Consider the following 44214-nt stretch of genomic DNA (forward strand, 5'->3'; position numbering starts at 1 on the left):
GACTTTCGTTTTTCTTCATAAAAACGCAGAATTTTATTTTTGGTTTCGCGCTGAGGAATGCTGAATTGCTGAAGCAGCTTCTCGAAGGCTTGTCTGCCCTCATGCCAATCCGCCGCCTCAAATTCAATTTCATAGTCCTCTTTATTTAAATATCGGCTGTGGTCTAAAACTATTAAGCCTTTTTCTGTTTCTTTTTCCGCTCGGTTTGTTGCTAAAGATCCAAAGTATCGAATGGCATCCGTATCGATCTGAAGCTTGTGCAGCTGGTCCTTCACAGGGCCCTCGGGAACTGAAAATGCAGCTAGATCTGATACCTCTGAAAGCTGCTGGTGCGTTTCCAGAAGCCCCACATCAGCCGGCTCTTTTAATGTAAGGACATACTTTCCGTTTTTTCTGCGGATACGAAGCGCTGCATGTTTTTGTTTCAGCGCAAAGCTGTCTGTATCAAAATAATGATTCTTTTGATCTGTAAAATCTTGTTCTGTCAGCTGGAGTGCCGCTGTTATGTTTTTGAATTCTTGTTTGGTCAGCATATTTTTAAATTCGATTTCAATTTCTTGGGTCATGATGATCTTCCTTTCCGCCCTGCAAATCTTATTTTTACTATTATCTCTTTAGATGTTTGGTTTATCAATATCGAGCTTGATATGATAAAATGAATCTGAACTTTGTTTAAAAAGGAGAGCATTATGCAAAACAGAATCGAAATTTTGAACGCAACATTATCGGATGATCAGCTTCGCCTTGCCTGTCAGACAGAAGGAAACGAAGCGGAACGCAAGCCGTCAGGTCAAATGCTTGTTGATTCTGACCACTTTGCTTTTGTATACATAATTGAATTAGCTGATTCTTTTGAATATGTCATTATAAAGGAACATATATGGCCGGAATTGAAGCAGGCCCATGCACAAAAAATACCGGTCTTATTAGAGGCAGGAGACCAAACGATTGAACTGGCAGGCCTGCATGAGGAGCTGGAATATCTTTTAGAAAATATAAAAGATAACGCAAACTATGGAGAAGAGATGGAAGAAAAAGTGAAACGCGTGTTTTTATAGAAACTGGTTCGGAATTGGGGGATGTATGATGGATGACAAACAATGGGAGCGTTTTTTAGTGCCGTACCGCCAGGCTGTCGAAGAGTTGAAAGTGAAGCTCAAGGGGATCCGCACACTATATGAATACGAGGACGACCATTCACCGATCGAATTTGTGACCGGACGCGTCAAGCCTGTGGCAAGCATACTTGAAAAAGCGAGAAGGAAAAGCATACCGCTGCATGAAATTGAAACCATGCAGGATATCGCTGGCCTTAGAATCATGTGCCAATTTGTCGATGACATCCAAATCGTAAAAGAGATGCTTTTTGCCAGAAAAGATTTCACCGTTGTGGATCAGAGGGATTATATTGCGGAACATAAAGAGAGCGGATACCGGTCTTATCATCTTGTTGTACTATATCCTTTGCAGACGGTGTCCGGGGAAAAGCATGTTCTCGTGGAAATACAGATCCGTACACTGGCGATGAATTTTTGGGCGACCATTGAGCATTCATTGAATTATAAATACAGCGGAAACATTCCTGAAAAAGTGAAACTAAGGCTTCAGCGCGCTTCTGAAGCGGCTTCCCGGCTTGATGAAGAGATGTCGGAGATCAGGGGTGAAGTACAGGAAGCTCAAGCTGCCTTTTCAAGAAAGAAAAAAGGAAGCGAGCAACAATAGGTAAAGGGGAAGAAGAGCATGAAATTTGCCGTATCATCAAAAGGAGATCAAGTTTCTGATACGCTGAAAAGCAAAATACAGGCGTATTTATTGGATTTTGATATGGAACTGGATGAAAATGAACCGGAAATCGTTATTTCAGTCGGAGGCGACGGAACGCTTTTGTATGCTTTTCACAGATACAGCGACCGCTTGGACAAAACAGCATTTGTCGGTGTTCACACAGGTCATCTGGGGTTTTATGCCGACTGGGTTCCTCATGAAATTGAAAAACTTGTTCTCGCAATTGCGAAAACGCCGTATCATACTGTCGAATATCCGCTTCTCGAAGTCATTGTGACCTATCACGAAAACGAGCGGGAAGAAAGATACTTAGCCTTGAATGAATGTACGATTAAAAGCATAGAAGGAAGCCTTGTTGCTGATGTGGAAATTAAGGGGCAGCTCTTTGAAACCTTCCGGGGCGACGGCCTCTGCCTGTCAACGCCATCAGGCAGCACAGCCTACAATAAGGCGCTGGGCGGAGCGATAATCCATCCGTCTATCAGGGCGATCCAGCTTGCGGAAATGGCATCTATTAATAACCGCGTGTTCCGTACGGTCGGATCACCTCTGCTTCTCCCATCCCATCATGATTGCATGATTAAGCCGAGAAACGAAGTTGACTTTCAAGTGACGATTGACCATTTAACCCTTCTTCATAAGGATGTGAAGTCGATCCGCTGCCAGGTTGCATCCGAAAAAGTGCGGTTTGCGAGATTCCGTCCGTTTCCATTTTGGAAAAGAGTCCAGGATTCGTTTATCGGAAAAGGTGAATAGAAAGAGGACGTATCGTGGAGCATTTTTATATCAGAAAGAACATTACTTCCGCCGAGGACGGGATGACTGTAAAAGAATATGCCGGGGAACTCGGAATTTCAAAACGTCTGCTGACCGATATTAAGTTTGGCGGGGGAGACCTGCTGATCAACGGCGAGCATGTGACGGTTAAAGCCATTTTGAAAGAGGGAGATCTTCTTATCGTGAAGTTTCCTGAGGAACAGGTGAGCGAGACGCTGCTGGCAGAGCCTGTTCCGCTCGATATTCTTTATGAGGATGAACATGTGCTTGTGATAAACAAGCAGCCGTATGTGTCATCAATCCCTTCGAGAGAGCACCCCTCTGGCAGCATTGCCAATGGAATTATTCATCATTATCAAAAAAACGGAGTGAGGGCGACAGTTCATCTTGTCACCCGGCTAGACCGGGATACATCGGGAGTCATGCTTGTTGCCAAGCATCGATTTGCCCACTCCATTTTATCGTCAGCGCAAAAAAACGGACTCGTGAAACGCCGGTATGCAGCAGTGGTTCATGGGCGGATGGCGCAGATGGAGGGAACAGTCGATGCCCCGATCGGCAGACATCCTGACAGTATAATTGAACGGACGGTAACACCAGACGGCCAGAAGGCTGTTACGCATTTTTATGTCACATGTGCACATGACGATATGAGCTCGGTGACGTTGCAGCTTGAGACTGGACGAACCCATCAAATTCGTGTTCATATGAGCTATCTCGGGCACCCGTTGTGCGGCGATACACTGTACGGCGGAACGAGACGGGACATTGGCCGGCAGGCTCTGCACAGCGAGCATCTTTCGTTTATCCATCCGCTGACACAGGAGAACATGACGTTTCATGCTTCATTGCCTCAGGATATGAGAAAACTGATAAAAGGAGAGAATCATTGATTCTCTCCTTTTTATTTGGGGCGAAACCTTGATTCGTCGTAAGGCAGGGAGCTTGGAACAGAGACGGTTTCTATTTCTGGAAAGCGAAAGCCTGTCAGTTTATTTCCGAACACGCAGCCTGTATCAATGTTGATGGTGCGATTAACCTTCCGAGGCTCTTTCACTGGTGTATGGCCGTATACCACCCATGTCTTTCCGTTATAGGCTGCCGCCCAATCACGCCTGACGGGTCTGCCGTCCGGATATGTTTCACCTGTCACATCACCGTAAAGCACAAAGTCCTTCACTCTGCGGGTATATTTGCCAATATCGTCAGCTCTTATGCCAGCATGGGCGACAACCAATTCTCCATTATGTAAGATGTCGTAAAGCGGCGCTGTTTCGTACAGCTTCATAAACTGTTCGCTGACTGATTTTCTCTCATCTTTGGAAAGTTCCTCAAGCTCTGCCGCTGTTGTTTCGAGACCATGCATTACTTTTACTGGATTGCCTTTTAAGTAGCGGTACAGCTTATTGCAATGGTTTCCCGGGACATAACGTACAGCGCCTTTTTCGTAAGCGCTGGCTACAAATCGGATGACCTCTATCGATTTGGGCCCTCTGTCAGTTAAATCTCCGGCAAAAACAAGCACCCTGCCTTCTTCGTGGACAGGTACTCCATTTTTGATTGTATAACCAAGCTTTTGGATTAATGCAGTCATTTCGTCATAGCAGCCATGAATATCGCTGATGATATCGTAAGCCATGCGGTATCCTCCTTACCGATTGTTTTATTTATTATGAAGCAAAGTGTTGTGAGTCATCACAAGCTTTTATGTGCAAATTATAGAAGAAGAATCATTTTCTAAACAGGATTAAGACCTTATCACTTTATTTTTCATCATGACCCTTGTTAAAATCGCGTTATGTTTTTTAAAAATGAGGTTTTGTTCTTTGATTGAGAACTAGCATAACCCTGACTAAAAAAGGAGGTTCTGATTATGGCGCATACATCTGTCGCATCTTTAGTTGTTGTACTTATCGTTGCATTTTTGACACCCATCCTTTTGCATCGGTTTAAACTCAGCATCCCGGTTGTTGTTGCTGAAATCATTATGGGGCTGATTATTGGGAAAAGCGGCCTTAATTTAGTTGTGGAGGGTGACACCTGGCTCCAAACACTCTCTATGCTCGGATTTATCTTTTTAATGTTTTTAAGCGGGCTTGAAATTGATTTTTCATCTTTTGAGAAAGGGAAGAAAAAGCAGCTCCTGCCGAACGGCAAGGAAGCGCCTAATACGTTTGCTGCGGCATCTATTATTTTCGTCGGTATTTTTATTTTATCATTGCTGCTGTCCTATGGCTTCGTCTTGGCGGGTTTTATTCAAAATGCATTTTTGATGACCCTTATTATTTCAACGATTTCGTTAGGCGTTGTCGTTCCAACATTAAAAGAAGAACGGATCATGAATTCGAATATCGGGCAGATTATTTTGCTCGTTGCTGTTATTGCTGATTTGGCTACGATGATTCTTCTTGCTGTTTTTTCTTCTTTATACGGAGAGGACAGCGGAAACATGTGGCTCCTGATGATCCTGTTTGCGGCCGGAGTGGTGCTTTACTTTTTCGGCAGGGTCTTCAAACATCGTTCTTTTGTTCAATCCATGTCAAAAGGGACGATCCAGATTGGGACGCGTGCCATTTTTACGTTAATTATTGTACTCGTTGCCCTGTCTGAATCACTTGGGGCGGAAAATATTCTCGGCGCTTTCTTAGCGGGGGTTCTTGTTTCCCTGCTTTCGCCAAACAAAGAACTTGTTCAGCAGCTGGACTCATTCGGTTATGGGTTCTTAATACCGATTTTCTTCGTGATGGTCGGTGTGAAGCTTGATATTTGGACTCTTTTCCAGGATAAAACAATTTTAATCATGATCCCGCTTTTGCTTCTGGCGCTGTTAGTGAGCAAAATCATTCCTGTCATGTACCTAAAGAAGTGGTATGATAACCGAACCATTTTCGCGTCCGGTTTTCTGCTGACATCAACGCTTTCGCTCGTGATTGCAGCGGCAACAATCGGCCAGCAGCTTCACGTGATCAGCGCAAATATGTCAGGAGCGCTCATTTTAGTAGCTGTCATCGCAAGTATTTTTACGCCGATCTGTTTTAAAAAGTTGTACAAACGGGAAGAGCAGCCGGAGGAGAAAAAGACGATTACGTTCATCGGCGCCAATCAAATGACTTTGCCTGTCACACTTGAATTGCCAGAGGAAGAGTATGACGTGCGTGTTGTGCACGTCTACCAAGAGAATGCAGAGGAAAAGCTGTCGGAATCAGTGTTTGCTGTTGAAACAATTTCTGACTATGAACACGAGACGCTTGAATCACTCGGCATTTTTGAAACGGATATCCTCGTTGTGGCGACCGGGAATGAAGATATGAATGCAGACATTGCATTACTTGCAAAAGAAAAAGGCACAGAAAGAGTCATTGCAAGCGTAGGATCACCGGAGCATGAAGCAGTTCTGAAGAAGCAGGGAATCAGCATCTTTTCTATTCTGCTGTCGACAAAAACGCTGCTTCGCGCTCTGATTGAAGCGCCTGGCGTCATGAAGCTGCTCACGAACCAGGAGTCTTCCCTGTATCAAATTAATATGGAGAACAGTAAATACGACGGTGTGATTTTACGGGAATTCCCTTTAACCGGCGACGTCATCTTTGTCAGGATCTTCAGAGGTGTGGACAGCATTGTTCCTCATGGGGATACAAGGCTGAAACTTGGAGACCGCTTAATTGTCACCGGATCTCGGGGATACGTAACGGATCTTAAGAAAACATTGGAAGGATAAATCTTGACCAAATAAGGATTCGTGTTAATATAGAGGTGCAGAACAATTCAATATGTATTCGTTTAACCACTAGGGGTGTCCTTCATAAGGGCTGAGATAAAAGTGTGACTTTTAGACCCTCATAACTTGAACAGGTTCAGACCTGCGTAGGGAAGTGGAGCGGTATTTGTGTTATTTTACTATGCCAATTCCAAACCACTTTTCCTTGCGGGAAAGTGGTTTTTTTATTTTCAGAGGGGGAATGATTTGTGAAGTTTTCAGAAGAATGCCGCAGCGCAGCCGCAGAATGGTGGGAAGGGAGCTTTGTCCATCCGTTCGTTCAAGGAATCGGTGACGGAACGCTTCCGATTGACCGTTTTAAATACTATGTGCTTCAGGATTCCTATTACTTAACGCATTTTGCAAAGGTGCAGTCATTTGGCGCTGCTTATGCGAAGGACCTTTATACAACGGGGCGGATGGCAAGCCATGCCCAAGGTACATATGAGGCGGAAATGGCGCTTCATCGCGAGTTTGCCGAGCTGTTGGAAATCAGCGAGGAAGAGCGTAAGGCGTTTAAGCCGTCTCCTACGGCGTACTCTTATACATCCCATATGTATCGTTCGGTTTTGAGCGGGAATTTCGCAGAAATCTTAGCGGCCCTGCTGCCATGCTACTGGCTTTATTACGAGGTTGGTGAGAAATTGCTGCATTGCGATCCAGGGCATCCGATTTATCAAAAGTGGATTGGGACGTACGGCGGTGACTGGTTTAGACAACAGGTTGAGGAGCAAATCAACCGCTTTGATGAGCTGGCGGAAAACAGCACGGAGGAAGTGCGTGCCAAGATGAAAGAGAATTTTGTCATCTCCAGCTTCTATGAATATCAATTTTGGGGAATGGCCTATCGAAAAGAAGGCTGGTCTGACAGCGCCATAAAAGAGGTGGAGGAATGTGGAGCTTCACGCCATAACGGATGACAGCAAGCCAGTAGAAGAGCTAGCGAGAATCATCATTACGATTCAGAATGAAGTTGATTTTATTCACATTCGGGAACGCTCAAAATCGGCGGCGGATATTTTGAAACTGCTCGAGCTTATTTTTGAAGGCGGTATAGATAAACGAAAACTGGTGATGAACGGGCGCGTGGATATTGCACTTTTTTCTACCATTCATCGCGTACAGCTGCCAAGCACCAGCTTTTCACCGAAGCAGGTCAGAGCCAGGTTTCCACACCTTCATATCGGGAGGTCGGTGCATTCACTGGAGGAAGTGGTTCAAGCAGAAAAGGAAGACGCCGACTACGTGCTATTCGGCCATGTGTTTGAAACGGATTGCAAAAAGGGCCTTGAAGGCAGAGGAGTGTCTTTGCTGTCAGATATCAAACAGCGGATTTCCATCCCGGTTATAGCCATCGGGGGGATGACACCGGAAAGGTTAAAAGACGTAAAACAAGCAGGGGCAGACGGCATCGCTGTCATGTCAGGAATTTTCTCTTCCGCTGAGCCCTTGGAAGCAGCCAGACGATATTCCCGCAAGCTAAAGGAGATGCGCTATGAAAAGGCATTATGATGCAGTGGTGATTGGAGGCGGAATTATCGGTTCCGCGATTGCTTATCATTTGGCAAAGGAAAACAAAAGCACCGCATTATTTGAAAGCGGAACAGTGGGCGGCAGAACGACAAGTGCCGCTGCCGGAATGCTGGGCGCCCATGCCGAATGCGAGGAACGTGACGCATTTTTTGATTTCGCTATGCACAGCCAGCGTCTGTACAAAGGTCTGGAAGAAGAGCTTTATGCATTATCCGGTGTGGACATCAGGCAGCATAACGGCGGTATGTTTAAGCTTGCATTTTCTGAAGAAGATGTGCTGCGGCTGAGACAGATGGACGATTTGGACTCTGTCAGCTGGTATACAAAAGAAGAGGTTTTAGAAAAAGAGCTGCATGCGTCTGGTGACATCTTGGGTGCATCTTTTATTCAGGATGATGTGCATGTTGAGCCTTATTACGTTTGCAAGGCATATGCGAAAGCAGCGAAAGCGCTTGGGGCGGAGATTTTTGAGCATACGCCCGTCCTGCATGTCGAACGTGACGGTGAAGCTCTGTCCATCAAGACCCCGAGCGGAGATGTATGGGCTAATCATGTTGTCGTTGCCAGCGGGGTGTGGAGCGGGATGTTTTTTAAACAGCTCGGGCTGAACAACACATTTTTTCCTGTAAAAGGGGAGTGCCTGTCCGTTTGGAATGATGATATCCCGCTGACAAAAACGCTTTATCATGACCATTGCTATATCGTACCGAGAAAAAGCGGCAGACTGGTTGTCGGCGCGACAATGAAGCCTGGGGACTGGAGTGAAACACCTGATCTTGGCGGATTGGAGTCGGTTATGAAAAAAGCGAAAACGATGCTGCCGGCTATACAAAATATGAAGGTGGATCGTTTTTGGGCGGGACTCCGGCCGGGAACAAAGGATGGAAAACCGTACATCGGCAGACATCCTGAGGACAGCCGTATTTTATTTGCGGCGGGCCATTTCAGAAATGGGATCCTGCTTGCTCCTGCAACTGGCGCTTTGATCAGTGATCTCATCATGAATAAAGAGGTCAACCAAGACTGGCTGCACGCATTCCGAATTGATCGCAAGGAGGCGGTTCAGATATGATGCTACAGCTGAACGGTAAAGACGTGAAGTGGGAAAAAGACGCAGGTACAATACAAGACCTGCTGGCGTCTTATCAGCTCGAAAATAAAATCGTTATCGTGGAAAGAAATAAAGAAATAATCGGGAAAGAACACTATCCCGAGGTTGAGCTTTGTGATCGCGATGTCATTGAAATTGTCCATTTTGTAGGAGGCGGATGAGCATGTTAACAATTGGCGGAAAAACATTTCAATCAAGATTGCTGCTGGGCACGGGGAAATACCCATCGTTTGAAACTCAAAAGGAAGCAGTAGCTGTTTCCGAGTCTGATATTTTAACCTTTGCTGTGCGGAGAATGAACATCTTTGAAGCATCTCAGCCGAATTTTTTGGAACAGCTTGATTTATCCAAATATACGCTTCTGCCGAATACAGCGGGCGCCAGCACTGCTGAAGAAGCGGTTCGGATTGCAAGGCTGGCGAAAGCGTCAGGCCTTTGTGACATGATTAAAGTTGAAGTCATCGGATGCAGCCGTTCCTTGCTGCCTGACCCTGTTGAGACATTGAAAGCGTCTGAACAGCTTCTTGAAGAGGGCTTTATTGTGCTCCCGTACACGTCGGATGACGTTGTGCTGGCGAGAAAGCTGGAGGAGCTTGGCGTTCATGCCATCATGCCGGGTGCATCTCCGATTGGATCGGGACAAGGAATCTTAAATCCTTTGAATCTGTCATTTATTATTGAACAGGCGAAAGTGCCTGTCATCGTGGATGCGGGGATCGGATCGCCTAAAGATGCGGCATATGCAATGGAGCTTGGAGCGGATGGCGTGCTTCTCAATACGGCTGTATCAGGCGCAAACGATCCTGTGAAAATGGCTCGCGCCATGAAGCTCGCGGTGGAAGCAGGACGCCTTTCTTATGAGGCGGGCCGAATCCCGCTTAAGCAATACGGAACGGCAAGCAGTCCGGGAGAAGGTCTTCCTGTATGACGGACAGGTATTCCAGGCAGGAGCTGTTTGCTCCGATCGGCCCATCCGGCCAGAAAAAATTGAAGAAAGCGCGCGCCGTGATTATCGGCGCCGGCGCACTCGGAACAGCAAGTGCAGAAATGCTGGTGAGGGCGGGAGTCGGCTCTGTGAAAATTGCCGACAGAGATTATGTGGAATGGAGCAACCTCCAGCGCCAGCAGCTTTATACAGAAGATGACGTCAAAAAAGAAATGCCGAAAGCAGCCGCTGCGGAGCATCGTCTCCGTTCGATTAACAGCGATGTCGATGTGACTGGCCTTGTCATGGATGTGACAGCGGAAAATGTCTTCGAGCTGATTAAGGACGCCTCCATTATTGTGGATGCGGCTGATAATTTTGAAACCCGCCTGATCGTAAATGATGCTGCGGTAAAAGAAGGGATTCCTTTTCTTTACGGTGCCTGTGTAGGGAGCTACGGCCTCACCTTTACCGTGGTGCCGGGATCTACCCCTTGCCTGCATTGCTTGCTCGATACACTTCCGATTGGCGGAGCAACGTGTGACACAGCCGGCATCATCAGTCCGGCAGTTTTGCAGGTAGCAGTCTTTCAGGTAACAGATGCGCTGAAGCTGCTGACGGGAGAAGAGTGCGAGCCGGTGCTGCGCTCCTTTGACTTGTGGAAAAACGAGCGGTCAGAAGTGAGTGCGGCGAGTCTCAAACATGACGAATGCCCAAGCTGCGGCACAAGGGATTTTCCGTTTTTGTCATATGAAAACCAAACAAAAGCGGCTGTATTGTGCGGCAGGAACACGGTCCAGATCAGATCATCCATTACAAAAGAAGCGGATCTTGAAGTGCTTGCCGGTCAGCTGAGACAGGCCGGGCTTGAAGTAGCCTCGAACCCGTATTTGATTTCCTGCCGCTCGGATGATATGAAAATGGTGCTGTTCCGGGACGGCAGAGCTTTGATCCATGGAACGAATGATATTGCCCGGGCAAAATCCATTTATCATAAATGGATCGGGTAATAAAAGGAGTGTAGTGTAATGAGTATATATAAAGCATTAACAATAGCCGGATCCGATTCAGGCGGAGGCGCAGGGATACAGGCAGATATTAAAACCTTTCAAGAGCTTGATGTATTCGGAATGTCTGCGATTACGGCGGTCACCGCTCAAAATACGCTTGGTGTCCATGGGGTGCATCCGCTGACTGTAGAGGCGCTGAGACAGCAAATTGATGCTGTTGCTGAGGATTTAAGACCGGACGCAATCAAAACGGGAATGCTCTGGAATGCCGACATGATTGAAGAAGTGGCGAGAAAAATTGACGAGTACGGATTCAATCGTGTAATTGTTGATCCGGTTATGATTGCAAAGGGCGGTGCATCCTTGCTGCATGATGAATCAGTTGCCACCTTAAAGGAATTGCTCATTCCAAGAAGCTACGCGATTACGCCGAATGTCCCGGAAGCAGAAACGCTGACAGGAATGACAATCAGCTCGCTGGATGACCGGAAAAAAGCAGCGGAGCAGCTCGTCAAGATGGGTGCGGAGCATGTCATTATCAAAGGCGGGCATCAGCCTGAGGATCATCACATTACTGACCTTCTTTTTGATGGCAGCATGTTTATGCAAATCACCCATCCTTATATTGATACGAAGCATACGCACGGCACGGGCTGCACCTTTGCTGCGGCTCTAACGGCCCAAACGGCTAAAGGAGACAGCATCCATCAGGCATTTGAGGTTGCGGCCAACTTTGTCCGCGAAGCGGTGGAAAATACGCTCGGCATCGGATCGGGACACGGGCCGACAAACCATTTCGCTTTTAAACGAAACAGCTTAAAAACAAGCCGATGAGATCACCAGCTGATGGTGATCTCTTTTGCTTTGCTGCGGTATGCGCTTTTCATCTGGACAAGGTTATGATATGATAGGAATTAAGATCAGGTACTAATACTATGTCTTTATTAAATATAGGAGGCTTTATACATATGAATTTTTCACTTGAAGGCCGCAACATTGTTGTAATGGGAGTAGCCAACAAACGCAGTATCGCGTGGGGCATTGCGCGCTCCTTGCATGAAGCGGGTGCACGTTTGATTTTCACATATGCAGGCGAACGCTTGGAGAAATCTGTTCATGAGCTTGCCGGAACGTTAGACCGCAACGATTCCATCATCCTTCCTTGCGATGTAACAAACGACGCAGAAATCGAAACTTGCTTCGCAAGCATTAAGGAGCAGGTCGGTGTAATCCACGGTATCGCGCATTGTATCGCGTTTGCCAACAAAGAAGAGCTTGTCGGCGAATACTTAAACACAAATCGTGATGGCTTCCTTTTGGCTCATAACATCAGCTCATATTCTCTGACTGCTGTTGTTAAAGCGGCACGTCCGATGATGACTGAAGGCGGAAGCATTGTCACTTTGACGTACCTGGGCGGAGAGCTTGTGATGCCAAACTACAACGTCATGGGTGTAGCGAAAGCTTCTCTTGATGCAAGTGTGAAATACTTAGCTGCTGACTTAGGAAAAGAAAATATCCGGGTTAACAGCATTTCTGCCGGTCCGATCAGAACATTATCTGCTAAAGGCATCAGCGATTTCAACTCCATTTTAAAAGATATCGAAGAGCGTGCGCCGCTTCGCCGCACGACAACACCTGAAGAAGTGGGCGATACAGCTGCGTTCTTATTCAGCGATATGTCCCGCGGGATTACAGGTGAAAATCTTCACGTTGATTCAGGTTTCCATATCACTGCCCGCTAAGCAGGATCTATATCAAGCAATCCCGAATAGGGATTGCTTTTTTATTTCTTCTGATTTTCAGCTTTCTGTCATATAGATAGAATATGACACAATCGGAGGGATGAAGATGTCTAATAAGAAAAGAAACGCGGATAAAAAACCGCTCATGTATATTGTTCAGCCGGATTATGCAGAAACCACAAGGTCATCCATGCAGGAGATTGTCATCAAAAGAAAGGCCGACAAACCCGCTCCTCCAAAAGCTGAGGAAAAGCCGGCTTACCATGAGAAGCAGCAGGAGGAAGCCGTGGCACAGGATGTCCTGCAAGCAGACCAAAAGCCTGAAGCCGAACCAGTGAGTCAGTATACACAAGAGGTGAGGGAGCCAGAGAACATAAAGAACCAGCCGGAGGAGAAAGCAGAGCCGCAGGCCGTAGAAGAACCCGTCGAACACGAGCCCCCGAAAGCAGAAAAAAAGGAAGAGCCTGCACTTGAGGCCCGGAAGCCTGAGAAAGAACCGGAAGCTGTCCATAGTGCTGATAAAGCGGAGGAAAAAGCACCGCCGGCACGAAAAGTGAAAAAACCGATGAGCAAGATGACGATTCACGAAAAAATTGACTTTTTAACAAAGCTGCCTCATAACATGCCGAGAGCGCTTTGTCTGATTGAAGCCAATGGAAGAACGTACAGAGGCGTAATTGTCGGAAGAAGAAATGATTCCGTCCTGCTTCGAACAACCGGAAACGGAGCCCCGACCGAGCTGGCAATCGATGAAATCACCTCTTTGCACCCGCTCGGTTTTTAATGAAAATGAAAAGAAAAAAGCTGCCCGGCTGATGTTCCCGGGCAGCTTTTTTACATAGAGAAAAGCCTGCAGGCCTGCAAGCTTTTCCAGCTTATGATTAATGATGATGATGTGTACGATTGATTAATCGAGGATTTAAGCAGTTGACTGCGCAGAAGCAGTCTAAGTCTACTTCAATACAGTAGTTCGTTTTTTCAAGTCTGAACACTTCACAAACCGTATCTTTATCGGTGAAGTCCAAAATGTGTTTGTGTTCGTCAAATGCGATTAATAATGACAGAGTTGCGCAGCTGTCATGAACTTTTTCTACTCTGAAAAATACTGTATTAAAGCAAGGGCCGTTATCGAGTTCGCCGACATTTCCGAAAGCGACCAAAGGATTTGATTTTGATGTAAATAGTACGAAAGGCACTGTATCGCCTAGCGAATGGGTTGGTGACAAAAGCTTTGAATGGCAGCTTGTCGGGCAATCCTCTTCAACAGCGTTTTGCAGTTCTTCAATATTTTCTATTGCTTCACGCACGCAGCATGATGTTTTCTGGCTCATATTATCCCTCCTGCCTTATAAATTTGAGACTGGCGAAATGATGGAGAGTCAGCTGCCTCACGCTGGAAGCAGCTGAATGATTTACACCCGTAATAGAGTTTGGAAGGGGATTCCTCTTTACAAGTGTTTATCCATTGTGATGATGCTTTTTATCCTTATGAGGCGAAGTTCTGTCAACTAACTCTGGCGACAGGCACTGAATGGCACAGAAGCATCCAAGATCCACTTCAATGCAGAAATCTGTTTTTTCAAGCCCGAAGAAATCCGGGTCGCAAGGGTGGCAAACACTTAAGGTATCGCCTTTGACATCGACCGGGCGTAGAATCGACAGGGTTGCACAGCAATCACATAATTTTTCAACGCGGAAGAAAATGGACTCAAAGCATTGCATATCATCCACAAATCCCCCCACGTTTCCGAATGTGGAGAACAATCCGCCTTTTTTATCAAACAAGAGAAACGGAATTGTGTCTTTACCTGCAATTGTCGGATTCAAAAGGTTTGTATAGCAGCCAGTCGGACACTGTTCCTCAACTGCCTCCTGCTCTGCTAAAATCTTTTCCACTGCATCGCATACACAGTTCTCATGCCGGCCATGGGTTTTTCCGCAGCTCATTGATTTCAGCTCCTTCTTTATAGGGTATTTGACTTTAGTCCTTAACAACATATGTACCCGTGCCCCACTTGGTGTGGGTGAACGTCTATATATTCATCATATGCTTGGAAAATAAGAAAAAGCAGAGCGTTTTTGGCTCTGCTTTTAGGTCCTAGAGGACAAGAGTGATAACTAGGATGGCTACGAGGGTATTTGTTGCTGTAGAGATAAGGGTTGCGATATCAGCATCTACTGTTGTGACGTTTACGCCGCGGGAGCATTCGATGAGAAGTTTTTGGCGGTTTACTTGTTTGTTAGCTGTAAGCTGTAACAAATCTTGTGCGACTAATTCGGCAATTACGCCGTCTGCAATGGATGTCAGAGTAGCCGTTACGACTGCGGCATTAAGTGCTGTTACAACTGATGTTACGGCTTGAACGTCTGTAGATGAAACGTTGATGTCACAAGAATCTCTAATAATAATTGTCTCATCTGAGACTTGTTTGTTGAGATTTGCCTGCGCTAGATCTTGGTCGATAAAGGCGTTGTCATTGCCAAACCCATTGTTATTGCAGCAAATATCACAATTGCATTTTCTTTCTTCTTTTTCTTTCTCTTTGTGCTCTAACGGATGGTCACAGTCAGGATCAAGTGCAACCCAAGAGTATGGTCTGCTTTCCATATCTATTCCTCCTTTTCTTTTACTGTTATTAAATGAGCGAGCCTCTTACTTTGACTGAGGCATATATCCTGATGAAGTTCCCTATTTTTTATGATTAATTTGAATTGTTATTGTTTTGCCGTCTTTGTCTGAGCTGTTCAATGAGCTGCTCTCTGCGGCTTAGCGGTTTTTCGTTCTTTTGCTCTTGCATGGCTGCTTCTTCTTTTTTCTTCTTTTGGTTTTCTATTAGCGCTTGTGATTTAGCTTGTAAGTCTTTTACAAGATTCAAGAGCATTTCTTTTTCTTCGTCTGATACTTTTTTCATTTTGTCTTTCGTCACACCATGTTTAGAAAATATATTTTGGACCAGCAATTTCGTCATTGGATCAACTTCTGGAAGCTTCGCAAGCTCTTCTTTTAATTTGTCATTATCTGACATTTGTTTTCACCTCGTCTTATAAGTTTGTGAAAAAGAAAGGGTTAAAGGACGTCTAGTTCACTGAGAATGCTATTTAACACCTGAAGCAAGATTTGTACAAAGGTTATTATCTCGTCAGCAGACAAAGTGATTTTGATATTTCGGCTGTTGATAATTTTAATGATGGTTCTTTTTTTAATTTGTGAGCTATCGAGAATAAGAATCTCACTTGCCACTGCGTCAGCCAAATCCTCGTCGGCGATAATGAGCTGAGTCGCCACGATAATCATGGTTGTCACAAAGGCTTGTATAGAAAGGGCAGATGTTATATGTGACGTATCTATTGTGATATTTTCGCAATCAATCACTTCGATCTGCTGCTCGAATTCGCTTGACAATTGCTCAAATATTGCAGGGTGCAGGGATTCGATTTTTTCTTCAAATGACATAACCTTCACTCCTTTCTTATCCATACTCTATATAATGCAAATGGGGTGCAGAGCGGAATAATAAAAATAACCAATTTTCCGCCGGACAAGATACAATTCATGAAGAATAGGGTTTTGGCATATATGTGAAGGGATTATGATTGGCAAAGGAGTGAACGAGTGGTTATTAATGGGCTGACAATTGTTCTTCTATCGCTTGCGGTCTTTCGGCTCGCCCGCCTGCTGGTGTTTGACACGATTATGGCGCCGCTTCGCAGTCTGTTTCATGAAGAGAAGGAGGAAAAGGATGCGGACGGGAACATTGAAACTTATATCGTGATTAAAGGAACTGGTCTCAGGGCGTTTATAGGGGAATTGCTGAGCTGCTATTGGTGCACAGGCGTATGGTGCGCCGGCTTTTTGATTTTATGCCAGGCGTTGATCCCGCAAGCAGCGCAGTGGCTGATTTTACTTTTGGCGATCGCGGGCCTTGCCGGCATCATAGAAACGCTTGTATCAAAATGGCTGCAGGAATGAGGCATTCCCACCAGCAACTTTCCGTCAGGATACGCATAAAGTAGCATATATGACATAAGGAAAGGAAGGGAGCAAAAATGAATCAATATAATAAACCTTCCCAAAAATCTCCATATACAGATTCATCGTATCAATCAAAAAAGATAAAAAAGAAGGGCTGCGGGTGCGGAAATAAAAAGAAAAAGCCTCAATAGCCTGGCAAAGAAACCGGAGAACTCCGGTTTTTTGTTTTTTAACAGGGCGGCCGCAACCGGCATATATCATAAGCGGGGGGATCAAAGTGAATGAGTTTGAAAAATGGATAGAAGGAAGGTATGAACCGCACGAACAAAAGCAAAAAGAGCATGAAGACACGATGGGCCGCATCAGAAAAGACTTGGATGCATTTGATAAAGCAGGTTTGGAATTTGAAGATGAGATTGAAGCGCTGGCTGAAAAAACGGAGGCCTTACTTAAAAAACATCAAGCTCAATATGATCAATCGTAAATCCGCAAACGCCCTATGCGAATATCCAAGCCAATCCAAGCAGCTCACATAGTGTATAGAGAGTAAAGGAGGTGCTTATCTATGGGCTTTGGATACGGATTCGGTGGTGGCTGCTGCGGCGGCTACGGTGGCTATGCAGGCGGTTACGGAGGCGGCTACGGCTACGGTTCAACATTTGTTCTTTTAGTCGTATTGTTCATCCTTCTTATCATCGTAGGTGCATCTTATTTCTGCTAAAACTTTAGAGGGAAGTGCGGGAATGTCCCGCGCTTCCTTACACTATGCCAACAAAACATAATGTCAGAAAATCAACTTTAAATAGGCACACTACTCATTGGGTGTTCATACAATACTGTATTACTCCGCCAAAAGGAGGCGCATTATGGATAATCAATTTTTTAAGAATATCGAAAAGAAAACAGGTGTGAAGATGCAGGATGTAATGAATCTTGCCGGATCACTCCAAAACGCTAATTTTAAAGATGAAAATACAGTGCGCAGTGTCATTAACCGCGTAGCGCAGCTGGCAAACAGACGCGTGCCAAAAGAATTAGAAGATAAAATTGTAGAATCTATTACAAGCGGAAAAGAAAAGCTTGATTTTGGCACGATTTCTAAAATGATGGATAATAAATAAGCAGATGGCCTGGCTGATTCACTGCAGCAGGCCTTTTTTTACGGTAAAAACCCGGCAGTAATCTGCCGGGCTGTTAATGATGCAAGGGCTGTCTTGCTTTTTGTAGAAGGGGATACAAAAATCTTGAGCGGTTGGCTGTTTTGCCGCGCCTGTTGGCGGGGCAAGACAAATATAAATGCTGTTTCGCCCGGGTCATCGCTACATATAAAAGGCGTCTTTCTTCCTCAAGAGCGGCCTCGTCTCCTTTTCTTGCCGTTTCTAATGAGAAATCGTGCGGAATTGAGCCGTCTACAGTGCCTAACACGTAGACTGTTTTGAATTCAAGGCCTTTTGAACGGTGAATGGTCATCAGCTGAACGCCATGTTCATCCGTTCTGTTTTTCTCAGCGGCCCTCATATGATCCACGTGGGCAAGAAAGTCAGGAATCGTTTTGAACTTCTTGGCGACGACCTTGATATCACGCAGGTCATCGGAGCCTTTTTCTAGCTTGTTGCCCTCATTGCCCCGTTTTTTTAGATACTCGGAGAAGCCCATCTTTCCTTCTGCAAAGGTGATGGCTTCTACAGGCTTCATCGTGCGCAGGCTTGCGAAAAACGGTACGATTTTCTTGATTTTGTCAAGCTGAAACGGCTTCAGATCAGGCAGTTTGGCCAGCGCTTGAATCATCGAGCAGTCTTCGGTAATCGAGAGCGCCTTCAGCGTATTCAAAGCGGACTGCTTTAAAAACAAGGCGGGAAGCAAGTGCTTAATCGCTTCAGTGTCATCCTCATTTTGGCTTGCATACAAGTAGGCGAGAATCTGACGGACGATCCGTCTGCTATAAAACGATTGGACGCCGCGGTCAGCTGTATACGGAATTGACGATTGATGAAGCCTTTCATAGATAGCGCGGCCCCCGCTGTTTGTGCGGTAAAGAACCGCAAAGTCTTCTGGACTGGCGCCGTTTTGAATTTTTTCTTTGATATCGGAAACGACCATTGTGGCTTCTTCCTCTTCGTCGTAAGGATAAAAAAGCACAGGGACCTGAATGTCGTCTCGGGCCGCTTCAAGCGTTTTGGCATACCTGTTTTTGTTCTTTTTCACGACGATGTCAGCACTAGAGACGATCGGATGCGTAGATCTGTAGTTCGCAGTTAAATAGATCGTCTTCGCTCCGGGATAATCCTTTTGGAAATCAAGAATGAAAGACGGATTGCTGCCGCGAAACGCGTAGATGGACTGGTCATCGTCTCCGACACAGCACAGGTTTTGCTCCGGGCTGGCGAGCATTTGCATGATTTTGTATTGAACCGGATTAATGTCCTGAAACTCATCAATTAAGATATACGTAAACCGAGCTTGATATTGTTCCAGAAGGTCAGGCCGCTCGACAAACAATTCATAGCAGGCTGAAGCCATGTCATCAAAATCAAATTGGCTATGTTCTTTTTTCTGGCGTTCATAATGTTCATATAAACGATAAACTTGTTTTTCCCACTCATCTTTTAGAGGGATGCGTTCATTTGGGACATAAGTGTTTTTCCAAAAACCGATCTGCTGCAGGGCTTGGTCAACTGGGAACTCTTTCTCATCGATGCCCTCTTCATAGAGTGCTTTTTTGATATATTGTTCCCGCTGCCACTCCATTTTCAGCAGATGCTCACCGTTCCATTTAGCAGAATCATAGTGATACAAGATTTTATAAAACAGACTGTGGAATGTTCCTGTGACTAGTCTTCTGACTTTTGCCTGCTGTAATCCGTACTGGTTCGCCATACGCTCTTTCATTTCAGCGACAGCTTTTGTTGTAAAGGTGACAAGCAGCATGTTTTCCGGCGATATGCCTAAGTGTTCGATCATGTGGGCGGCACGGGCTGTCAGCACCCGTGTTTTTCCGCTCCCCGCACCTGCAAGCACAAGCAGCGGGCCTTCTGTTTCCGTGACAGCTTTCAGCTGATCCGTGTTTAAACCGACAGACGGAAAAAGGCTCGTATCGGGTTCTATTGTTTTTGGCACAAATGGTGTTCCTGGTTTAATGCTTCTTGGACGGTGCCATTCCGTGACAGCTGGAGACGGCTCAGCGGCGATCGCTTTTCCCTTGGGCAAACGAATGACACCAGATTCCTGATCATCTTCTTTTTTTTCCTCTTTGGCGGGCTTCGGAGCACACGCCTCCTCACATGCCGGGAAATCGCCTGGCTGGCGATGGATAAACTCTGGCGGATCGGCGATGTTAAGCCGTAACAAAACGGGCTTTTCGCAATGAGAACAAAATAAATGTCCTTTTATTCCTTCTTCAAAGAGGAATTGATAATGTTCTCTCGAATATGTATGTAAATGTATAATTCGATCATTCAGTCGGGCGCATTTCAAAAAGGGGTCCTCCCAATCAAAAGGTGTTCATTACAGACAATGACTATCATATCAAAAGAAATGTGTTTCAAAAAGTAAGTTTAAGGGAAAAGAGACAGCAGAGGGGTGGGTATTGTATGATATATGCAGGTCACATTCAAAACCAGCAATACGCTCAATATGCTAATAGAACGATTGGACATAAGCAGGATTATGCCGGAACCGAAAAAATCAGCTATGTCCCGTTTCAGCGGGTATACAAAGAACTGGAAAAACAGCAGGAGAATCAAACGGCTGCTGAAAGAAAAGTAAACGAGGCAAAACGTAAGCGCTCTCTTTATAAGAGATTGAGAGAAAAAGGAATGGGCACATATATTAATCGATATGTATAAAAAACCGTTCATACGAGAGAACGGTTTTTTTATATGCGGAAAAATCCGGATCTTAATAGACCCGGATGCTGTTTAGTCTTTCATCATTTGTAAGTGGGGAATGCCGGCATCAAGGAATTCTTTTTCAGAAAGCACGCGATACCCGTGTTTCTTGTAAAACGGCACAGCCTGTGTTTGCGCGTTTAAAATGAAACCGGAAGCGCCGCCGTCTGAAGCGGCTTTTTCGAGCGCCTTCATAATGATACCGCCGACACCGGCTGAGCGGTGGCTTTTCAATACGCAAATGCGCTCTAACTTGCCGTAGCCGTCCTTCATACGCCATCTTCCGGCGCCGACAGGCTTTTCGCCGTCATACACGACGATATGCTCCGACTCATTTTCAAGTTCGTCAATTTCTTCTTCAGCAGGCACGTTTTGTTCTTTGACAAAAACTTCTTCTCTTACATAAAAAGCATCTTTCAGTTGTTCTTCATTTTTTGCGATCACTGCTTCCAAACATTATTCTCCTCTGCCTAACAAGAAGGTTTCGTAAACTGTCCACGATCCGTTTTCCAGCTGGTAAAGCAAGTGGAATCGGTCAACAATTTCTTCATGCGACACTTCCTGCATTTTTAATTGTCCCAGCACATCTGAATGCTCATCGTCGGAAAGATTTTGGCCGACCGTCACATGCGGAACGAAATTATATTCCTGTTCGCCGGCCAACACACCGGTGTAAAGCTTTTCATTGAGTGTTTTTAACTCTTCCGTCGGCTCTGCTTTAATATAAATGACATTATTGACAGGCGCAAATGAGCTGTATTTTGTCAATTTGAGAACGACTGGGTGGGACTCTTTTGCGATGTTTCTCAAATGCGATACGAGCTGATCCGCTTTCTCCTCCGCACATTCAAACGATGCTCTCAGCGTCAAATGTGGCGGGATCAGAGAGTAGCTTGGGTCATAGCGCTTTCTGTAAGAGTTTGCAAGGTCTTGGAGCTTTTTTGATGGAAATAAAACGATTCCGTATTTCATATTCTGTCCCTCCTGGAAATAAAGTATGATAGAGTGTTAAAGCATTTTTTTCAGCGCCGGGGTGATGAGCGGCTGCCAGTATGTCCATTTGTGGTCTCCGTCAAATGGCTCAAAATCATAATCGGAAAGCTTCTTCTCCAGCAGCTGTTTCAGCTCCTGATTCGGTTCTGTAAAGTCCAGAATGTTCCCGTCTGTCGTGTGGACGTCAGTTTCTTTTGTTCCGATTTGGTGATAAATAGAGAGGTGTTTGATATCGTCAGACTGTTTCACGGCTTCTAGTACATGTTTGTCAACATAGGGAGACTGCATGATGATGTTGCCAAACATATTCGGATAATCAAGCGCTGTCATAAGTGACACGGTTGCTCCGAGCGAATCACCGATCAGCGTTCGGCCGTAACCGACCTGATAGGTTGGATACTCATCATCTGCAAAAGGAACGAGCTCATGGGCGATGAACCGTTTATACGCCGAAAATTTTGAACCTTCCGGATGGTAGGTGTTTCTGCGCTCTTTTACATCCTTATAAGGAACACCAATAATAATGCTCCGGTCTATTTCGCGTTTCGACAGCAATTCCTCGACCTGTCTGCCGATTCTCCCCAGCCTGAAATAATCGTGGCCGTCCTGCGCGATAATGACATGGTATTTATAAAGCGGGGAGTAGTTGGACGGCAGATAAACAAGTAAGGTCATTTCCTCATTAAGCTCTTTTGAAAAGAATTTCTTTTCTTGCACTGTGCCGTTTTTCGGTGCCATAAAAACATTCCTCCAGGACATCACTATACTTTCTTGCATTTTCAATTATTGTACCATGAATTATTAGAAATTTCTCTCTTTAAACGGTTCGGCACACGAAGAAAAAAGTGTTGAAATAAACTGTGAATTGCGCTAATATAAAACAATCAGAAAATTGAAATCGATATTTCTTATCGTGAGAGGTGGAGGGACTGGCCCTTAGAAACCTCAGCAACCGGCTTGTTTTGCATGTGCAAAGCGCCAAGGTGCTAAATCCAGCAAGCGTTTTTTATGCTTGGAAGATAAGAAGAAGCGTTAAACCCCTTCTTCTTATGAAGAAGGGGTTTTTATTTTGAAAAGGGAAGGTGTCAGCTATATGTCACAGCACGTTGAAACGAAATTAGCCCAAATTGGGAACCGAAGCGACGAAGTCACGGGGACAGTGAGTGCTCCTATTTATTTATCAACAGCATACCGCCACAGAGGGATCGGAGAATCAACCGGATTTGATTATGTCCGCACAAAAAATCCGACACGCCAGCTTGTTGAGGACGCGATCGCTAACTTAGAAAACGGTGCGAGAGGGCTTGCCTTCAGTTCGGGAATGGCTGCTATCCAAACGATTATGGCGCTGTTTAAAAGCGGAGATGAACTGATCGTTTCATCGGACTTATATGGCGGCACGTACCGTCTGTTTGAAAATGAATGGAAAAAATACGGATTGACCTTTCATTATGATGATTTTAGCGATGAGGACTGTTTACGCTCTAAGATAACGCCGAATACAAAAGCCGTGTTTGTGGAAACACCGACAAATCCGCTCATGCAGGAGGCGGACATTGAACGTATTGCCCGGATTACAAAGGAGCACGGTCTTCTGCTGATCGTAGATAATACATTTTATACACCGGTCTTGCAGCGTCCGCTTGAGCTGGGGGCGGACATTGTCATTCACAGCGCAACAAAGTATTTAGGCGGGCATAACGATCTGCTTGCAGGACTTGTCGTGGTAAAGGATGAGCAGCTCGGAGAGGAAATGTTTCAGCATCAAAATGCGATCGGCGCCGTCCTGCCGCCATTTGATTCGTGGCTTTTGATGAGGGGAATGAAGACGCTGAGCCTAAGAATGCGCCAGCATCAGGCAAACGCGCAGGAGCTTGCGGCGTTTTTGGAAGAGCAGGAAGAAATTTCAGATGTGCTGTATCCCGGAAAAGGCGGCATGCTGTCCTTCCGTCTGCAAAAAGAAGAGTGGGTCAACCCATTTTTAAAAGCGCTGAAGACCATTTGTTTTGCAGAAAGCCTCGGCGGGGTGGAAAGCTTCATTACATACCCTGCGACCCAGACGCACATGGATATTCCTGAAGAGATCCGTATCGCAAACGGGGTCTGCAATCGGTTGCTGCGCTTTTCTGTCGGAATCGAACATGCGGAAGATTTAAAAGAGGACCTAAAACAGGCATTATCTCAGGTCAAAGAGGGAGCTGTTTCATTTGAGTAATCACAATTGGACGCTGGAAACCCAGCTCGTGCACAATCCATTTAAAACAGACGGCGCAACCGGGGCGGTCAGTGTGCCGATTCAGCACGCCTCGACCTTTCATCAATCTTCATTTGAAGAATTCGGCGCATTTGATTACAGCCGCTCTGGCACGCCGACAAGAACAGCTCTTGAAGAAACAATTGCCGCACTGGAAGGCGGAACAAGGGGATTTGCTTTCAGCTCAGGCATGGCTGCCATCTCAACAGCGTTTTTACTGCTGTCACAGGGTGATCACGTTCTTGTGACAGAAGATGTATACGGCGGAACCTTCCGTATGGTGACAGAGGTGCTGACTCGGTTTGGCATTGAGCATACGTTTGTCGACATGACGGATCGTAATGAAGTGGCGCGGAATATCAAGCCGAACACAAAGGTCATTTATATGGAGACACCATCAAATCCGACACTTGGAATTACGGATATTAAAGCAGTTGTTCAGCTTGCAAAAGAAAACGGCTGCCTGACCTTTCTAGACAATACATTTATGACGCCGGCTCTGCAGCGTCCGCTTGATCTCGGCGTGGATATTGTACTACACAGCGCGACAAAGTTCTTAAGCGGACACAGCGATGTGCTCTCAGGTTTGGCTGCTGTCAAGGATGAAGAGCTTGGGAAGCAACTATATAAGCTGCAAAACGCGTTCGGCGCCGTCCTTGGCGTTCAGGATTGCTGGCTTGTCCTGCGCGGATTAAAAACATTACAGGTTCGTTTAGAGAAAGCGAGCCAAACAGCCCAGCGGCTTGCGGAATTTTTCCAGAAGCATCCGGCGGTCAAGCGCGTGTATTATCCGGGACTGTCTGATCATCCCGGCGCTGAAACCCATAAAAGCCAGTCGAAGGGAGCGGGCGCAGTGCTATCTTTTGAGCTTGAAAGCAAAGAGGCCGTTAAGAAATTAGTCGAGAATGTGTCACTTCCGGTCTTCGCTGTCAGCCTTGGCGCAGTGGAATCGATTTTGTCCTATCCGGCAACGATGTCTCACGCGGCAATGCCTAAGGAAGAGCGTGAAAAACGCGGCATCACTGATGGCCTGCTCCGTCTTAGTGTGGGAGTCGAACATGCAGACGATTTAGAGCGCGATTTCGAACAAGCGCTGAAAGAAATTGCACCAGTTGCGGTTCGTTAAAAAGAAGCCGGTGGCCCGGCTTCTCAGATTGTAGACAAAGTCCTAAAACAGTTTCTGTTTTAGGATTTTGTCATCTTTTCTGCGTGATTGAAAACCTTTGAAGCTTAGAAGGACGAGCATTGGAGCGGAGCGAATGTTATAATTCGTGAGCACTAACGCGCAGGACTGACAACGAATGCGAGGGTTCGTCGACACGCTGAGAAGCCGGGGATGGCCCGGCTTCTTTTATTGTTCATCATCAGGATTCAAAACCGCGAGGACTTGATGATCCTCCCAAACGCCATTAATTTTTACGTTTTTTCGGGCGATGCCTTCTTTATGAAATCCCGCTTTTTCTAAAACACGCATGGACCCGAGATTACGGGGCATCACACCGGCTTCAATCCGATGAAGTCTCAATTCGCGGAACGCATAATCAACAACCAATCTGACTGCCTCTGTCATAATTCCCTTTCCATTATGGGCTTTGTCTAAAAAATACCCGATGAACGCAGTTTGCAGCGATCCGCGGATGATTTGAAAGAGCGAAACCGTCCCGATTAATCTATCGTCTGACGCTGTAAAGATGCCAAAATGATATTCTTCATCTTTCTCAAGTCTTTGCTGATACTCGGTTATTCGTTTTCTTTGCCCCTCAACCGTATAATAATCGTCTGCGCGTATCATAGAAAACTGTTCGAAGAAATCTCGATTTTCACTTTGCAGCCGCAGATTTTCTTCGGCATCCTTTCCTTCTAAAGGCCTTACATAAATGGTTTTTCCTTTTAGCATACAGTGATCTCTCCGTTCTCATGTCAGATTCCTCTTACATTATTCTCAGGGAAATGCAAATATCCTTTTTATAAGAAGGAAGAAAACCAATTTCCCATAAAAGTGCCAACATAGTTGCCGATTAAGTAGCCGAGCGTACCGACAAGCATGATTGGGGCGACAAGCTCCCGCCATCCCTTGGCAATTGCCATCGCAGCAGCAGTCGTCGGTCCGCCGACAGCAGCGTTGACGGCGAGCAGAATTTCTTCAAGCCGAACGCGGAACAATTTTCCGACAGCTAAGGAAACCGCTAAATTGGTGATCGCAATGATAAACACAAATAATAGAATAAGAGGCGCATTGGTAACGATTAAGCGCAGATCTGCAGGAATGCCGATCACTACAAAAAACAAATAAATCAAAAAGGTTCCAAGTTCCTGAGATCCATTGAGCCTTTCAAAAAAACGCGGGAAAAGAAAAATGATAAGAACAGTTAAAGACGTAAGCACCAGGTACTGATCGCCAAGCGTACCGGTCAGCAGGGGATGAGAAAAAATGCTTTTAAAATAACCGGAAACCTTCATACTTACCGCAACAAGCGCGAAAGCAGCACCGGCATTAAATGCGATATCCTTTAAGGAAATATCCTTCCGTTTCCAATAGCTTTCAGCACTGTTTCCGCTGTTTCCATCGGCTTTCACTTTCTCCTCAAACGGCATGGCATAATGCCGCTGAAACCATTTGAGTGCAGGAATGCTGATTAAAATAAAAAACAAAAGCGCCATCATAAAATTATCAGCCACAACGGTAGCTGACACATATTCACCAGGCGTCTCAAATTTTGCCGCCATCGCCGCAAAGTTGACCCCGCCACCGATATAAGAGGCGCTGATCATCCCGCCGATTTTATCGAGATAAGGAATATGCTGTTTGAGAAGAAAAAAAGCAAGAATGCTCCCAAGCACAGTGCCGACAGAGCTAATCAGAAAAATAAACAGCAAACGCCTGCTTTCCTTAAAAATCTGCCGCACATTGATCTGAAACAGCAAAAGAGGGATCGCCAGCGGCACTACATAAGACCATACGGTATCATATACAGGCGACTCAACAGGAAGCACTCCTACATTTGTAAACACCATAGCACCTGCAAGCGCGATAATAGCGCCCGACACAGCGGACGCCCACTTAAAGCGCTGCTCCACCCCGATGCTCACTGCCGCCCACACCGCAATAAACCCCCACAATACCCAAAAATCATCGGAAGAAATCAAAGAATGCAAAACCCCATCACCCCTGTTATTAGAAAATTAAGACATATTATAATGGCCGGGGAACAGAACAGCAAGTCCGGAAAAAGTTTTTCTAAAAAAGCAGTTGACGAATAAAAGGGAAGGTTATATAATAGAACTTGTCAGAAAGACAACAACATACCCAGCAACACATACATATCATGATTCCGTAGCTCAGCTGGGAGAGCGCTACCTTGACAGGGTAGAGGTCGCTGGTTCGAGCCCAGTCGGAATCATAGCTTAAACCCTTGCGTAGCAAGGGTTTTTTACTTTGCTTATTTATTAATTTTGTCATCATTCATCGAGTTGGGGACGAATTGGGGGCGAAATTATTTTTTTGAGCTGATTTTGAAGAAGAATTTCAAAATCAACTCTGTTTTTGTGCTAGGTTTCTAGGATCGAACTGGTTAAATTGTTTTACTGTGTTATTTTCGAGTTTCTCGGTAACGTGGCCATAAATATCACTAGTTGTTCGAGCACTGGCATGTCCAGCTCTTCTTTGGATAGCAACTGAGACTTTCGCCAGCTTCCATGAGGAGGGCCACCATAGTATGCCGCAAGTCATGAAGACGAACATCTTTTAGGCCGTACTTCTTTTTTTATTTTAGTCCATTTTGCGGTAGGGGTTGTATAATAGTAAGGTTTTCCTTTACCACTGTGAAATACATATTGATGTTCTCCGCCTTCCCAGGCATCGCTAAGCAACAATTTTTCTTTTTCATATGCGATAATATTTAGCCAACTCATCCATATAAAAATCAGGCATTTTAACGAATCGTTGAGAACTTTTTGACTTTGGACTTTTGACATGGGGTTCTCCATTAATTGTTTTAGAAATTGATCTATTTACGTATATTCTACCTTTGTCCCGATCTATATCCAAATGCCATTCGCAAGCAAGAGCTTCTCTTCTACGAAGCCCGCCGATCAGAGCTGCAAGATAATATAAACGACATTTAATATCTATTTCATACAACACTTTAATACATTCAGCTGCTTTTTCTGATTCAAGAAAGTTCATTTCCTTATTCTCAGCTTCAGGTGAACTCAATCCCTCCATAGGATCATCTTTTATCAATTTCCATTCCTTTGTTGCGGATTTAAACAATGCTTGCAGAATTTTAAATATATCTTTGATCTCCTAATTCGCCAGGCTTTCCATCTTTTCTAGCTCCATCTTTAGATAAATATCAATAAAATCAACAATATGAAGACTTTTTATTTTGTCTATTTTTTTATGACATAATGCAGGGAGAATGTGGTTGTTTAAGTGATTTGAACACTTAACAGATATTGTAAAAGAGTAAGGCTTTCCATTTTTATTAAAGAGTTTCTTTTCGACCCATTTCTCTGCACTGCATGATTCGACAGTAGGTTTTTCAGGAGCAATATACTCGCCGGCCTCTACTTCAATTCTGAAACGGTCCAGTTGATCTTCGAGATACTCCTGTAATTTCCGTTTAGACTTTAATATTTTTGGATCTCGATACGAGTCGATTTCTTTTTTCTATCTCTTTTACCGTTTTCATCATATCCATTTTCGACTATTAATCTAAAAGATTTTTCACTGCGCCTTTCAATACTAACCATGTGGCTACCTCCTTGTTCAAATTAATTTGCTTGATAAAGCTTTTGATGCCAGAGAATAGAAAACAGTTTTCTTTTGTACATTTCAAGCCGTTTAGCTGTAAAAGGGTATGTGACGTTAAAGGTATCTCCAATTAACTTTATAGCCTCCGATTGCATGCGCGGCAACGAAATCTTTTCGAGCATGAATGTCGGTACACAAAAGTGATACATGAAACTATTGGCTTGATACTCTTGAAGCTGGCGGAACATACGATTCATATTGAATTGGTTCCCGCAGTGTTTAATCACATGCCCGAGCTCACGGACAAAGTCCTCCCATTGTTGTTGATGAGAAGTCCTTGAATCCAAAACCATGCTATAAAGACCATTTATACAAAACATGCTGCTGCCTTTTTTTCGTAGTGTATCCATATCTGAAAAGCAGCCGCAATCCGTTCCATGTCAACTTCTTCAGGAGTAAACATATTCAATTTTGTATAAATCTTCTTTACTTCTTCTTCTAGATGAGATAATTGAATTGTCATAATAGCACCACCTGATAGGAACGTATGTTCTGTTTTTAGTGTGAAAGAAAAGCCCTTTGAAGGGCTCTTCGTTACGCTGCTGTAGTCGTTGTTTTGTCTCTTCTTGCGAGTCCCATTATGCCTGAGATAATGAGAAGAACAGCAGGCAGTAAGTAAAATAAAGAAATACAAATCAGGCCACCGATACCAGATATAAGAAGTAAAATTCCACCCAATTTTGCTTTCTTTCTAATAATTACAGAAGCAACAATACCAAGAATGGAGAGGAAGATAGCGCCCCAACCTAAACCGATAATATCGCTTGTGCCAGATGAGTTAAAAGAGGCATCAAGACCACCAACAATTAATGCCAAAAAGGCTCCTATAAATCCAAAAATTCCACCAATTAGACCTAAAACAAATTCAGTTGTTCTTTTCATTTCAAAATCCCCTTACTTAACTGGTACTTTGATTGTTACTGCTTTAGTATTCATGAAGTCATCAGTTGTAACATCACCGAAGTTCAATTTGATTTCTTTAACGCTATTAACATCAATTTCTTTTCCATCAGGAGCTGAAAACTCAAGAACTCCTTCTTGTTTAACGCCGCCTTGAACTTCACCGCCAACTTCTCCATCAGTCAAGAACATGTTTGCTGATAATTGCATGCTGCCAATTACTGCATTTCCTTGGTCTGGATAGAAAGTCAGGACCTTGTCAGTAGTATTTTCAATGTTTATACCAACGTTTATCTTGTCTTTCATGATCTTTACATCGCCCAGGTTAACTTTCATTCCCAGAGCTTCAGCAGATTGTTTGCTTGCATCGACTTTTTTAGAGCCGTCATCTTTAGTCTCTTCAGTTTTTTTGTCTTTTGAATCACTGCTCCCTGTAGAGACATCATCCGTCGAGCTACATGCTGCCAACGCTAATGATAGTCCTAAAGACATGAATAATAAGAACCACTTTTTCAACCTGATTCCCCCAGTTCATAAATTAGAATACCTATTAATAATCGGCTAAAACTGCCAAAAATTCAAGAGGATTTCGCCAAAAATGTTAATAAATTCTTAAAATCAACGGGGATAAGATGGTGAATTTACTTAATGGATTATCTCAAAATTTGCGGTTGAAATGATTTCAACTGAATAGTTTACCTCAAATTTTGAGGCGAAGTGTTCAGAACTAATTAAACTAAACAAAATAAAACAATAATAATAAATAAAGAATAATGTGTTTGTTATGTAATTATTTTTTGCTTCAGTTGATAATAAAAAAATAGCAATACTTTTGCTTCAAGGAATGTCAATCATTCTCCCCATTCGGAGATTTGCGACTTTTTTCTTTTTCTTTCAAATACTTAATAAAATCGATAGCTTGTCTTCGTGCTTCTTCTGAAAAATCAGATGCATCTTTAAAGGCGATTTGTAAATCAGGATCCTCGAATAAGTCACTATTAAAGCTGTTAGGTCTTTTGCCTGTAAGAATATAATCAGTAGTTACGCCATATAAATTGGCAATTTTCACAAGCATTTCACCATCAGGCTTTCGCAAACCATATTCCCAGTTTGCATAAGTTGACATGGTTTTAAGACCTAATTTCTTTGCAACTAGAGATTTGCTCCAACCCTTTTTTTCTCGTAATTCGGTTAAGACTTTCCCTGTTATATTATCCATATTTATACACCTTTTTTCATTTGGTGTGTAAATTTTAACACGTTTTACACAAGATAAATAAATAGTTACACAAAAAGAATAAAATTATGTTGACTTACCCACCGTGTGTATTTTATGATGAGATCAACAAATGTTACACATATAGAGTAAGGTGGTGGAAAGATATTATGCTTAGAAAACTTCGAGATACAAGACTCGCTCAAGGAAAAACTCAGTCTTACATGGCGAAACAACCTGGTTATAGATATGCTAGCGGCTATGCCAACATAGAAATGGGTCGCACAAAACCCAGCCTTGAGAAAGCCCAACAAATTTCTGAGCTTCTAGATGGTGATGTAAATGAACTTTTTTTGATGAAAAGTTACACGAAAAGAGTAAAATTGCAGCGTAGGAGGTGTAGAAATGTCTCGCAACACAATGACCTTGCAGGAAGCTGCTGAATACCTCGGTGTTCATCATGACACGATTTACACAATGGTTCGTGAAAAAGAAATTCCTCACTTCTGAGTGCGCACACGTATTTTCCCCACTAAGCACAACATAGATGCGTGGATTGAAGCGCAGGAACAAGCAAATATGAAACAAGCGCAATAGCAAGGAACCTACTGAACGAAAATTTTCGTTTAGTGAATGACAACTTTTTCTAAGGAGGTTCATGAATGAACGAATTACAAAAAGTATTCAATTATCAAGAACAGTAGGTTCGGACAGTTGGAAAGGATGGCCAACCTTGGTTTGTCGCAAAGGATGTCTGCAATGTACTAAGTCATTCAAATCACAAAGTAGCAGTGTCCCGGCTCGACGAAGACGAGGTAAGTAAAGTTTACCTCACCGATTCATTAGGCCGTAATCAAAAAAAAACAGTTGTCTATGAAGCTGGTTTGTATTCACTTATTTTAACTAGTAACAAACCAGAGGCTAAACAATTCAAAAGGTGGATCACTCATGAAGTCATCCCGTAATCAGAAAAACGGGCGGCTACGTTGCAAATGACGAGTTATTCATTCAAACATACTTGCCGCAAGCTGATGAAAATACAAAGCTGCTTTTCAAAACAACTCTTCACACTATGAAAGAGCAAAGCAAACAAAAGGTTAATGTCGAGCAAGTGCCTATGATCGTTGCTCAGGCTGATGATCTGAAAATGATAGGCAATGACGCAATTATTGCAAAAAGAGACAAGGCAAACGGTTGGCTCAATGGGGCGATGGTTTTATTCTTTGTAATCGCAGTTTTTCCGGGGATAGGGGGTTAAGGTATGGCGACAACTGAGCAAATAAAACGCATGAACGATATTAATGGTCTGATAAAGCTAATCGCAAGCACAGACAGACGCACTTTCTACTGAAATACTAGACACAAACAAAAGGAGGGAAATAATGAGGGACCCCTTAGCTTATATAAACAGTGCAGAAATCCTTTGCTCTTTCCCAGTCAGATATAAGAAAGACATGAAGACGTGGATTCAAGGTGTTTCAATTAATGAAGAAAGACAAGAGATTTATGTAGCCAATCAAGAAAACACAGGAACAGTACTTCGTATTGATGTACGGGACCTTAATGGTAAACTTAAGAGTAGTAAAAATATCCCAATTGATAGTGGGTCTTTTACAGAATCTCTACCTTACTTCTATAATAAGAACGATCAACTAAGTTTTATCGTACGACCCAAAAATGAAGAATCTGCGGCTATATTCAACTATGAAACTGGTGTCTTAGGGAGCACCTTTCCTATTAAAGGAAAAGCAAAATCTGACGTTGATGGGGATTACTTTGTCACATCTGATGTATGGACTGACACTATTAAAAATATATACATTTACACTTGGGAGAGTGTAAAAGCAGGAAACCCTGTACTGGTTAATAGTATTAGGACAGATAACTATGGCAGATTAACTGAAAAATCTCAGGGTATTGTTGTGAACAATGGTTATATCTTCATAACGCAAGGTGCTCAAAAAGGAAAATCTGCTATCACTGTATACAACACAGCAGGACAATTAGTAAATTCCTTCATCTATACTAAAAGTAGTCTTGCAAAAGCTGTCAATAGTAAATTCCCCGGACGGCTACCAGATGCAGTTAACTATGACTACGAAAACGAGGGCGGATGCAAGTACAAAGGGAGACTATCCTTAGCTCAGATCATTGACGGAGAATGCTTTATTTTTGTTCATAATTCCCCTAGAGGCGTTGCGTTAGAAACAGAAATCCCAATCTATAAAGTAGATACTGGCTACTTAAACGTAACTCTGTTAAACGGGTGTAAGACATATGGCGCTGACACTGTGCCAAGAATAAGAAGAATCGGCAATCTGGTAGAGCTAAATGGAGCACTAAAAAATGTATCCAACCTTAATACAGAATACCTTGAGTTTCCTAAGGAATTAGCTCCTGATCGTAACATACAGATGGTGCAGGTTACCAGTTCAGGATACCAGTGTAACTGGCAAGTTCAGCCAAATGGCAGAGTCAAAATTATTAATACCAGGAATCCTAATACAGGGTCAGGTACATGGTACCCATTCATGTTCCATTGGTCCATATAAAATATAGCATTTTATTAAGTGGTTCGGGACGGTGGGTTCCACGTTCAATTATGGGGATGCTCGGTTGCACTTTTATTGTTGAGTGTTATTTTGATCGTCACAATTATCGGCATCTTGCCTTGACTTGGCCTCGGCGCCATTAGCGTATTTCTTCTTTTAGGAGCCTTCGTTGGTGGTAAGCGCTTAGAATGTCCGCAATGTGAATTTAAGAACAACTTTGTCATGTATGGAAAACATAACGTAACTTGCCGTAAGTGTAAGCAGAATATAGCGATAGATTGGATGCGGAAAAAATAAAAGCCCTAGCCTTATTGGGACTGACCCCATAAGATGAGACAAATAAAAACACCTTCAAGAATTGAATACGGATGATTGTTATCCGAAAGACTTGGAGGTGTTTTTTCTATGGGGACAAGAGTGAGTTATCCGGTAGAAGTGAAACAGAAGGCTGTAGAAATGAGATTGGCAGGTGTACCTATGAAAGAGATTATGCAGGAGTTGAATATTAAGAATAAGACACAGATTCAGACATGGGTTAGATGGCATAAGACTGGGGATACACATCGATTTGAACAGCCTGTTGGAAAGCAATACACTTATGGAAAAGGTCCGGAGTATTCTTCCGAATTAGAGAAACTGCAGGCAGAGATTCGTCACCTGAGACAACAGAATGAAGTTTTAAAAAAGTACAACGAATTGGAAAGGAAGTTGATAGCGAAACATCAGTCGAAATTGTAGAAATGTTGCACAGCACAATGACCGTGCAGGATATCTGTATTCATGTAGGTATCGCTCGAGCGTCTTATTATCGTTAGAAGAAGAATCTAATGAAGGATCATCCCAAGCGCTATTTGGAAAACAAATCGGCACGTTGTGTCGAGAGCCAAGTATCGATATGGATATCGAAAAATCACAGCCATACTAAAAAAGAGAATGTGTATTAACCATAAAACGGTTCAACGTATTATGCAGAAAAATCAGTGGCAGTGCCGGGTTAAGGTGAAAAAGCGTAAGAAGAATGGGCAGCCATATGCCGTGGTCGATAATATATTGGATCGGAACTTTAAGTCTGATCGCCTTCTTGAAAAACTAATAACGGACATCACATATTTGCCTTATGAACAGAAACAATTGTACCTTTCCAGTATATTGTGAATTTATACAATGGAGAAGTGATTGCTTTTACGATTGGGGATAAGCAGGACACAGGACTTTGTATTAGACACACTTGATCAGCTACCAACGCTGCCTGAGAACTGCGTGTTATATAGTGACCAAGGTTCTGTGTATACATCTTACGAGTATCAAAAAGCTGTTAAAACAAAAGGCATTACCATGAGCATGTCCCGCAAAGAGAAGCTCGCTGATAATGCCTCCATCGAATCGTTTCATTCCTCAGTAAAGTCTGAAACGTTCTATCTTAACAGCATTGATCGAACTACGACCGCCATCGTAGAACGCACTGTCATAGAGTACATTCATTATTATAACAATATTCGTATTCAAACCAAACTAAACAACCAATCACCGATAAGCTATCGGCAATTGGCTTTAAATGGTGTTTTGATCCCTGTCTCAAAAACGGGGGTCAGTCCCTATTGGGTAGAGCTTTTTTCTTTTAATATACTTCATTCTCGCCGATCTTCTCAGCGGCTACATACACCATTTCATCTTTATGATGAAAACTCCCTTATGCGTTCTTATTTCGAAAGCTGTTTAAATAAGTCTAGCCAGTTCTTCTTATAGCGAGCATAACTAAATCGTTTGTATACATCTAACGAATTTTTGGCAAACTTTTTCTGCAGCTTACTGTCTTTCATTAATTCGATCACTTTTTCTGCAGCTTCTTCATAGTTATTATATTCTACTAAGTACCCATCTTTCCCATCTCTAATGAGTGTTTCCGGACCGTACTTCGTTCTGTAACTCACTACGGGCGTTTGATTGGCTAGACTTTCCATAATTACTAAGCAGAATCCTTCGAATCGAGATGTCATAATAGACAGCCCGTGTTTTTGAATTTCTCTATTAACGTTATGCGTAAACCCATGTATATGAACGTTATTTTCTAAATGCAGATCCTTTATTAACGCTTGTAAATTTTCCTTCTCTTTTCCATAACCAAAGATATGATACTCGGCGTCTTTAATTTCGTCGACCACAATACGGAAAGCACGAATTCCGTCCGCAATATTTTTACTGTCCTCCAAGCGAGCTAGTGTTATGGCCGATTTAGGGTTTCGTTCAATAGACTTATCTAATATCGCGCCTTTATCTAGAGTAACAGCATGAGGAATTACAACAAATCGCTCATCCGTTCCGTAATCTTCCTCAACATCTCTTTTTTGCTCTTCAGTTAAGAAAACAATCGCATCGAATTCGTCTTTGTGGTCAAATATCTCTTTGTACACGCGTCTGTATGGAGACCCTTTAACGTGCGGTTTATCAAGATGTGTATTATGTAGTGTTACAATTTTGTGACAATCGTTTCCTACCTTGCGGAAAACATCTAATAAACCTAATTCATCCAGCATTAAAAACGGATTCGTGTAATCCTTTAGGATAGACTCAACCCAATAGACGTGTGCATCAGTTATATGATTGAATGCCTTGTTAATTCCAGCATGAAGAACACACTTTGTTCGTTTCCCTGATGAGTTTACCCAAACAGATAAATAACAATTTCCATTAATGTCATAGTATTTTTCAAACGCGGGCTTGTTGTTCTGAAGATTATATCTAATCTCACGTCTTTTTCTGCCATTAAGATCATATTCAACTCTATGAGTACGTTGAAGATTAAGGTCACGGTAATCAATGAATTTAAGTCTCATTTTTTCGTCGAACAGCTTGTACTTTACGTAGTTGCCTTCTTTATCATAGTATCTGTAGCCGTTTGTATTAGGACGATCGTCGTCTATATAGTGGGAGAAGCCATCCTCGAACAACTCAACCTCTGGAGAACTAACGTTATCGGAAAGGTGCCCAGGGAGGTTGTAGAAGTGCTCGTGAAAATTGTATACCTCAATATTCTCCGCAAGCCTCTGTCTTTTTTTCATCTTCGAGATTATATGCGCATGATTATTTTGAAAATTAAGAGTAAGAAATGATACAGCCCCTCTTTCAGTAGCGACCATATTGGCGCGTCTTTCAGTTGCGAGAGCCATTCCGGATCTAACTTCGTCTAAGAAATCAATAAGTATAAAATTGTGGTTCATAAAACTCTCCTTAATAATTTATTAATTCCATTATATATTAAATTCATAGGTAGGTGTTAGTCGCATTACCTAATATTCTCTATTTCGATAATTTCCCGAATATCATCGATCTCAAATGTATTTACAATTCGCTCTAAATGATCGATTGAAATACGGACCACGTGATTTCGAGAAAGTTGTGAAATCGCTGCAGGTCTGATACCGACTTTTTCGGCGAATTCCCCTTGGTTTAGTCCATATCGATCCATCAGCATGTCAATTCGAAGAACTACTCGTCTCACTACTACGCCTCCATTCGTTTTATTTAATTATAGTACAAAACTTCATTTTCGCAAAAGCGTAAAATATAAATTTCGCAAAAGCGTAATTTGTTATTGACGATTAATTCGCGTATGAGTAAAAGACGTATTAACAAATATACGTAAAGGCGGAATTGTTATGCAATACTTAGCGGAACACCAAACGTTCGACTCGACGGATCAACTTAACGAATCTGTTTACGAACATATCAAACGCAATACATACGAGCTTAACGATACGGATCGCCGGGCGCTTAAGATGATCGCAAGGTACGCGGTTAAGTTTAACGGAGCGGCTCATCTTAAAGCGGAAACGTTGGCGGGCCTGATCGAGAAATCCGTTAAGGCGGCGCGGCGGGCGCTGAATAAATTAGCGGGGCTCGGCATCGTAAAGAAGGTTGCTACTACGCGGAAGATTAACGGAGGAAAAGGCGCGAACATCATCGTGATCCTGCCGGTTAATAACGCTAGTGAAGCCGAGGATGACCAATCGACAATGTCCAATCGCTGACAAGCCGAGAAGCCTACGGAGCCAACAGTTGAAGCGCCGAAAACGAACCATCGGATTTAATTAAGCGTTCTAAAAACAAAAATAACGTATTAGATACGGCGACTGTACTGGCTGAAGCGTTAAAAGGCGCGCTGCCTAACGAAATCTATAACGCAATGGCTCGCTACTTTGACGCAGATAAAATTTATAAATATTACGGAATTCTTTTGCGCGCTAAAGCAAGTGTAGACAGAACGATCAGACTCGAAGATCATGCGGCGCCATTCGTAGAAGCGTGGCACGCAACGATTATGAAAGCGAAATCGCACGAAATTAGACGTTTCGACGACTACCTTATACGCTGGGTTTAGGAAGGCGGCTTGAACGGTTAAGGCGCGCTTAAATCGTGGCGGATCGCTTATGGAACGTTTCAGAAAGGCGTTTGAATAATATTGCGGGTTACGGTACGTGGACTTGCGCGGTGGCGGTGCTATACGCTATAGTTCGTAATATCGAAATAAAAACTGTTTGACTTAACGATGACTTAACGCTGATATACCAACGTTTGACTTACCGATTGACTTATCGGATCACTTGCGGCTACCTTGACAGGGTAGAGGTCGCTGGTTCGAGCCCAGTCGGAATCATAGCAAGGGTTTTTTACTTTGCTTTAATAAAGCCGGTTTATCAAATTCGCGAGTTGTTGGCGAACTTATTTTTTGGCTTCGAATTCATTTACCTGTATAGCATCAAAATTGTTGGGAAAATCAGCTGGCTTATCAGCTGATTATATTGTTGCATGGCCATATCTATCGAATGTAGTTTGATTACTGGAAAGCGACACAAGATAAGATTGATGAAATCGACAAAGAAGTGACGAAGCTAAGTATCAGAAGGAACTAAAAGAGAAGAATCAAGCCATCCAGGAAACGAAAGATAAGCTTAATCAGTTTTCAATGGATGATTCTGACGAAGCGAAAGCTTAAGTCAAAGACCTAGAGAAACAGCTCCAAGAACAACAGGAAGCATTAGACGAATTCATTAGACCGCAGCAATACAAAACGGAAAGAAGCTCTACAAGATCAGCTTGAAAAAGATCAGGACGCCATAAATGATAAGTACGACAATTTAACGAATGACGAAAGAGCATTTAAGAAGATTGAAGACAAACTCATGAATGGAAAGATAACTGATATCACCAAGCAATTGAACGAGTTTTCAAAGTTTATTAACAGCAATATGGAGTCTATCGGTAAGAGTATTTCAAACAACCTTATTGATAAGCTAAAAGAGGCTTCAAATGCACTCTCCGCAGTAGTTAAGGGGAACACAACCGGTAAAAAGGTATCGTCATTTGATACAGGCGGATACACAGGAACAGGCTTAGGCGCTGGTAAGCTTGCATTCCTGCATGACAAAGAACTGATCTTAAATAAGACAGATACTGAGAACATGCTTCAAGCTGTTAAAGAAGTACGTAAGCTATCTAATAGTGATTTAGAAGCTGAGAAGCAAGTTAAACCCGACCTAAGCAAGTACAAAGATATTCTAAGTTCTGTATCGTTTGCAGCTGGGAAACTTGGATTGCCAAACCTAAATGCAAATGTAAAGACGAATGTACCAAATTCCATAGTGAACAATAACACTGAAAACTCAACGGTTAATAATGATGTAAAACTTCAATTTACAATCACTGAAGCCAACAATGCTAAAGAGACTGCAAGCTTAGTTTATAAGCAAATCACAAATGGTCTGAAAGGAAAAGGGTTGAATTTTAATATGGTATAACAGGGGCGTATTTCTCATTCATTTATTGAGTGGGAAGTACGCCTTTTTTTTGTTTATTTTTCCCTCGGAATGCACCATAATCTAAGAATAGATGTTTGTGATTATTTAGAAAGGTAGTGGATTATTTGAAAAGTATATTTGATTTAGTTTCTTTTAGTGAAAGGATTGCAGATATACCAAAGTCAGTGGATAATATAATAAATCCAATAGTGCAATTTAAAGAGATTCTAAGTGAATCTAGGTTAGTTGTTGATACTGAAACAATAATACATGAAGACTTAAAACCTGTTCTAAATCACACTGCAAATTTTGGTTGGACATATGTGGATCATTTGCCTGCAGATGAATTGTTTTCAAAAGAGTTACTAGATTTAAATAAGGATCAGATTGATGAACACTTTATGTCTTTATATAGTGAGGACAATAAATATAAGGAAGATTTTCTAGGGACAGCAAAGCAATTTATTTTTGAAAACGTTAATGAAATTCACCATGATCTACTTAAAGAAATGTACATGGCTTTTGAGAAAGGTTTGTATAAACTATGTATCCCATCTGCGATCTTGATAATCGAAGGGGAAATTAGTGATATTGTCCAAAGTTCAGACGTTGGAAAAAGGTTGATTACTAATTGGGAAACAAAACTGCGTAAGAAAAATAATTCTAAATTTGATAAAGAGAAAACAGATTTTATGGACGTTGCAACATATTCTCTTATAAAGTACTTATCAGAGCGTTTATTTATTGGGCATGAATTTGAAGATGACAGGTTAGATTTATTAAATCGAAATTGGATTTTACATGGGAGAGACGATTCATCTTTATGGTCAAAAACAGATGTAGTAAGGTTGTTAAACACAATTTGTACGGTGGTAACAATTAAAGATCATAATCACCAAAACAAATAGATGGTTTTGATTTGTAACATAAAAAAATCAATGGATTAAGCTTACAAACAAGAGCTAAGTAACCCCCTCACAGTAAAGTGAAGGGGTATTTTTATTGTTTATATTCTGAAGAATCCACAAACCCTAAAAACCCTAATAGATCGTAAGGGTGTTTTAGGGTTGATCAGGGCGTAGGGATGTGCTATATTATAATCATATCATCCCTCAGGAATGTGTGAGGGTTAAGGAGGGACATAAGTATGTTCAATTATAATGTGAATATTTTTCAAATGAAATCAAAACCTCATGGAATTGAAAGACTGAATGAATTTATTAACTCGAATGAAAATGGCCTTTCCTTCGTGGCTATTGGATGGCCAGGTATAGGTGATTTAACCAACAAGAGCAAAAAAGAGATAAGAGACCTTCTGATTGAGAAATATGAATATGAAGGACAACAACTAGCAAATTATTTGGGTGCAGTTAATGCATTTGTAAACACTGTAAAAAATGAAGACTTGGTTTTAATTTCTAATAATCTTGATCAAGTATTTGTATTTGAAGTTGGAGATTATAAGTATGTAAAGGAATATGACAATGATATCGATGGAATGTGTCATCAAAGAGAAGCGAATTTACTTGTAATCCTAAACAAATCTGACTTGGTACCAGAACTTCAGGAATTGCTCAGGAATAGAGGAACAATTACTCAATTTAAATATCCTTTTGAGAAATCCGGATTGGATAAATGGTTAGAACCTGATAACTCAGCGCTTAATTTTAAATTGGATGATTTGATAAATAAATCCCTAAGCACATTGGAAAAGGAATTGCTGTCTGATGATGCAATGGTTCGAATAAATGCTGCTAAAGAGATATTACGTTATGCTGCTAAAAAATCAAAGTAGGATAACGCATATAGTTTCATTCAAGGCTGTCAATAATTTGACAGCTTCTTTCTTTTTCACATTTGGAATTCTTAATCTCCCTATTCAAACATTTTCCGATTACATACGATAATAATAATTAGAGAACACTTTATATTTTCAATCCTGCATTTAATGAAAAAAACTTAACGATTAGAGGGAAATATGATGACAATTTACGAACAAATAAAAACCGTTTTACCTAATAAAGTCAATGAGTTAGTTACACCTCAAGAAGTAAAGAAAATCCTTCAAGAGAAATATGGAACTAATCCGGATAGCGTTATTTTATCTGATTATTGTTATAACCGGTATAATAAGGGGATTTCTTTTAATAAGCACCTCTTTGAATATGTGAATAGAAGTTCGTACAAGTACTTAGGTGAAGACTCTCTATATACGGGACTTATTTTCCGAAAATCAAAAGGAGAAGAAAAGGAAGTTCTTGTAGGCGAATGGGTAAACGGTGTTAAATCACTCCGAGAAGCACCTATAACTAACCAAATAAATGATCAAGCTGAAATCATTAGTAAAGAACAACTTGTAAACCTTTATAATGAATATAATCAAATCTTGAGATATGAAATGAATATATTAAACTGTAAGCCTACAGAATTGAGACATTTAACTGGTAGGATTGGTGAATTCATTTGCGCAATTCAAACCAATGGCTCTTTAGCTCGCAAAACTAATCAACATGGTTTTGATGTTGTAAGTGATGGCAGACGTATTAGTGTAAAAACAACAGCTCAATCATCAAGTGGTAATATTCCTATTAATAAAAATACATTTGATAACTTTGACGATTTTTTTGTGGTTCAATACGAGAATGATGATTTTAAAGTTATTTATTTTGGGCCGAAGGAAGAAATGAAAACAATTAGTAGAGTATCGGGGAGCAAATATGAAGTTAGTATTGGACAACTAAAGAAACTTAATAGGGAGTATCAATTAAATAAAACAATTGTTTGATAACAAATTATAAACAAATTATACCCCTCACATTAATGTGAAGGGTTGTTATTATCGTTGCTTTTGTTCTTGATGAGGTATGGAAAAGGGAAAAAAGAGAGAAGAAGATTAATTTTCTTCTCTCTCTTTTTTAGTCAATTTGGTTTATTTTGATCTTTGGGTTTAGTGAATTTTGTAGAATATCCAGCGGCTAATAAAAAGATAATGGCAAGAACATACGCTAAAATACCTTGATGAAATACGAATATAGAAATTAAATTAGATGCTACAGCAAGAATAATGAAAATAATTGTATATATGTTTAATCGCAATAGGGAGACCTCCCTTGGTTTCTTTTGAAGAATTTTATCATTTTGAATAGATAAATAAAGAAAGTTAAAATACCCAAATTTGAGTTAACAGCAATTCAGGATTAAATAAGCTCAATCCTTAACTGGATAGAGCATTTTTTTTACTTAATACTCACATGGCTTATCTTCGCATTCTGGCTTTTCTTTAGCATCAACATAAGATGATGTTATAGTGTCATTTGACTTGTCATAAATCCCCCAAAACTCTTTTTCTTTGTTACCGTTCAAATACCCCTCTGCATTAATACCACCCATTGGATCTATTTCATATTTGTCCGAGAACTCAATTTTATCTATACCTTCATAGTTAGCATTTATGTAATCAGTCATTCGTTTTTTAGCTTTATCAAATAGCTCTAGTTCTGCAGTCTTAACTTTTTCTTTCTTTTCATCATATTGGTGTTTCATGTATATTCCTCCAAGTGTTATAATGATGATTGCTGACAACAGGATAATAATGTATTTTTTCATAAAACCATCCTTTCAGTGCTTATTTTACATGAGGAGTGTGTCAATGTACATGAGCAAGAAGGCTAAGGTTCCTAATATATCTGACCAAGATTATTATAGTATTAGTCAACTAACATATCGAGATGAGTATTTGAAAAAACATTTCTCGAAAAACATACCCGTGAAGATTAATTCAGGAAAACAATATTTCATAGATAAAATCAAAAAAGACCCAGACACAGGCCTAGATGTTTACGTATTTGTCCAAGCCAAGAAAAAAGAAGGTAAATGGGTAAAACCAAAAGAGCCAGAAAATGTCGTTGTAGGTTTTCAAGGAACAAACCAGGAACAAATCAAAGCTGATGTTATAAGTGCAGATGGCGGCAACGTAGTAATGGGTAAAGACCCGAAAAAGAAAGTCCAATACATAATGAAAAAAGATGCATCTGAAAATTCTAAAGCTATTGCCAAGTATAACGGTAGCATGGAACAAGCAATGATGATTAAGAGCGGAGAATACAAAATTGTCACTAAGACATCTCAATTTGATCAAGGTGATAAGATTGTTGCCAATGAAGTGAAAAAGTATGCTGGCGCTAACACAGTGATTTCGACAACAGGTCACTCACTTGGGGGAGCAGATGCAGAATATGCTGGTGTAAACAACAACGTTTACAGTGTGGCTTTTAATAACCCTTCCATTGTTAAGCTGCATGATGAAGAAACACAGAAGAAAATCAGAAATGGCGAATTTGATTTGTATCATAAAGCAATCATTAATCCTGATGATATGGTGGGTTCAGGTTGGTTTTTAGAATACGACAGACACAACGGAACAACTATATACACGAAAGACCCAAGCATCGCACGTCAGGATCGTGCAAACCGACTTAATACGTCTCTAGGTATTCCAGGTGTTTTAGGGAGCCTTATTACTTCTTTCTATGGCCAAGCATTTGCAAAAAATCCTGATACTCATAGTTTAAATGATTCGAACTTTACATTTGATAAGAATGGTAATATCCAGAGTGTTGATGGCAGCCACGGTGTCTATAACCAGAATATCGAATCATTCTCACCTTTCTCAGGCATGAATGGCCAGACAATTAAAGTGGATGCAAAGTATGCAAAAGAATTAGCTAAACGATTACAGGCAGCTATCGAAGACTTAAAAACAAAGAAACAAGCAATTGAACGATTCCCTCATGATCACAGCAAAATGGTTTATGACGTAAAATCTATTTGCGGGAAGAGACTAGGAGAATTCAAGGATCTAGATCCAAGCGATGTTGATAAAGCTGTATTGTTTCACGCACCTTATGTGAAAGATGGGGCAGCATTTTATGACTCAGAAGAACAGTATCAAACTGAAGCTTCTCTTCATTATTTGATTAGAGATTTAGAGGATATTAGTGAGTTTATTGTTAAAATGGCTGAGGATTTAAAAGATAAGGATAATGAATTAGCAAGCTGGTTGCGGTTATAAGGGGGATTTAAATTGCCATATGGAGTTAATATGGATGCAGATGAGTTTTACAGACGGTTACAACAGAATGAGGAATTAAAAAAAATTGTGGGTTCAAGTTTAAAAACTCATTGT

The 44214-nt window shown here is 42.2% G+C and carries 52 protein-coding genes, 1 tRNA gene, 6 pseudogenes and 2 riboswitches (1 of these 61 running past the window's edge); of the genes and pseudogenes, 36 read left to right on the plus strand and 23 right to left on the minus strand.

Translation table 11 applies throughout. The features are described from left to right. A protein-coding gene (locus ACQXR1_RS17385) for a CYTH domain-containing protein (RefSeq protein ID WP_103031882.1) crosses the window boundary here: on the minus strand, positions 1-566 show its 5' portion. The gene continues 7 nt to the left of window position 1, outside the view; 566 of the gene's 573 nt are visible here — the first part of the coding sequence; the start codon lies at positions 564-566; its stop codon lies off the left edge, out of view. Positions 567-689: 123 nt separating this feature from the next. Here ACQXR1_RS17385 and ACQXR1_RS17390 point away from each other — a divergent pair, with 123 nt between their 5' ends. The 4 genes from ACQXR1_RS17390 to ACQXR1_RS17405 are packed head-to-tail and all read left to right on the plus strand — an operon-like array spanning position 690 to position 3455. After that, a complete protein-coding gene (locus tag ACQXR1_RS17390; RefSeq protein ID WP_014663540.1) occupies positions 690-1058 on the plus strand; it encodes a hypothetical protein in 369 nt (122 codons plus the stop codon). 28 nt (positions 1059-1086) lie between these two features. After that, positions 1087-1722: a GTP diphosphokinase gene (gene yjbM, locus ACQXR1_RS17395; RefSeq protein WP_003245294.1), complete on the plus strand. Its 636-nt coding sequence runs from the start codon at positions 1087-1089 to the stop codon at positions 1720-1722. Between the two features lie 18 nt (positions 1723-1740). Next, positions 1741-2541, plus strand: a complete 801-nt coding sequence (locus tag ACQXR1_RS17400) for an NAD kinase (RefSeq protein ID WP_003232918.1) — start codon at positions 1741-1743, stop codon at positions 2539-2541. 14 nt (positions 2542-2555) lie between these two features. Next, positions 2556-3455 (plus strand): RluA family pseudouridine synthase, encoded by a 900-nt coding sequence (locus ACQXR1_RS17405; protein WP_430772567.1) that lies wholly within the window; start codon positions 2556-2558, stop codon positions 3453-3455. Positions 3456-3466: 11 nt separating this feature from the next. On the opposite strand, the gene prpE is transcribed toward ACQXR1_RS17405, so the two are convergent. Next, the gene (gene prpE / locus ACQXR1_RS17410; protein ID WP_430772568.1) at positions 3467-4201 is read right to left on the minus strand and encodes a bis(5'-nucleosyl)-tetraphosphatase PrpE; all 735 of its coding nucleotides are present in this window, start codon (positions 4199-4201) and stop codon (positions 3467-3469) included. 234 nt (positions 4202-4435) lie between these two features. Between prpE and ACQXR1_RS17415 the strand changes: the two genes are divergently transcribed. The 10 genes from ACQXR1_RS17415 (at position 4436) to cotO (ending at position 13427) form a co-directional block, all read left to right on the plus strand. After that, positions 4436-6280 carry a monovalent cation:proton antiporter family protein gene (locus ACQXR1_RS17415; RefSeq protein WP_430772569.1) on the plus strand — a complete coding sequence of 615 codons (1845 nt, stop codon included), beginning with the start codon at positions 4436-4438 and terminating at the stop codon, positions 6278-6280. Positions 6281-6341: 61 nt separating this feature from the next. Continuing rightward, positions 6342-6450: riboswitch (TPP riboswitch) on the plus strand. Between the two features lie 78 nt (positions 6451-6528). After that, positions 6529-7239 carry a thiaminase II gene (tenA, locus tag ACQXR1_RS17420; protein WP_103031884.1) on the plus strand — a complete coding sequence of 237 codons (711 nt, stop codon included), beginning with the start codon at positions 6529-6531 and terminating at the stop codon, positions 7237-7239. Then, positions 7214-7831 (plus strand): thiazole tautomerase TenI, encoded by a 618-nt coding sequence (gene tenI, locus ACQXR1_RS17425; RefSeq protein ID WP_430772570.1) that lies wholly within the window; start codon positions 7214-7216, stop codon positions 7829-7831. The genes tenA and tenI overlap by 26 nt, the downstream gene beginning before the upstream one ends. Further along, positions 7815-8924, plus strand: a complete 1110-nt coding sequence (gene thiO / locus ACQXR1_RS17430) for a glycine oxidase ThiO (RefSeq protein ID WP_243571969.1) — start codon at positions 7815-7817, stop codon at positions 8922-8924. The genes tenI and thiO overlap by 17 nt, the downstream gene beginning before the upstream one ends. Beyond that, positions 8924-9124, plus strand: coding sequence for a sulfur carrier protein ThiS (gene thiS / locus ACQXR1_RS17435; protein WP_083252840.1), 201 nt, complete (start codon positions 8924-8926; stop codon positions 9122-9124). The genes thiO and thiS overlap by 1 nt, the downstream gene beginning before the upstream one ends. Continuing rightward, entirely contained in the window at positions 9121-9891 is a 771-nt protein-coding gene (gene thiG / locus ACQXR1_RS17440; protein ID WP_014663548.1) for a thiazole synthase, read from the plus strand. Before thiS ends, thiG begins: the two co-directional genes overlap by 4 nt. Next, on the plus strand, positions 9888-10898 hold the full coding sequence (thiF, locus tag ACQXR1_RS17445; protein WP_430772571.1) for a thiazole biosynthesis adenylyltransferase ThiF: 1011 nt from the start codon (positions 9888-9890) through the stop codon (positions 10896-10898). Before thiG ends, thiF begins: the two co-directional genes overlap by 4 nt. 18 nt (positions 10899-10916) lie before the next feature. Further along, positions 10917-11732, plus strand: coding sequence for a bifunctional hydroxymethylpyrimidine kinase/phosphomethylpyrimidine kinase (thiD, locus tag ACQXR1_RS17450; RefSeq protein WP_430772572.1), 816 nt, complete (start codon positions 10917-10919; stop codon positions 11730-11732). 134 nt (positions 11733-11866) lie between these two features. After that, positions 11867-12643 (plus strand): enoyl-ACP reductase FabI, encoded by a 777-nt coding sequence (fabI, locus tag ACQXR1_RS17455; protein ID WP_003232896.1) that lies wholly within the window; start codon positions 11867-11869, stop codon positions 12641-12643. 100 nt (positions 12644-12743) lie between these two features. After that, complete coding sequence (cotO, locus tag ACQXR1_RS17460; RefSeq protein ID WP_083252817.1) at positions 12744-13427, plus strand: spore coat protein CotO; 684 nt, start codon at positions 12744-12746, stop codon at positions 13425-13427. 97 nt (positions 13428-13524) lie between these two features. Here the strand turns inward: cotO and cotZ are convergent, their stop codons facing one another. The 5 genes from cotZ to cotV all read right to left on the minus strand — a co-directional run bounded on the left by cotZ (position 13525) and on the right by cotV (position 16097). Beyond that, positions 13525-13974: a spore coat protein CotZ gene (cotZ, locus tag ACQXR1_RS17465; protein ID WP_014663552.1), complete on the minus strand. Its 450-nt coding sequence runs from the start codon at positions 13972-13974 to the stop codon at positions 13525-13527. A 127-nt stretch (positions 13975-14101) separates the two neighbouring features. Next, a complete protein-coding gene (gene cotY, locus ACQXR1_RS17470; RefSeq protein WP_014479465.1) occupies positions 14102-14590 on the minus strand; it encodes a spore coat protein CotY in 489 nt (162 codons plus the stop codon). A gap of 151 nt (positions 14591-14741) precedes the next feature. Beyond that, entirely contained in the window at positions 14742-15251 is a 510-nt protein-coding gene (cotX, locus tag ACQXR1_RS17475) for a spore coat protein CotX (protein ID WP_095432611.1), read from the minus strand. 94 nt (positions 15252-15345) lie between these two features. Further along, the gene (gene cotW, locus ACQXR1_RS17480) at positions 15346-15669 is read right to left on the minus strand and encodes a spore coat protein CotW (protein ID WP_095432610.1); all 324 of its coding nucleotides are present in this window, start codon (positions 15667-15669) and stop codon (positions 15346-15348) included. A gap of 41 nt (positions 15670-15710) precedes the next feature. Beyond that, positions 15711-16097, minus strand: a complete 387-nt coding sequence (gene cotV, locus ACQXR1_RS17485; RefSeq protein ID WP_095432609.1) for a spore coat protein CotV — start codon at positions 16095-16097, stop codon at positions 15711-15713. 159 nt (positions 16098-16256) lie between these two features. Here cotV and yjcA point away from each other — a divergent pair, with 159 nt between their 5' ends. The 4 genes from yjcA to spoVIF all read left to right on the plus strand — a co-directional run bounded on the left by yjcA (position 16257) and on the right by spoVIF (position 17737). After that, on the plus strand, positions 16257-16613 hold the full coding sequence (yjcA, locus tag ACQXR1_RS17490) for a sporulation protein YjcA (RefSeq protein ID WP_014663557.1): 357 nt from the start codon (positions 16257-16259) through the stop codon (positions 16611-16613). 280 nt (positions 16614-16893) lie between these two features. Then, positions 16894-17100 carry a hypothetical protein gene (locus ACQXR1_RS17495; RefSeq protein ID WP_227098387.1) on the plus strand — a complete coding sequence of 69 codons (207 nt, stop codon included), beginning with the start codon at positions 16894-16896 and terminating at the stop codon, positions 17098-17100. An 81-nt stretch (positions 17101-17181) separates the two neighbouring features. Beyond that, positions 17182-17337, plus strand: coding sequence for a YjcZ family sporulation protein (locus ACQXR1_RS17500; protein WP_040083431.1), 156 nt, complete (start codon positions 17182-17184; stop codon positions 17335-17337). Between the two features lie 145 nt (positions 17338-17482). Beyond that, a complete protein-coding gene (gene spoVIF / locus ACQXR1_RS17505; protein ID WP_014479471.1) occupies positions 17483-17737 on the plus strand; it encodes a sporulation-specific transcription regulator SopVIF in 255 nt (84 codons plus the stop codon). A 73-nt stretch (positions 17738-17810) separates the two neighbouring features. Here the strand turns inward: spoVIF and ACQXR1_RS17510 are convergent, their stop codons facing one another. Further along, positions 17811-20090, minus strand: coding sequence for an ATP-dependent helicase (locus tag ACQXR1_RS17510; protein WP_014663561.1), 2280 nt, complete (start codon positions 20088-20090; stop codon positions 17811-17813). Between the two features lie 116 nt (positions 20091-20206). Between ACQXR1_RS17510 and ACQXR1_RS17515 the strand changes: the two genes are divergently transcribed. After that, on the plus strand, positions 20207-20461 hold the full coding sequence (locus ACQXR1_RS17515; protein ID WP_040083429.1) for a hypothetical protein: 255 nt from the start codon (positions 20207-20209) through the stop codon (positions 20459-20461). 72 nt (positions 20462-20533) lie between these two features. On the opposite strand, the gene ACQXR1_RS17520 is transcribed toward ACQXR1_RS17515, so the two are convergent. Genes ACQXR1_RS17520 through ACQXR1_RS17530 form a run of 3 tightly spaced genes read right to left on the minus strand, consistent with a single transcriptional unit; the run spans position 20534 to position 22234 of the window. Then, positions 20534-20956 carry a GNAT family N-acetyltransferase gene (locus ACQXR1_RS17520; RefSeq protein ID WP_069838988.1) on the minus strand — a complete coding sequence of 141 codons (423 nt, stop codon included), beginning with the start codon at positions 20954-20956 and terminating at the stop codon, positions 20534-20536. A 3-nt stretch (positions 20957-20959) separates the two neighbouring features. Next, positions 20960-21475 (minus strand): YjcG family protein, encoded by a 516-nt coding sequence (locus ACQXR1_RS17525; RefSeq protein ID WP_014663564.1) that lies wholly within the window; start codon positions 21473-21475, stop codon positions 20960-20962. A gap of 36 nt (positions 21476-21511) precedes the next feature. Continuing rightward, positions 21512-22234: an esterase family protein gene (locus tag ACQXR1_RS17530; protein WP_040083426.1), complete on the minus strand. Its 723-nt coding sequence runs from the start codon at positions 22232-22234 to the stop codon at positions 21512-21514. 167 nt (positions 22235-22401) lie between these two features. Continuing rightward, positions 22402-22522: riboswitch (SAM riboswitch) on the plus strand. A gap of 67 nt (positions 22523-22589) precedes the next feature. Here ACQXR1_RS17530 and metI point away from each other — a divergent pair. Next, positions 22590-23711, plus strand: a complete 1122-nt coding sequence (gene metI, locus ACQXR1_RS17535; protein ID WP_040083807.1) for a cystathionine gamma-synthase/O-acetylhomoserine thiolyase — start codon at positions 22590-22592, stop codon at positions 23709-23711. Beyond that, a complete protein-coding gene (gene metC / locus ACQXR1_RS17540; protein WP_134975735.1) occupies positions 23704-24876 on the plus strand; it encodes a cystathionine beta-lyase in 1173 nt (390 codons plus the stop codon). Before metI ends, metC begins: the two co-directional genes overlap by 8 nt. A 225-nt stretch (positions 24877-25101) precedes the next feature. On the opposite strand, the gene ACQXR1_RS17545 is transcribed toward metC, so the two are convergent. Together ACQXR1_RS17545 and ACQXR1_RS17550 are read right to left on the minus strand one after the other, a co-directional pair. Beyond that, the gene (locus ACQXR1_RS17545) at positions 25102-25647 is read right to left on the minus strand and encodes a GNAT family N-acetyltransferase (protein WP_227098391.1); all 546 of its coding nucleotides are present in this window, start codon (positions 25645-25647) and stop codon (positions 25102-25104) included. Between the two features lie 68 nt (positions 25648-25715). Beyond that, positions 25716-26906, minus strand: a complete 1191-nt coding sequence (locus tag ACQXR1_RS17550; RefSeq protein ID WP_430772573.1) for a DUF819 family protein — start codon at positions 26904-26906, stop codon at positions 25716-25718. A 172-nt stretch (positions 26907-27078) separates the two neighbouring features. Between ACQXR1_RS17550 and ACQXR1_RS17555 the strand changes: the two genes are divergently transcribed. After that, positions 27079-27151: transfer RNA gene (locus tag ACQXR1_RS17555), tRNA-Val, on the plus strand. Positions 27152-27633: 482 nt separating this feature from the next. Here the strand turns inward: ACQXR1_RS17555 and ACQXR1_RS17560 are convergent. From ACQXR1_RS17560 to ACQXR1_RS17590, 7 genes and pseudogenes are all read right to left on the minus strand, one after another. Then, the gene (locus ACQXR1_RS17560; RefSeq protein ID WP_430772574.1) at positions 27634-27993 is read right to left on the minus strand and encodes a hypothetical protein; all 360 of its coding nucleotides are present in this window, start codon (positions 27991-27993) and stop codon (positions 27634-27636) included. A 63-nt stretch (positions 27994-28056) separates the two neighbouring features. Beyond that, positions 28057-28413 carry a hypothetical protein gene (locus ACQXR1_RS17565; RefSeq protein WP_430772586.1) on the minus strand — a complete coding sequence of 119 codons (357 nt, stop codon included), beginning with the start codon at positions 28411-28413 and terminating at the stop codon, positions 28057-28059. After that, the gene (locus tag ACQXR1_RS17570) at positions 28383-28505 is read right to left on the minus strand and encodes a hypothetical protein (RefSeq protein ID WP_430772575.1); all 123 of its coding nucleotides are present in this window, start codon (positions 28503-28505) and stop codon (positions 28383-28385) included. Before ACQXR1_RS17570 ends, ACQXR1_RS17565 begins: the two co-directional genes overlap by 31 nt. A 21-nt stretch (positions 28506-28526) precedes the next feature. Continuing rightward, positions 28527-29029, minus strand: a pseudogene (locus ACQXR1_RS17575) (ImmA/IrrE family metallo-endopeptidase). Positions 29030-29100: 71 nt separating this feature from the next. Then, on the minus strand, positions 29101-29448 hold the full coding sequence (locus tag ACQXR1_RS17580; RefSeq protein WP_010329852.1) for a DUF4064 domain-containing protein: 348 nt from the start codon (positions 29446-29448) through the stop codon (positions 29101-29103). 12 nt (positions 29449-29460) lie between these two features. Further along, entirely contained in the window at positions 29461-29982 is a 522-nt protein-coding gene (locus ACQXR1_RS17585; protein ID WP_430772576.1) for a hypothetical protein, read from the minus strand. A 331-nt stretch (positions 29983-30313) separates the two neighbouring features. Continuing rightward, complete coding sequence (locus tag ACQXR1_RS17590) at positions 30314-30685, minus strand: helix-turn-helix domain-containing protein (RefSeq protein WP_076457849.1); 372 nt, start codon at positions 30683-30685, stop codon at positions 30314-30316. 221 nt (positions 30686-30906) lie between these two features. Here ACQXR1_RS17590 and ACQXR1_RS17595 point away from each other — a divergent pair, with 221 nt between their 5' ends. The 7 genes and pseudogenes from ACQXR1_RS17595 to ACQXR1_RS17625 form a co-directional block, all read left to right on the plus strand. Next, positions 30907-31125 (plus strand): hypothetical protein, encoded by a 219-nt coding sequence (locus tag ACQXR1_RS17595; protein WP_430772587.1) that lies wholly within the window; start codon positions 30907-30909, stop codon positions 31123-31125. Then, positions 31088-31279, plus strand: a pseudogene (locus ACQXR1_RS17600) (helix-turn-helix domain-containing protein). Before ACQXR1_RS17595 ends, ACQXR1_RS17600 begins: the two are co-directional and overlap by 38 nt. Before the next feature lie 167 nt (positions 31280-31446). Then, positions 31447-31647, plus strand: a pseudogene (locus tag ACQXR1_RS17605) (BRO-N domain-containing protein); the annotation flags it as partial. A 107-nt stretch (positions 31648-31754) separates the two neighbouring features. Next, positions 31755-31940, plus strand: a complete 186-nt coding sequence (locus ACQXR1_RS17610) for a hypothetical protein (RefSeq protein ID WP_430772588.1) — start codon at positions 31755-31757, stop codon at positions 31938-31940. A 3-nt stretch (positions 31941-31943) separates the two neighbouring features. Beyond that, positions 31944-32030 (plus strand): annotated as a pseudogene (locus ACQXR1_RS17615) (hypothetical protein); the annotation flags it as partial. Positions 32031-32064: 34 nt separating this feature from the next. Continuing rightward, positions 32065-33234 carry a hypothetical protein gene (locus ACQXR1_RS17620; RefSeq protein WP_430772577.1) on the plus strand — a complete coding sequence of 390 codons (1170 nt, stop codon included), beginning with the start codon at positions 32065-32067 and terminating at the stop codon, positions 33232-33234. Between the two features lie 405 nt (positions 33235-33639). Beyond that, positions 33640-34788: pseudogene (locus ACQXR1_RS17625) on the plus strand (IS3 family transposase); the annotation flags it as partial. Positions 34789-34934: 146 nt separating this feature from the next. Here the strand turns inward: ACQXR1_RS17625 and ACQXR1_RS17630 are convergent. Next, positions 34935-36452, minus strand: a complete 1518-nt coding sequence (locus tag ACQXR1_RS17630; RefSeq protein WP_082090369.1) for a glycosyltransferase — start codon at positions 36450-36452, stop codon at positions 34935-34937. Between the two features lie 65 nt (positions 36453-36517). Next, positions 36518-36733 (minus strand): helix-turn-helix domain-containing protein, encoded by a 216-nt coding sequence (locus tag ACQXR1_RS17635; RefSeq protein WP_014479487.1) that lies wholly within the window; start codon positions 36731-36733, stop codon positions 36518-36520. 157 nt (positions 36734-36890) lie between these two features. On the opposite strand from ACQXR1_RS17635, the gene ACQXR1_RS17640 reads away from it, so the two are divergent. The 6 genes and pseudogenes from ACQXR1_RS17640 to ACQXR1_RS17665 all read left to right on the plus strand — a co-directional run bounded on the left by ACQXR1_RS17640 (position 36891) and on the right by ACQXR1_RS17665 (position 41814). Beyond that, positions 36891-37262: a helix-turn-helix domain-containing protein gene (locus ACQXR1_RS17640; protein WP_430772578.1), complete on the plus strand. Its 372-nt coding sequence runs from the start codon at positions 36891-36893 to the stop codon at positions 37260-37262. 155 nt (positions 37263-37417) lie between these two features. Then, positions 37418-37612: a hypothetical protein gene (locus tag ACQXR1_RS17645; protein WP_430772579.1), complete on the plus strand. Its 195-nt coding sequence runs from the start codon at positions 37418-37420 to the stop codon at positions 37610-37612. A 463-nt stretch (positions 37613-38075) separates the two neighbouring features. Next, a pseudogene (locus ACQXR1_RS17650) lies at positions 38076-39029 on the plus strand (phage tail tape measure protein); the annotation flags it as partial. A 125-nt stretch (positions 39030-39154) separates the two neighbouring features. Then, a complete protein-coding gene (locus ACQXR1_RS17655) occupies positions 39155-39937 on the plus strand; it encodes a hypothetical protein (protein WP_430772580.1) in 783 nt (260 codons plus the stop codon). Positions 39938-40176: 239 nt separating this feature from the next. Continuing rightward, a complete protein-coding gene (locus ACQXR1_RS17660; RefSeq protein WP_430772581.1) occupies positions 40177-40824 on the plus strand; it encodes a hypothetical protein in 648 nt (215 codons plus the stop codon). 186 nt (positions 40825-41010) lie between these two features. After that, positions 41011-41814, plus strand: a complete 804-nt coding sequence (locus ACQXR1_RS17665) for a DUF7225 domain-containing protein (RefSeq protein WP_430772582.1) — start codon at positions 41011-41013, stop codon at positions 41812-41814. A 455-nt stretch (positions 41815-42269) separates the two neighbouring features. Here the strand turns inward: ACQXR1_RS17665 and ACQXR1_RS17670 are convergent, their stop codons facing one another. Further along, positions 42270-42635 carry a DUF1433 domain-containing protein gene (locus ACQXR1_RS17670; RefSeq protein WP_286018001.1) on the minus strand — a complete coding sequence of 122 codons (366 nt, stop codon included), beginning with the start codon at positions 42633-42635 and terminating at the stop codon, positions 42270-42272. Between the two features lie 43 nt (positions 42636-42678). Between ACQXR1_RS17670 and ACQXR1_RS17675 the strand changes: the two genes are divergently transcribed. Next, the gene (locus ACQXR1_RS17675) at positions 42679-44100 is read left to right on the plus strand and encodes a lipase (protein ID WP_430772583.1); all 1422 of its coding nucleotides are present in this window, start codon (positions 42679-42681) and stop codon (positions 44098-44100) included. Positions 44101-44214: the final 114 nt, after the last annotated feature.

Source organism: Bacillus sp. ATD (genome assembly GCF_050585765.1).
GTDB classification, from domain to species: Bacteria; Bacillota; Bacilli; order Bacillales; family Bacillaceae; genus Bacillus; species Bacillus stercoris.

Excerpts from the sequence above, each read along its gene's own strand:
- ACQXR1_RS17390 (WP_014663540.1), top strand. The coding sequence starts at position 690 with ATGCAAAACAGAATCGAAATTTTGAACGCAACATTATCGGATGATCAG.
- yjbM (WP_003245294.1), top strand. The coding sequence starts at position 1,087 with ATGGATGACAAACAATGGGAGCGTTTTTTAGTGCCGTACCGCCAGGCT.
- ACQXR1_RS17400 (WP_003232918.1), top strand. The coding sequence starts at position 1,741 with ATGAAATTTGCCGTATCATCAAAAGGAGATCAAGTTTCTGATACGCTG.
- prpE (WP_430772568.1), bottom strand. The coding sequence starts at position 4,201 with ATGGCTTACGATATCATCAGCGATATTCATGGCTGCTATGACGAAATG.
- ACQXR1_RS17415 (WP_430772569.1), top strand. The coding sequence starts at position 4,436 with ATGGCGCATACATCTGTCGCATCTTTAGTTGTTGTACTTATCGTTGCA.
- thiO (WP_243571969.1), top strand. The coding sequence starts at position 7,815 with ATGAAAAGGCATTATGATGCAGTGGTGATTGGAGGCGGAATTATCGGT.
- thiS (WP_083252840.1), top strand. The coding sequence starts at position 8,924 with ATGCTACAGCTGAACGGTAAAGACGTGAAGTGGGAAAAAGACGCAGGT.
- thiG (WP_014663548.1), top strand. The coding sequence starts at position 9,121 with ATGAGCATGTTAACAATTGGCGGAAAAACATTTCAATCAAGATTGCTG.
- thiF (WP_430772571.1), top strand. The coding sequence starts at position 9,888 with ATGACGGACAGGTATTCCAGGCAGGAGCTGTTTGCTCCGATCGGCCCA.
- thiD (WP_430772572.1), top strand. The coding sequence starts at position 10,917 with ATGAGTATATATAAAGCATTAACAATAGCCGGATCCGATTCAGGCGGA.
- fabI (WP_003232896.1), top strand. The coding sequence starts at position 11,867 with ATGAATTTTTCACTTGAAGGCCGCAACATTGTTGTAATGGGAGTAGCC.
- cotO (WP_083252817.1), top strand. The coding sequence starts at position 12,744 with ATGAAGATGTCTAATAAGAAAAGAAACGCGGATAAAAAACCGCTCATG.
- cotZ (WP_014663552.1), bottom strand. The coding sequence starts at position 13,974 with ATGAGCCAGAAAACATCATGCTGCGTGCGTGAAGCAATAGAAAATATT.
- cotY (WP_014479465.1), bottom strand. The coding sequence starts at position 14,590 with ATGAGCTGCGGAAAAACCCATGGCCGGCATGAGAACTGTGTATGCGAT.
- cotX (WP_095432611.1), bottom strand. The coding sequence starts at position 15,251 with ATGGAAAGCAGACCATACTCTTGGGTTGCACTTGATCCTGACTGTGAC.
- cotW (WP_095432610.1), bottom strand. The coding sequence starts at position 15,669 with ATGTCAGATAATGACAAATTAAAAGAAGAGCTTGCGAAGCTTCCAGAA.
- cotV (WP_095432609.1), bottom strand. The coding sequence starts at position 16,097 with ATGTCATTTGAAGAAAAAATCGAATCCCTGCACCCTGCAATATTTGAG.
- ACQXR1_RS17500 (WP_040083431.1), top strand. The coding sequence starts at position 17,182 with ATGGGCTTTGGATACGGATTCGGTGGTGGCTGCTGCGGCGGCTACGGT.
- spoVIF (WP_014479471.1), top strand. The coding sequence starts at position 17,483 with ATGGATAATCAATTTTTTAAGAATATCGAAAAGAAAACAGGTGTGAAG.
- ACQXR1_RS17515 (WP_040083429.1), top strand. The coding sequence starts at position 20,207 with ATGATATATGCAGGTCACATTCAAAACCAGCAATACGCTCAATATGCT.
- ACQXR1_RS17525 (WP_014663564.1), bottom strand. The coding sequence starts at position 21,475 with ATGAAATACGGAATCGTTTTATTTCCATCAAAAAAGCTCCAAGACCTT.
- ACQXR1_RS17530 (WP_040083426.1), bottom strand. The coding sequence starts at position 22,234 with ATGGCACCGAAAAACGGCACAGTGCAAGAAAAGAAATTCTTTTCAAAA.
- metI (WP_040083807.1), top strand. The coding sequence starts at position 22,590 with ATGTCACAGCACGTTGAAACGAAATTAGCCCAAATTGGGAACCGAAGC.
- ACQXR1_RS17545 (WP_227098391.1), bottom strand. The coding sequence starts at position 25,647 with ATGCTAAAAGGAAAAACCATTTATGTAAGGCCTTTAGAAGGAAAGGAT.
- ACQXR1_RS17570 (WP_430772575.1), bottom strand. The coding sequence starts at position 28,505 with ATGGTTAGTATTGAAAGGCGCAGTGAAAAATCTTTTAGATTAATAGTC.
- ACQXR1_RS17580 (WP_010329852.1), bottom strand. The coding sequence starts at position 29,448 with ATGAAAAGAACAACTGAATTTGTTTTAGGTCTAATTGGTGGAATTTTT.
- ACQXR1_RS17590 (WP_076457849.1), bottom strand. The coding sequence starts at position 30,685 with ATGGATAATATAACAGGGAAAGTCTTAACCGAATTACGAGAAAAAAAG.
- ACQXR1_RS17595 (WP_430772587.1), top strand. The coding sequence starts at position 30,907 with ATGGCGAAACAACCTGGTTATAGATATGCTAGCGGCTATGCCAACATA.
- ACQXR1_RS17610 (WP_430772588.1), top strand. The coding sequence starts at position 31,755 with ATGAAAGAGCAAAGCAAACAAAAGGTTAATGTCGAGCAAGTGCCTATG.
- ACQXR1_RS17620 (WP_430772577.1), top strand. The coding sequence starts at position 32,065 with ATGAGGGACCCCTTAGCTTATATAAACAGTGCAGAAATCCTTTGCTCT.
- ACQXR1_RS17630 (WP_082090369.1), bottom strand. The coding sequence starts at position 36,452 with ATGAACCACAATTTTATACTTATTGATTTCTTAGACGAAGTTAGATCC.
- ACQXR1_RS17640 (WP_430772578.1), top strand. The coding sequence starts at position 36,891 with ATGCAATACTTAGCGGAACACCAAACGTTCGACTCGACGGATCAACTT.
- ACQXR1_RS17645 (WP_430772579.1), top strand. The coding sequence starts at position 37,418 with ATGGCTCGCTACTTTGACGCAGATAAAATTTATAAATATTACGGAATT.
- ACQXR1_RS17660 (WP_430772581.1), top strand. The coding sequence starts at position 40,177 with ATGTTCAATTATAATGTGAATATTTTTCAAATGAAATCAAAACCTCAT.
- ACQXR1_RS17665 (WP_430772582.1), top strand. The coding sequence starts at position 41,011 with ATGACAATTTACGAACAAATAAAAACCGTTTTACCTAATAAAGTCAAT.
- ACQXR1_RS17670 (WP_286018001.1), bottom strand. The coding sequence starts at position 42,635 with ATGAAAAAATACATTATTATCCTGTTGTCAGCAATCATCATTATAACA.
- ACQXR1_RS17675 (WP_430772583.1), top strand. The coding sequence starts at position 42,679 with ATGTACATGAGCAAGAAGGCTAAGGTTCCTAATATATCTGACCAAGAT.